Source organism: Micromonospora sp. NPDC023814 (assembly GCF_040639595.1).
Lineage (GTDB): Bacteria > Actinomycetota > Actinomycetes > Mycobacteriales > Micromonosporaceae > Micromonospora.
In genome coordinates this window covers 1-57405 of record NZ_JBFAAF010000003.1, presented here as the reverse complement: position 1 = coordinate 57405, position 57405 = coordinate 1, and the positions used below count along the sequence as shown (strand labels likewise).

Genomic DNA, 57405 nt, shown 5'->3' with positions numbered 1-57405 from the left:
CCCGTGGCTGACGGACGACGACTTCGTCGCGGAGCGTCGCGATGACTGGCTCCGGTGAGCCCCCCGGGGCCGGCGCGGCCGGCAGGCCCGAGGCGCCGGACGGCCGGCCCGTGACCACGCTCCCCGGTGGGCACCGTCCGGTCACCGTGGTGTCCGTACCGGCCACACTGCGCACCCAGTTCTTCCCCGACCGGGTCGGCGACCGGCTGACCACCGTCACCGACGCCACGCTCGTCGACGACCACTCGGCACTCACCCGCACCGACCTGGCGCCGCTGCTGGCCCGGGCCGAGGTGCTGGTGACCTCCTGGAGCGTTCCTCGGCTCGACGCGGCCCTGCTGGACCGCGCCCCCGCGCTCCGGCTGATCGCGCACACCGGCGCGTCGGTCAAGCCGTTCGTGACCCCCGAGGTGTTCGCCCGCGGCATCACGGTCACCCAGGCGGGGCAGGGCATGGCCCGGTCGGTGGCCGAGGTCGCGCTCGCGTTCACCCTGGCCCTGCTGCACCAGACGCCCCGCTTCGACCACGCGCTGCGCGGCGGCACGAGCTGGAGCCGGGCGGAACAGGCGCCACCCCGGCACGAGATCCTCGGCTGCCCGGTCGGCGTCGTCGGCGCGTCCCGCACCGGGCGGGCGTACCTGGAGCTGGTCCGGGCCCTGGGGGCGGAGGTCAGCGTGTACGACCCGACCCTGACCGCGGCGGACGCCGCCGCGCTCGGCGTCCGGCTGGTCGGCCTGGACGAGCTGCTCACCGGTAGCCGGATCGTCGCGCTGCACGCACCGACCCTGCCGGAGACCCGGCACCTGCTCGGCGCCCGCGAGCTGGCGCTACTGCCCGACGGCGCCGGTCTGGTCAACACCGCCCGGTCCTGGCTGGTCGACGAGGCGGCGCTCGTCGCGGAGCTGTCCCGCGGCCGGATCGACGCCGCGCTGGACGTCTTCGACGAGGAGCCGCTGCCCACCGGCCACCCGCTGCGGGCGCTGCCCAACGTGCTGCTCACCCCGCACCAGGCCGCCGGAACCGTGCAGGGTCGCCGCCGGCAGGGCGAGATCGTCGTCGACGAGATCATCCGGCATGTGACCGGTCGACCCCTCGCCCACGCGGTGACGCCCGAGATGCTGGCCCGCACGGGCTGACCCGCCGTCCCGCACCCCACCCGTACGCGCTCGGCCCGGGCCCGCACGCGGCCCCGCCGTCGTCAGTCAGAGAGGACATCATGAAGTTCATGCGGATCGGCCCGGTCGGCGCCGAGCGGCCGGTGCTGTTCGACGACACCAACCACTTCGACCTGAGCGGGATCACCGCCGACATCGACGCGGCGTTCCTCGCCGCGGACCCCGTCGGGCGCGTCCGGGCGGCTGGGCCGCTGCCGCTGCTCGACGTGACCGGGGAGCGGATCGGCGCCCCGATCGCCCGGCCCGGGGCGGTGCTCTGCATCGGGCAGAACTACAGCGCGCACGCCGCCGAGTCCGGAGTCGCCCCGCCCGACGAGCCGATCCTGTTCCACAAGTCGCCGAACACCGTGGTCGGCCCGTACGACCAGGTGCTGGTGCCGCGTGGCTCGACGAGGACCGACTGGGAGGTGGAACTGGCCGTGGTGATCGGGAGCCGCGCCCGCTACCTGGACTCCCCGGCTGAGGCGCTGGCCCACGTTGCGGGGTACGCGGTCACCAACGACGTGTCCGAACGGGACTACCAGTTCGCGGACCCCGGCGGCCAGTGGTCCAAGGGCAAGTCGTGCGAGACCTTCAACCCGCTCGGCCCGTGGCTGGTCACACCGGACGAGGTGGGCGACCCGCAGGCGCTGCGGCTACGTTCGTGGGTCAACGGCGAGCCTCGGCAGGACTCCCGCACCGTCGACATGATCTTCGACGTGGCGTACCTGATCTGGCACCTGTCCCAGTTCACCGTGCTGGAACCGGGCGACGTCCTCAACACCGGCACCCCGCAGGGGGTGGCGCTGTCCGGCCGGTTCCCCTACCTGGCGGCCGGCGACGTGATGGAGACGGAGATCGACGGGCTCGGCCGGCAGCGCAACGTGCTCGCGCCCGCGTGACCGCCCCCGTCGAGTACCGTTCGGCCACGCCGGCGGACGTACCGTCGCTCCACGCCACGTGGGCCGAGGCGTTCACGGACGCGCACGTGACCCGGCTCTACGCCCACGACCGCGACCGATTCCGACGCACGTTCGTCGCGGCGGAGGCCGGAGCGGTCGTCGCCGCCGTCTACTACCTGCCCCGCCGGGTACGCAACGCCGCCGGCGGCATCGACCTGGTCGGCGGGGTCGCCAACGTCGCCACCCGGGTCCAGGCACGCGGTCGGGGTCACGTCCGCCGCCTGCTCGACCTGGCCGTCGCGGCGATGGCGGCGGACGGCTGCGCCTGGTCGTTGCTGTTCACCGGCACACCGGGCGTCTACCTGAGCAGCGGCTACCGCACGTTCACCCTGCGCCACCCGAGCGGTCGACCGGCGGCGGGCGTCCCCCTGCCGCCGGACTGGACCGTGCGGGCGCAATCCCCGGTGGACTGGGCGGAACTCGCCCCGGTGCACGAGTCGTTCAACGCCCACCGGCCGCTGAGCACCGTGCGGGACGCCGACGACTGGCGGCTCCGGGTGCCGGTCTGGTACGCCCCACCCACCGAGATGCTGGTGGCCCGGCAGCACGGCCGGACGGCGGGCTACCTGGCCGCGCAGTGGTCTCCCGGGCGCGTCCGGGTGGTCGAGGCCGCTGCCCGCCCCGACCGGCCGGACGCTCTGCACGCCCTGTTCAGCGCCGTGGCCCGCACCGCCGCCGAGCGCGACGTACGACACTGTACGGCCCGGCTGCCGGACGACCCGGCGATCCGGACGGCACTACCGTGTCTCCTGGCCGACGCGGTGACCGAGGCCGACACCACCGGCATGGTCCGGCCGATCCACGCGGCACCCGACCACCTGGCCGCGATCACCGGCGCGCCCGGGGCCTTCCACTGGCCGGCCGACTATCTGTGAACACCGGACGAGCCGCACCCCGCCAGCGACGGTGACATGGGGCAGCCCACGCCACGTACGGCACACCAGGGAGGTTCGATGGTCGTCGCGGAACAGGTCACGCCGGCGGTCGCGGGACACGGCGAAGGGCCGGTGTGGTGCCCCGACGACCAGCGGCTGCGCTGGGTCGACATGCTGGTCGGGGACGTCCTGGCGCTGGACCCGGCCACCGGGGCGGTCAGCCGCCGGCACGTCGCCCCGGTGGTCGCGGCCCTGCGCCCGCGATCCGGCGGTGGCCTCGTCGCCGCCGTCGAGCGGGGCTTCGCGCTGCTCGGGGGCGACTCGGTGGAGTTGCTGCCCGAGCTCTGGTCGGACCCGTCGATCCGGATGAACGACGGCGGATGCGACCCGCTCGGGCGCTTCTACTGCGGCTCGATGGCGTACGACGCCGAGCCGGGTCGGGCCGCGCTGCACCGGCTCAGCCCGAGCGGTGCCGTCGAGACGGTGCTCACCGGGCTCACCGTCTCCAACGGCCTGGCCTGGACCCGGGACGGCGGGACCGCCTGGTATGTCGACTCGGCCACCCACCGGGTGGACGCCTTCGCCTTCGACCTGGCCACCGGCGAGCTGCACGACCGACGGCCGGTGGTCGCGGTGCCGCCCGACGCGGGCACGCCGGACGGGCTCTGCCTCGACGTCGAGGGCGGTGTCTGGGTCGCCCTGTGGGACGGGGGCGTCGTCCACCGGTACGCCCCGGACGGCCGCCTCACCGCCGTCGTGGCGCTGCCGGTTCGGCGCCCCACCGCATGCGCGTTCGGCGGCCCCGACCACGCTGACCTCTACGTCACCACCTCCCGCCAGGGCCTGCCGGCCGACGACCGTTCCCCGGCGGGGGCGCTGTTCCGGATCCGACCCGAGGTGCCGGGGTTCCCCGAGCACACCTTCGCGGGCTGACAGCGGCGCCAAGCCCGATCGGGCGCCACGTCTCGCGACGCGGGTGACCATCCGCCGCTGATCGCCGTCGCCAGGGGCGCTCGTCGGCGACCAGCGCGTCGCGGTCGCCGGCAAGGGTGTGGTTCAGCGTCGGCCCGTCTCGGCTCCGATCGCCGACAGCATGACGTCACGAGCCGGCACGGGTGAGTCCTCGGTGATGCGGGTGAGCCCGGCGAGCCCGACTCCGAGCATGAGGATCCGCCAGGCGGCCGTTCGCGCCTGCGCGGCCTCGGAGTCCCCGGCCAGGACCGCGGCGAGGACGTCGGTCAGCCGTGCGAGCGTCTCGACGTAGCTCCTCGCGACGAGGGGGCGCTGCTGCGCGTGTGCGCCCGCCTCGGCCCACCGCGCCAGCGCGTGCCCGTCCCCGTCGGTGCTCACGAGGTCGGCGAAGAAGAGCACGAGCGCGTCGTACGCATCGAGGCCGCCGACGTTGCGCTCGTACTCATCGATCTGCTGCGCGGCGTAGTGCCGCCAGGCCTCGGCGGCGAGTTCTTCGGTTGACGCGAAGTGGTGGTGGATCTGGCCCTGCGACCCGCCAAGTTCGTCCGCCACGATTCTGGCCGTCACCGCACTCAAGCCGTCGCGCTCGACCACGGCGGCCGCCGCCTCGACGATCGAGCGGCGCCGCTCCGCACGCGCCAGGTACGCCATCATCGCCTCCCTCGTACGGTTCTCGGAGTGGCCGACACCGAGCGTAGGAACGCGACGGTACGCATCCGCAGCCCCTCCCTGCGCTCCCGGATGATTTCGTCGACCGGTGGGTCGAGCGGTCCGAGGATGGGTGCGCTGTGCACCTTCGTGGCGCAGTCGAGGTCGGTGCACACGAGGATGCCGAGCGTGCTCAGCCGCTGGCGCTTGTCCGCGGAGGGGCGCGGCGCGGAGAAGAGGGCGACCTCGTTGAAGCGCCGCATGAAGTGGCACAGCGAGCACATGACCGCTCGCCCGCCGAGCTCAGCCCGGCTCGGACTCTGGCGGAGCAAGGCGCCCGACGCCGTGCCGTCGATGTCGGTGACCAGGTAGGCCCGCAATGGCGCTCGGGGATCTCGCCACCCGAGGTAGTCGAGCTTGCCCCACGCGACCTCGTCGAACCAGGCCGGCAGACGGACCTTGCTCTCGACCGCGTCCAGGTTCGCGATCGCACCGCGCACCTCGTCCCGACTCATTGCCCGCACGACGTCACCTCCTGGCCAATCCTGTACATCTGTACAACTTGTAACTCGATACAAGTTCCCTGTCCACTCAATTTCCGGTGCGGCCCACCGTGCGAACTTCCTTCGCCAATCAGCAGGAGCGCCCACCTCGTCGACCCCTGCGTCGAGTCCCCGTCCACCTGCCGCGTCGCCGATCACCACCGAGGTGCGCAGGGCGTCGCGAGCCCAGTCGCCAGACGCCGGCAGAGCCTGACCTGCGGAAGGGTCAGCGCCGCCGCAACGCGTAGAGCGCCGCGCTGGCGGCGAAGAGCGCCCCGCTGATCGCCAGCCAGCGGGCCAGCAGCGGTCGCGGGGCCAGGCCGGTCGCCGCTGTGTATGTCTCGTCGCCGAGACCGAGGATGCCGGGAAGGTAGACGAGTAGCAGCAGCCCGGCAGCAAGCGCGGGCACCCGCACGTGGTTCAGCGCCGACGGTGCGCCTCGGTGCCCCGGGGCGGCGCGCAGCCCCCGGTCGATCAACGCGTAGACCGGGAACAGGAGCAGGTCGTGGGCGATGACCGCACCGAGGAACCAGAGCAGCATCCCGCCTGCGGCCGGTTCCCCGGACAGCCGCAACGCGATCCAGCCCGTCACCGCGAAACAGCCGAGCAGGAGCAGCAGGTGCCAGGGCGCGGCGCCGTAGCCGCGCCGGAACTCAACCATCGGCACGTTCCTCGAAGGTGATCTCCCGGACCCACTTGGTGCAGTGCACTCCGGGCAGTGCCGGCACGATGATCCGCGCCGGGTAGCCGTGGTCGAGGGACAGGTCGCCGCCGTTGACCCGCAGGGCGAGCAACGATTCCGGGTCGCGGACCTGGTTGGGCTGCAACCGGGCCTGACGGAACAGGCCGCTCCGTTCCAGCGATCGAACCCGCGCCGGGGCGGACTCGGGCACGCCGACCAGGGCGGCGAGGTCGCGCAGCCGCACCCCGGTCCAGGTCTGCGCCGTCGACCAACCCTCGACGCAGGCGATCGGCAGGTCCGCGGTGTGCTGGGCCATAGCGAGCAGGCCGTCCCGGTCCAACTCCACGCTGCGGCCGCCGCCCCGCACGCTGAGCCGCCAGTTCGCCCCGGTGTCGGCGGACTGGATGCCGGCTGCGGCAGCGCTGCGGTTCACCGGGAAGCCGTTCGGCCCGTCGCCGTGCCGCCGGCCCCGAGGCAGCAGCAGCGCGGTGCGGCGCAGCACGCCGTCCAGGCTCTGCCCGACGGTCAGCGCCGCGAGCAGCAGCGCGCCGCCCCCGGTCAGGGCCAGCACACCGCGCCGGCTCATCGTCGCCGCACCGGGGCGCCGGGCAACCAGACCGTCCGGGTCCGCCGGCTCCGGTCGGGTCCCGGCCGACGGGGTACGCGCGAAGCCCGGACCGCGCAGCGCGGAGACCATCCGGGGCAGCTTGATCGCCACGTGGGTGACCAGGGCGGCGGTGAAGACCCAGGCGCCGTACCAGTGCGCGGTGTAGAAGTCGAACCCGAACAGGTAGGCGTACTGGATGTTGAGCAGGCCGGTGGCCATCTCGAAGAGGATCCCGCCGACCAGCAGCAACAGCGACAGTCGTTCCACCGCCTGAGCCGTCGATCGAGCCGGCGGCCAGTCGAACAGCTTCGGCACCACCGACCAGAGTTTGGCCAGCACCACCGGCACCAGCACGATGCCGAGTGTCACGTGCAGGCCCTGTGTGACCCGGAACAGCCAGGCCGGGCGGGTCGGCCAGTCGAAGACGGGCGGGTGCAGCCAGCCCACGTCGCGGGGGAAGGCCTGGCCGAGGCGGGGACCGTAGGCGATCCAGTCCAACAGCCCGGTGATGATCACCAGCGGTAGAGCGGCGAGCAGGACGGCACCGAACACCGAGGTCAGCCACGGGCCGCGTACCGGGCTGCGCCAGGCGTCGGCGGCCGCCTCGGCACCCGGTGGGCGGTGCCGGTCCAGCGCCCGCCACAGCCGCGCCGGGTAGGCGTACCCCTGGCTGTCGGTTGTCCCGGCGGACGGCCGGGGTGGCACGGCGGAGGGCTCGGGCCGGCCGGACGCCCGCCCGCCAGGGTCGGGCCCCGGAGGCGGGTCTGGCGGCGGATCGGCGGGCACGTTTCTCCTGGCGGCGAGTCGTCGAGCCCGGCGCGGCGGGGCCCTCGTGCAGCACGCTAACCGGCAGCACCGCCCGCCGGCTGGCTTTGCCGCATTACCGAAGGCGCACCGCCGGTCCGCATTCCCGAGGGCTCACCGCCGGTCCTTCGGAAATGCTGACGTCCGACCCGAACCGGCCTGCGGGGCCACGAGTCTGACCTAGTGTGACGGGAATGCGCGTACTCGTCACCGGCGCCGCCGGATTCATCGGATCGCAGGTCGCGGACCTGCTCGTCGCCGAGGGGCACCACGTGGTGTGCCTGGACGCGCTGCTACCGCAGGCACACGGGGGCGCCCTACCCGAATGGTCACGCCGGCACGACCCGGTGGTCGGGGACATCCGGGACCCGGGGCTCCTCGACGACCTGCTGAGCGGCGTCGACGCCGTCTGCCACCAGGCGGCGATGGTCGGACACGGGCTGGACCCGTCGGACGCCCCCGACTACGCCAGCCACAACGACTACGGCACGGCGGTGCTGCTCGCCGCGATGCACCGGGCCGGAGTGTCCCGCCTGGTGCTGGCCAGCTCGATGGTGGTGTACGGCGAGGGGCGCTACGTGTGTGCCCGGCACGGCGTCGTCCGGCCCGCCCCGCGGCACCCGGCCGACCTGGCCGCCGGCCGGTACGACCCCACCTGTCCGGAGTGCACCGGCACCCTCACCCCGGCGCTCGTGCCCGAGGATGCCCCGCTGGAGCCGCACAGCACGTACGCGGCCAGCAAGCTGGCGCAGGAGCACCTGGCCGCCGCCTGGGGTCGGCAGACCGGGGGCGGGGTGTGGGCGTTGCGTTACCACAACGTCTACGGTCCCCGGATGCCCCGCGACACCCCGTACGCCGGGGTCGCGTCGATCTTCCGGTCGGCGCTGGCGGACGGCCGGCCGCCGCGCGTCTACGAGGACGGCCGGCAGCGGCGCGACTTCGTGCACGTCACCGACGTGGCGCGGGCGAACCTGTTGGCCCTGACCGCGCCGGCGCCGGACGGCCTGGTGCCGGTGAACGTCTGCTCCGGCGAGCCGCACACCGTCGGCGACCTTGCCGCCACCCTCGCCTCGGCGATGGGTGGGCCGGCGCCGGTGGTGGTCGGCGGGGCCCGGGCCGCGGACGTGCGGCACGTGGTGGCCGACCCCGCTCGCGCACGCGAACTGCTCGGCCACGCCGCCCGGGTCGGCTTCGTCGACGGGGTGACTGCCTTCGCTACCGACCCGCTGCGCGAGCCCGCCGCCGTGGCGGTCTGACCACCCCACCGCACCCGCAGCCCGCCGGCCCGCCCGGCGGCTCCGCCGGCGGACCGTCCCGGGTCGCAGCCCCACCCCGTTCCCCGACGAGGTCGGCGTTCGGTCAGGAGACGGTGAACAGCAGGTGGTTCACGGCGAGTGCGGTCAGCGCCTGCCCCGCCAGCCACCAACGCCGAGCCGGCGCGGGCAGGTGCGCGACGGCGACCAGCAGCCAGACCGCGAACGGCAACCAGATTCGCTCCACCTCGGCCTTGCTCATCCCGGAAAGGTCGGCGGCGGCCATCGCCAGCGCGGCGGCGGCCGGCAGCAGCACGGTCGGTTCGCGCCCCCGGACCCGCCGCGCGAGTGCGACAAGCCGGTGGTGCCGGACAAGGCCGCGCACCGCCGAACCACCCGGTTCCGGGCCGCCGGCCAACGGGACCGACGGACCACGTCCGACCCGTGGCACCGCCCCTCGGCCCGCCCGAGCCGCGAGCAGTGCGCGCCGCAGCGCCGGCCCGGCCACCGGTCCGGCAGCGAGCAGCAGCGCCCCCAGGTTCGCCCAGACCCAGTAGCCGTACGGGCGGTCGGCCGCCCAGCCCTGGTAGTAGCGCTCCACCACCAGGTCGTACCCCCGCCACCACTGAAAGCCGGCGACGGTGAACACCACCACCACCGCGGCCACCCCGGCCGCACCGGCGAACATCGCGTCGCGCCGGCGCGCCGGCCGCAACGCCAGCACCGCGAGGGCCAGTGGCGCAACCAGCACGAAGCCGTACGACAGGTACAGCGCGAAGCCGAGCAGCAGCCCGCCGACCAGGGCGATCGCGGGCCCCCGTACCGCCAGCAGGGCCAAGCCGGCGGCGACCACACCGGTGAAGACACCGTCGGCGGAGGCGCCCACCCAGACCGCCCCCGGCAGCAGCACCAGGAACGGCAGCACCGCCCGAGCCGCCTCGCCCGCGCCCAGCGCCCGCAGCGTGACCGGCACGGACACCGCCACGGTCGCCCCGACCAGGACGCAGGCCAGCGCCGCCGCCGTCCCACCGCCCAGGCCGATCCGGTCCAGCCCGACGAAGAGCAGCAGGGCTCCCGGCGGATGGCCGGCCGTGTGGGTGGACCACGAGTCCGGTTGGAAGTCGAGAATCCGGTCGGTGAAACCGACCAGCATCCGCCCGACATCGGTGACCCGCGGCACCTCGTGCAGGTACTCCGCCTGCGGGGTGAGCCGCCGGGCGAGCCCGGCCGACCAGCCGTCCACCAGCGCCAGGGCGAGCGTCCAGGCCACCGCCGCCAGGTAGCCGGCGAACAGCAGCGGGCCCCACCGGGCCGCTCGGGCCCACCGCAGCCCCGGCCCGAGCACGGCCGCGGCCACCAGCAGCGCGACCGGGGTGCCCCAGCCCAGGTGCGGCCGCCAGGTGGCGTAGAGCGGCGCGGCCTCGGCGTGCAGGTCCACACCCCGATGGTTCAGCACCGCGCCGATCACCACGGCCGTGGCCAGCAGCGCCGCCTCGACGCCCAGCACGACCAGGTCGCCCCCGTCGCGCGCCGGGACGCGGTCGGAAACGGGCGAGCGGGAAAGTGTGGCACCGGGTCTCATGTCGACCGGACGGTACGGTCTGCCCCGCCCCCTGTCAGCCGAGTCGCCGGTACGTCACCGGACGGTAAGAAGTGCCTGTTCGGTAGGCGTTCCGTAAGGCCGAACGCGGAACGGGTGGCCTCGCGCGGACTTAGCGTCGGGGTATGCCGACACCGATCGACGTGGTGCTGCCGTGCCTGGACGAGGCCGCCGCGCTGCCCGCCGTGCTGACCGCGCTGCCGCCCGGATACCGGGCGATCGTGGTGGACAACGGGTCTCGGGACGCCTCGGCCGAGGTGGCCGCCCGGCACGGCGCCCGGGTGGTCCATGAGCGCCGTCGGGGGTACGGCGCGGCCGTGCACGCCGGAATCGAGGCCGCCGAGACCGAACTGGTGTGCGTCCTGGACGCCGACGGCTCATTCTCCCCTCGGGAGCTGCCCACCCTGGTCGCCCCGGTCGCCGGGGGGAGCGCCGACCTGGCCGTCGGCCGTCGCCGGCCGGTCCGTGTCGGGGTCTGGCCCTGGCACGCCCGGGCCGGAACGGCGCTGGTCGCCGCGCTGTTGCGGCACCGGGGGGTGCCACTGCGTGACCTCAGCCCGATGCGGGTGGCCCGTCGGGAGGCGTTGCTCGGTCTCGGCGTCACCGACCGGGCCTTCGGCTACCCGCTGGAGCTGCTGATCCGGGCCGCCGCCGCGGGCTGGCGCATCCACGAACTCGACGTCGCGTACGCCCCGCGTGCCACGGGCACCCGCTCCAAGGTCTCCGGCTCGTTCCGGGGCACCCTGCGCGCCACCCGGGACTTCGCGGCCGTGCTGCGCACCGTGGAGCGCCCCCGGTGACCGTGCTGCTGGTGGTCGCCAAGGCCCCCGTGCCCGGCATGGTCAAGACCCGGCTCTGCCCACCGGCGACCCCGGTCCAGGCCGCCCAGCTGGCCGCCGCCGCGCTGCGCGACACCCTGGACGCCGTCCGGGACACTCCCGGGGTGACGCCGGTGCTGGCGTTGGCCGGGCGCCTCACCGACGCCGAGCACGCCGCCGAACTGACCGCCGCCGTCGCCGGTTGGCCGGTCCTGCCGCAGCGGGGCGTGGATTTCGCAGCCCGACTCGCGAACGCCCACGTCGACGTCGCGGACGCTTTCCCCGGCGATCGGGTGCTTCAGATCGGGATGGACACCCCGCAGCTGACCCCGGCGCGGCTGGCCGCCGCCGTACGCCGGCTGGCGGACGCCGAGGCGGTGCTGGGACGGGCCGCCGACGGCGGCTGGTGGGCGCTGGGGCTGCGCGACCCGCGGCAGGCGGTGGCGCTGCGCGGGGTGCCGATGTCGACTCCGCGCACCGGCCGGTCGACGTGGTCCGCGCTGACCGGGCGAGGGCTGCGCACGATGCCGCTGCCGGTGCTGCGGGACGTGGACGACTGGTCGGACGCGCGGGCGGTGGCCGCGGCGACCCCGGGTAGCCGCTTCGCCCGCCAGGTCGCGGCGGTGCGCCGCGCCATGGTGGTGCGGGCGTGACCGGGGACAGTTTCGCCGCCGCCCTGCGCGACCGGGGCGACAACGCGCACTGGCTGGTGCCCGCCGACGGACTGCGCCGCCGCCTGCCGGTGCGCCGGTGGCACGGGCCGGCCGGAATGGCAGAGGCGGCGGTGGTCACCCGCTGCACCGGTCCCACCCTCGACCTGGGTTGCGGCCCGGGCCGGGTGACCCTGGCGCTGACCGGAGCCGGGCTGACCACCCTCGGGGTGGACGTGTCGGCCCGGGCGGTGGCGCTGACCCGGGCCCGGGGCGCGGTCGCCGTGCGGGCCGACCTGTTCGGCCCGTTGCCGGCGGAGGGACGCTGGGCACACGTGGTCCTGCTGGACGGGAACATCGGCATCGGGGGCGACCCGATCGCGCTGCTGCGCCGGTGCCGGGCGTTGCTGGGGCCGGCGGGAACAGTGCTGGTCGAGCTGGAGCCGCCCGGCTCCGGCACCTGGCAGGGACAGGTCCACGTGGCATCCGGCCGGCACCGGGGTCCGACCTTCCGCTGGGCGTGGCTCGACACGTGCGCGGTGTCGGGCACGGCGGCGGCAGCCGGGTTGGCGGTCGGCGAGGTGTTCCGCTCCGGCCGCCGCTGGTTCGCCGAGTTGACCCGCTCGGAGCGTCCGGGTGCGCCCCGACGCACGCCCACCGTGGCGCTGCCACAGCCGTAAGAACCTCGCACGTCGGCCGGCGGGCGTGGGGGCGGATCGGTCCTCACCCTCGTCGGCGGCACCAGGCCGCGCGTCAGGTCGACTGTGATCTTCGGAGTTCTATGGCACCGAATCTTCGTCGGTAGTCGGCGCAACGTCGGGTGGCCGGGATACTCGATCTTGACTGTTCTGATGTCGTTCCGCCAGCACGTCACGTCGCCGCGGCTGCTGGGACGCGTCAACGGCACCCTGCGCGTGATGTCCAGCGGCGCTTACCCGCGGCGCCGCGTCAGCGGCATTTGTCGGCGATCTCTCCGGTCCACGCCCCGCCACCAGGGTCGCCTACGCCGCGCTCGCGCTGGTGTGCGTGCCGATCCTGTTGCCCGATGAGCCGGGAGACCCTCGACGGATCATGAACCTCTCCCGATGACCCACGCGTCAACGGGCCAGCAGCGCCGGTCGTATGAGGGTGAAGGCGCGGTCCAGCAACGCTGCTCGGTCGGCGGTGCCGCCGGAGCGCAGCCATTCATGCGAGACGGTGTCCAGGGCAGCGGTGGCGGCGTTGGTCAGCAGGTCCGCGGTGAACGCGTCGAGTCCCGCGTCGGGCCGGTCGCGCAGCGCGTCGCTGACCTGCTGCCGCCAGTGCGCGCGTTTCTCGTGCAGGCGTGCGCGCAGTGACGGTGTCGACTCGATCAGGCGGAGGCTCGCCAGCGCCTGCTCGGATGCGTGGATCTGCTGCTGCCACCGGCGCAACACCTGGTGCAGCGCGTGCCACGGGTCCTCGTCGCCCGGACGGGCGCGGATGTCGTCGACGACCTGCTCGCCGGTGACGTCGACACTGCCGAAGACCGCGTCCTCCTTGGCCGGGAAGTAGCGAAAGAAGCTCCGCTTGGTCAGCCCAGCGGCTTGGGCGATCTCGTCGACGGTGGTCTGGTCGAAGCCCCGCTCGGCGAACAGCCGCAGCGCTACGTCAGCGAGCTCGGCCCGCACCGCCCGCCGCGTACGCTCCCGCAACCCAGTCACGCACCGAAGTCTACTTCACATCATCGGATGACGAACGTGTCACCTGGTGTCGTATAGTGGCCGCCATGACAGAACCATTGCGTGGCAAGACGGTCCTGGTGACCGGCAGCACCGGCGGAATCGGCAAGCAGACCGCCCGAGGGCTGGCCCGCCTCGGCGCCCGAGTCCTGGTGGTCGGACGCGACCCCGATCGGGCGCGCGGCGCCGTCAAGGAACTGCGCCGCGACACCGGCAACGACCAGGTGGACTCGCTGATAGCGGACGTGACGCGTCAACGGGACCTGCACCACTTGGCCGACCAGGTGGAAGACCGTCACGGGACCCTCGACGTACTGATCAACAACGCGGGCGTGACCATGGCGCGGCGGGAACTGACCGAGGACGGCGTCGAGACCGCCTTCGCCGCGAACGTGCTCGCGCCGTACATCTTGATCCACCGGCTGCTGCCGGCGTTGTCCCGCGCGACGTCGGCCCGGGCTATCAACATCACCGGTGGCGTCCCACGTGGCCGGATCGACCTGGACAACCTGCAAGGCGAGCGATCGTACGTCGGGCTGTCGTTCTACAACCAGACGAAGCTGGCGCTGATGGCGATGAGCTACACGTTCGCCGAGCGCCTGCGCGGCAGCGGAGTAAACCTCAACGTGGCGTATCCCGGACACGCGTACACGTCGATGAACCAGGGCCTTACGATCGACACGTACCCACCCGCAGCGCGCCCGATCGTGCCGCTGCTACGGCTGCTGATGCCAGTCCTCTACGGACAACGCGCCCTGGTCAAGGCCTCCCGTTCCAGCATCTACCTGGCATCGAGCCCTCACGCCGCCGACTTACACAGCACCTACGTCAACAGCAAATGCCAGCGCACCCCATGGCCCACCGCGGTCCTCGACCAACGGAACCGCGACGCCATCTGGACACTCTGCGAAAAGCTAGCCAGCTAACACGTGTGACGGCGTCGGCAAGACGAAACAGGCCATCGCCGCCGTCGTCAAAGTGCTCGCAGCCCGTCAATCAAGCCCTCGTCATGCGCCACGACGCCGCAGCGCCCGCCACGGCCGACCTACACGACAGCACAGGGCAGCCGCGCCACATCCGCGCCAGCGATTCCTATCCAAGATCAAGGGCGCGGATTTGCCGCTGACAGTGCGTCACACAGCGTCACCGTTGGTCAATCAAAGGCAGCGCCCGGTCTTGCCGATGGCAGGACTTCGTCTGCTCCGGTGACTTCACAACGAGAAACGGGCGGGGCTTCAAACGCGGTTGGTGTACAGGCCGTCGTGATGCATGATTCCGGACGTGATCACCAGAGGGCGCGCTGTCGCGCCCGCGCGTGAGCCACCGCCGCGTTCGACCCTGCGGGCTCGGACACCTCAGCCGAGGCGTCGTGGAGGCCGAACGGCTTGGGTCCTCGAACTGCTCCACGTTGATGTTGTCCTGTTCCTGATGGAGGACTGATGCTGGCTCCGCTGCGGTATGGCGCGTTCCGATACCTCGCTGCTGGCCGGCTGGTCAACATGCTGGGCAACGGTGTCGCTCCCATCGCGCTGGCCTTCGCCGTACTCGATCTGACCGGCTCGGTGCGCGACCTGGGCCTGGTGGTCGGCGCGAGATCGCTGATGACCGTGCTGTTCGTGCTCTTCGGTGGGGTGGTGGCCGACCGGATTCCGCGCCGGCTGGTGCTGGTCGGATCCAATGTGCTTGGTGCGCTGACCCAGGCGGCAGTGGCCGCCCTGGTGCTCACCGGCACGGCGACGATCCCGCTGTTGCTGGCGCTCGGTGCGGCCAACGGCATCGTCAGCGCGCTGTCCCAGCCAGCGTCGGCCGCCGCGACGCCGCAGACCGTGCCGCCGGAGCTGATTCAGCCGGCCAACGCGCTCATCCGGCTCGGCATCAACGCGGGCATGATCGGCGGCGCTGCGCTCGGTGGCCTCCTGGTGGCCGCCGTCGGACCGGGGTGGGGCCTCGCCATCGACGCGCTCACCTTCGCTATCGCGGCGCTCGCGTTTGCCGGAGTCCGGGTCGGTGCCTCGCCGGCGAAGAGCACCCGCACGAGTATCGTCGCTGACCTCCGGGAGGGCTGGACGGAATTCACCGCGCGGACCTGGGTCTGGGTGGTGGTGCTGGGCTTCATGGTCCTCAACGCGGCCCTCGCGGGCGGCGTGAACGTGCTCGGCCCGGCCGTCGCGGACGAGACGATCGGCCGTAGCGCCTGGGGCGTGGTGCTGGCGGCGGAAACCGCCGGAATGGTCGTGGGCGGGTTGATCGCCCTGCGGATCCGGGTGCGTCGGCTGTTGCTGCTCGGGGTGGCCTGCATGTTCGCCGAGTCGTTTCTGCTGTTGGGGCTGGCCCTGGCACCCACCGTCGTCGTGCTGGTGTCGGCCGGAGTGGCGGTCGGGATCGCCGTCGAACAGTTCGCGGTGGCCTGGGACACGTCGATAGCGCAGCACATACCGGCCGACCGACTGGCCCGCGTCTACTCCTACGACATGTTGGGATCCTGGGTCGCCATCCCACTCGGCCAGATCGCGGTCGGACCGGTCGCAGCGGCGATCGGCACCCGCGACACGCTGCTGATCCTGGCGACATTGGTGGTGCTCTCGGTCCTCGGCATGCTGGCCAGCCGGGACGTTCGCAGGCTGCGGGCGGTAGCCCCCGCCCGCGCCGCCGACGCAGCGCAGACCGAGCCAGCCGACGATGGGCCGAGCGACAGCCCTACCACGAAGCCTGCCGAACCAGCCGCCCGCGCCTGACCCGGCGGTGGACTTCCTCGATGCCAGCCGCACCTTCAGTGCCGCGGAGCCAGAACCCGGCGTCGCGTCCGAGGACCGGCCCGGGCTCGCCGTCGCGCAACTCCAGTTGCACCGCCCGCGGGTGACGACGCCGAACGCGTCGCACCACTGCGCCGCGACCACCGCGACACGCGCGCCGCCGCGCAGCGTGAGCGTCCACACCGGGACTACTCCGTGCCGTCCGCCGGCAGGCGCTCCGGCAGCCCGAGCCGCGGGAACTGGTCGTCGTGGAAGATGACGATCTCGGTGATCGCCCCGCCGGTGACGCGCAGGACGTCGATCGTCAGCGGCAGGTACGCGCCCGCCCGCTCCCGCCAGTGGTAGAAGGCGACGGCGGGCTGCCGGTTCACGGAGGTGGGGACGGCGCGCAGACCCGTCATGCCCTCGAAACCGTCGTCGACCCAGTCGTTCACCACCGCGTCGCGGCCGACGTACAGGCCCGGCGTGGGCGGCATCGAGCAGCGGACGTCGTCCCGCAGCAGTGCGGCGCGCCCGGCGACGTCCGTGGCCACGCTGGCGTCGGTAAAGCGGCGTACCAGCTCGCGCGTCCCGGCGTCCCCCTCGCCGCCGGTCCAGTCCTGCCGCTCGGCGGGCAGGTGCTCCCGCATGCCGGCGCGGGCCCGTTGCAGCGCGCTGTTCACGGAGTTGACGGAGTCCCCGAGCAGCTCCGCGACGTCCTTCGCCGGCCAGCCGAGCACGTCCCGCAGGATCAGCACGGCCCTCGGGCGCGGCGCGAGGTGCTGGACTGCGACCAGGTACGCCAGCTCGATCGTCTCCCGCGCGACGGCGACGGTCTCCGGCTCGTCCGCGTCGCCCGCGGGCAGTTCGTCGAGCAGCCGGTCCGGGTAGGGCTGCAGCCACAGCACCTCGCCGCCGGTCGCAGGCTCCGGGCGGCACTTGGCGAGCAGGTCCAGGCAGGCGTTGGTGGCGATCCGGTACAGCCAGGCCCGGAACGTCGACCGCCCCTCGAAGGTCTCCCGCCGCCGCCAGGCACGGAGGAACGTCTCCTGCACGGTGTCCTCGGCGTCCTCCAACGACCCGAGCATCCGGTAGCAGTGCACGTGCAGCTCCCGCCGGTGCCGCTCCGCCAGCCCCGAGAACGCCGGCTCGTCGACCTCGCCCAGCCCGCTCCCGCCCAGCTCCCCCAGCCGCGTGTCCGCACTCATCACGTCATCCTTCCGCCTCGTCGTGTCCCGTCGTAGGTATGACGGGTGCGGGCGCGACAACTCATCACCAGGGTCGGTCGGCATGGCTGATCCGGTGACGGATCCGGTGGCGGAGCACGACGCGCGGTACGGCGAGGAGGGCGCGGGTCCGCCGGAGTGGGCGCGGGTGCGCGACCGCCTGGCGCGTGCCGGGGTCGCCTGGTTCACGACGACGCGGCGGGCATGGACGCACGGGCACGGCACGAGGTCCACCGAAAGGGATGGGCTTGGTCTTGAAGCCGAGACCCGGCGCCGTCGCGACAGCCGCCGCCCAAGCCCCGCCAAGCCTGGAGGAGGCCGCACGGTCACTGGGGCGCGGGCCGCTGACAGTGCTGCGGAGCCACCATCTGTTCCAAGGCCACGACGCCCTCATCGACGTCCAACTGGACGACGGCACCCGGATTCACCGCACGGATCCTCGGCCAGCCAACCCACTACTCCTCGGGCACCAACGTCCGCCTCACCGTCCAGGGAAGCGTCTACGTGCTGCCGGAGCCCGCCACGTCCTGATCGCCTGCCGGACTGCGCTCGGCCTGTCGAACAGAACGGAGGCTGGACCACCCCGGTCTCCCCGAAGTGGCCTCCACACCGAAGGGGCTGGTCAGGGCGTTGACGGTCAGCCGGCCGGGGCTGCGGCGTCGCCGGGCGTGGGACACGGTGCCGCCTCGTGGGCCGGCCGCTCGCGGTCGCGCAGGAGCCGGTCGAGCAGGTCGTCCAAGGTCTTGATCTCGTCGCTGGTGTAGTCGGCGAAGACGCGCTCGAGGTTGCGCACGTGAATCCTGGCCGCCTCCTCGAGTTTCTGCCGTCCGGCCGGGGTGAGGGCGGCGAAGCTGACCCGCCGATCCGTAGGGCAGGGAACGCGTTCCACGAGACCGGCGGTGACCATCCGGTCCAGGAGCCGGGTCATCCCTCCCGTGGTGAGCGCGATCTGGCTCGCCAGGGCGCTCATCGTCAGTTTGTCCGGCGAGCGGGCGATGCGCAGCATAGCCTCGAACCAGGTGTGCGGGATGCCGCACTCGCGCTCCAGCGCCCCGCCGAGCTGCCGCTCGAGCGCGCTGTATGCCTCCACGAGCCGCCCGAACGTCGTCACCAGCCTGTGGTCGACCGCGCTCTTCACCATGGCAGAAACCTTACACTACAGATGTTGACGGATCAAATAGCCGGACGTACAGTCGTTGAGTAGGCAACATCTGAACAGTCAGAGAAGGAGTGGACATGCGTATCGCGATCCTGGGTGCCGGCAATGTCGGTGGGGCTGTGGCGACCGCCGCCGTGCGCGCCGGCCACGACGTCGTCGTCGCGGCGACCAGCGCCGAGCACGCCCAGAAGGCGGCCGGCAGCGCCGGTGCGAGCGCCGCTGCGTCGAACGCCGAGGCGGTGCAGGGAGCAGATCTCGTGCTGCTCGCCGTCCCCCACGCCGCCGTCGCCGGCGTCGCCACCGAGCTGGGCGAGGCACTGACCGGCAAGGTCCTCGTCGACGCGACGAACCCGCTCAACGACACCTACAGCGACCTGGTCACCGGCGGCGTCTCGGCTGCGGAGCAGCTTCAGGCCCAGGTGACCGGGGCATCCGTGGTCAAGGCCTTCAACACCATCCTCGCGAGCCGCCACACCAATCCGGTGGAGAGCGGCGCGCCCCTGGACGCCTTCATCGCCGGCGACGACGGTGCCGCCAAGGACAAGGTCGCCGAGCTGGCCTCCTCCCTGGGCTACCGGGTGATCGACGCGGGCGGGCTGCGGATGGCCAGGTCGCTGGAGGAGATGGCACTGCTGAACATCATGCTCAACGCCCGTAACGGGTGGAGCTGGCAGAGCGGCTGGAAGCTGGTCGGGCCGATGGGCAGCGCAGCATGAGCGCCAGCCCCAACGCGGCGCCCGTCGAGCACCTCGACCTGTCGGCGGAGGCGCGACGCTGGAGCGGCGTCGGCACGGCGGCACGGCTACTGCCGGGCCCGGTGGACGCCACGGCGCCCGCGCGGATGTTGGTGCGGCGATGAGCGCGATGCAGACGTTCGCGCCGCCGGTCGTGGCCACCGCGGGCAGCACCGATGCGGATGCCCCGCTGGTGGTGCTGCTGCATGGCCGCGGCTCGCACGAGCGGGAGATCCTTCGCCTGGCCGACCACCTGCCCGTGGGCCCCACGTACGCGGCGGTGCGGGCGCCGATCGCCGAGGGCGGCGGGTACGCGTGGTTCGCCAACCGCGGCATCGGCCGGCCGATCGCCGAGTCGTTGCGTGCGACAATCGGCTGGTTCCGCGACTGGCTCGACGGTGTCGCTCCCGCAGGCCGGCCGGTGGTGCTGATCGGGTTCAGCGGCGGGGCCGCGTTCGCCGGTGGGCTGCTGCTCGACAATCCGGACCGCTACGCCGGCGCCGCCATCCTGTACGGGACGCTGCCGTTCGACGCCGGCGTCCCGACCACGCCCGCCCGGCTGGCCGGCGTGCCCGTCGTCGTGGCTCAGGGCGAGCACGACAGCGTCATCCCACGGGAACTGCTCGACCGCACCTGGAACTACCTGATCGCCGAGGCCGGTGCCGCGACCCTCGCCCGCCGCGACCCGGTCGGACACGGCATCGCCGCGCCAGCGCTGGCGACCGTAGCCGGCTGGCTGCAGGAACGCCTGGCATTCCTCGCCGACCGGGTCCGCCCGACGCCGTCTCCGAGGACGTGGACAAGGCTGCCCGGCGGCCAGCTCCCGCCGCGCCGTGGGGCCCGCCCGACGGTGAGCAGTCAGATTCCGCAGCAGCAGCGCAGCGACAACGCGCCGGTCGAGCTGCAGGAACTGCTGCTCGCGCGCATCGCCGCGCTGCCGAGGGTGACGACCCGCCAGTCGGCGATCTCGGTACCCGGGGCGCGCGGCTTCGTACTCGCCCCGCCGCGGCTGGGCCCGGACGACGCGTTCCTCGTGCCCGCCGTCGGCGAGTTCGCCCACCTCCACCCCCGCCACGACGGTTCGCTGCACGTCGCGCTGCCACCCGCGCTCGCCGCCGACCTGGCCGCCAAGGGCTGGGGCGTCGCGCACCCGCTCGCGGGTGTGCGCCTCACCGCCGGGATGGTCATGCTGTTCGGCCCGCGCGACGCCGGAGAGCTCGACATCGTCGCCGGCGTCGTCGCCACCAGCCACGCGTGGGCCTCTGGGCAGCCGACGTAACGGCGGCGGCCCGCTCCGGCGTTGGTTCAGGCAGCCCTGAGTCGCCGGGGCCCTTCAGCGCGACGGAACCGCCACGACCAGCGCGTTGACGGCCTAGGCTATCCGTCGTAGCCTTTTGACTATGAGCGTTAGCCTAGCCCTCTTTCAGACCCGCACCGGCGACCCCGAGCGCGACCATGCCTAGGGCCGGGCTGTCCACCGCGGCCGTCGTCGACGCGGCTCTCGACCTCATCGATGATCGAGGCCTGGATGCCCTGACCTTGGCCGCGGTCGCCGAACGCACCGGAGTCGCCGCACCCTCGCTGTACAAGCACGTCGGCAGCCTCGCTCAACTGCGGACACTGATGTCCGTACGGATCATGGAAGAGCTGACCGAACGCTTCACCGCCGCGCTGGTCGGCCGCAGCGGCGACGACGCCGTCGCCACCCTGATGCGCACCTACCGTCACCATGCGGTCGAACATCCGGCCCGCCACGCCGCGATGCCGCCGGATCCCCTGCACGACCCGGCCCTGGCGAGCGCCGGTACACGGCTGCTCGAGGTCTTCCTCGCGGTGCTGCGTGGCTACGGGCTCGAAGGCGAGGCCGCCATCCACGCCACCCGCTGCCTGCGGGCGATCGTGCACGGCTTCGCCTCGATCGAGGCGGCCGGCGGCTTCGGCCTGCCCGAGGACCTGGACACCACCCACGAACAACTGATCCACATGTTCGTCGCGAGCCTGCCCCGCACCTGATCTCGACGCTGGAGAACGTGATGCCCATCTCCCCCGCCCGCACCCGGCTCGGCGCCCTCGCCCTCGCTGTCGCCGGCATCCTCTTCGTCCTCTACCCGGCGACCCGACCCTGGCACGACGAATCCACAGTCGACGGCGCGACCCGGGCGATGAGTCCCGACTGGTGGGTCGCCTCGCACCTGTTCGCCATGATCGGCTTCATCCTGGTGACGCTGGGCCTGCTCGCCGTACGCGACGCGGTCAGGCACACCCGAGCCGAGCGGCTCGCCTTCGCCGCCGTCGTGACCGGTTGGATCGGCGTGGGACTCGTCCTGCCCTACTACGGCGCCGAGGACTTCGGCCTGCACGCCATCGCCAGCACGTACGCCGCGGGCGAGCCGCTCGACCTGCTCGCCCTCGTGGACACGGTCCGATACAACCCGGTCGCGATCACGACGTTCGGGCTCGGCCTGATCACGCTCGGGGTGTCGGCCGTCCTGGCCGCCGCCGCGATCTGGCGCTCGGGGGTGCTGCCGCGCCCCAGCGGAATCATCTTCGCACTCGGCTTCGCCCTCTTCCTGCCGCAGTTCTACACGCCCGCGGCCGTCCGGGTCGCACACGGCCTGCTCGTCGCGGTCGGCTCGGCCTGGCTGGCGCTGGCACTCTGGCGGGCGAGGGCTGATTCCTGACGTGCCGTCGCCTCGTCGGCGAGGCCAGGAAGCATCAACGCGCCGACGTCGGCCACCGTCCGCCGGGTAACCGAACCCGGATGCAGTTGCCCTCGGCGGCGAGGGCCTGGAACTGCCTCCCTCGCCCAAGGGGCGGCGCCCGCCCAGGGTTCGGGCGGGCGCCGGGGCGCAGGTGGTCCGGGTCATGTTCGCGATCACCTGGCCTGCCACCCACCGGTTCGGGAGCTCGATCGCCGCCGGATTCCGGCAGGTCAGCCAACCGGTGGGCCGATCCAGGAGGACCGGATAAGCTCCCGCTCGGTGGCGGCGAGGTGGGCGGTCGCGGCGAGCCAGGCCCAGGCGTACCGGTCCGGGTCGGGATCGGTGAGCCGGCCGAACGCGTCCCGGCCGCGCCGGTCGGACTCGTCGGCGAGCGCGGCGGCCACCGCGGCGGCGGTGGTGAAGCCGGCGCGGCGCAGCGGACCAGCCAGCCCGGCGCCCTCGCCGCGGGCCGCCTCGCCGACGGCGCGGCGACCGCCGGAGACGGCCAGCTCCACCAGCCGGCGGACCCGCCACAGCGGGGACTCCGCAACCGCGTCGGCACCGACGGCGAGAACCGGTTCGGTCATCGCGGCCGGGTCGCGCGGCGGCAGGTGGCTGCCCTGGATCTGGTCGTAGCCGAGGTCCGCCCGGCCGTGCCAGTCCGCCGGCAGCCGCAGCGTCGTGGCGGCACCGGGCACCGGGCCGACCGCGAGCGGGTGCAGCGTGCTGGCCCGGTCCGGGTCCAGCCGGCCGACCACCCGGATCCGCAGACCCGGCCAGGAGGCGAGCCGCCGCAGGTTGGCCACGTGGGCCAGCACCGGGTGGGAGTTGGCCGGCACCAGCCGGATCACCGGCCCATCCGGCACCGGCGCGCGGTCCGGTCCGGCGTCGGTGGCGGGGGCCAGCTCCCGGGCCAGCACCTGGTCACCGGCGGCACCGACCACCATCAGGTCACAGCCGACCAGCGCGGTCCCGGCCCGGGCCGGGTCCTCCGGATCGTCGGCGGCGAGTTGAGCGGTCACCACCTCGGCGAGCGGGCGGGCGAACAGTTCCGCCAGGGGCCCCGTGGACCAGTCGGTCCCGGTGATCGGGGTGGCTCGGACCCCCTTGCCGGCACCGAGCCGGCCGTCCGGGGAGACGGTGGTGCCGGTGATCCGCAGGCCGCCGCGGGCCAGCGCCGCGTGGTTGACCGCGACCGCGCCCATCTCGGTGACCGCCCGGGCGCAGTCCTGTGCCCGGTCCGGGCCGCCCGGCTTCACGTCGCCGAAGGAGAGCCGGCGCCCGTCGGCGGCGACCAGGTGGGTGACCACCCCGGCGTACCCGGTCGCGCTGATCACCGGTTCCCGGCAGATGCCGTACACCTCCAGCGTGCCGTCCGGCTGGTAGGCCCGCCGGAGGATGCCGACCAGCGCCGGGTCGGGATCGCCGGCGGCCAGCCGACCGGCCACGTACAGCAGGTCGTGCAGCACCTCGACCAGCTCCGCCAGCCGGTGGCCGGTCTGTCGTCCCCGGTGGGCGCGCAGGCCACGTACCGTGCGCAACGCGGCGCTCTCGGCCCGCGGCAGGCCGGCCAGCCGGGCGCTGTGAGCGGCCCGCAGCAGTTCGGCCTGCGGGACCGCGCCGGCGGCCGGGACGCCGGCCGCGAGCACCGCGGCGGCTGCCCGCCACAGCGCGCCGGCGGCGGCCCGTTGTGCCTTCGTCGGTGCCGCGCTCCGTCCGGCACGACCGGCGGCCGCGCCATCCGTCTCTCCGGTACGCCCGGCCCTCCCGGTACGCCCGGCGGCCGCGCCGACGTCGTCCGAAGTGGACGACGCGGCGGTGGTGGACACCGGATCGGGGTGGGTGGCCGGGTCGGCGACCGGGCAGGCCACCAGGACCGCGGTCCGGTGCAGGCAGCGGGGCGCCAGCAGGCAGCTGCACCGCGCCTGGTGCGGGTCGGTGACCGCACCGGTCGGTCCGGGCGTCAGGGTGACCAGGGCCTCGGCGCCGCAGTCGACCGACACGCCGCCGTCGACCCGGCCGACCGGTCCACCGGCCAGCCGTTCGACAGTGGCGTCCAGCCGCTTGTGCAGCCGGGGCGGCAGGGCCGCCACCGCCGCGGCGGCGACCCCCGGCAGCACCGGCGGCAACCGGTCGGTGTCCACGGCGGTGGATGTGCGGTCCGTCAACGTGATCCTCCGCGTACACGGTCGCCCACCCAGCGGGCGAGTTCGAGCGGGCTGAGAGCGGCGACCGGCATCCCCGCCGCGACGAGCTGCTCGGCGACCGGTACCGAGTAGCAGGGCACTCCCCTGTCGTTCAGCGCGGCGCAGCCGAGCAGATGCACGCCGGAACTGGCCAGCGTGCGGACCTCGCCGAGCAGCCCGGCCAGCGGGTAGCCCTCCTCGAAGTCGCTGACCACCGCGACGATGGTGCGGCTCGGCACGGTCACCAGCGAGCGGGCGTGGGCCAGCCCGGCGGCGATGTGCGTACCGCCGCCGACGCGCACCTCCAGCAGCAGCGACAGCGGGTCGTCGACCCGGTCGGTCAGGTCGACCACCTCGGTGGAGAAGGCGAGGAAGTGGGTGGACAGGGTGGGCACCCCGGCCAGTACGGCGGCGGTCAACGCCGACCACACCACCGACGCCTCCATCGAGCCGGACACGTCGACCACCAGCACCAGCCGCCAGTCGGCCTCCTTGCGGGTCCGGGTGTTGAAGACCGGGCGTTCCGGCACCACCACCGTCCGGCCGTCGCCGAGCCGCTGGGTGTGCGCCAGGTTCGCCCGCAGCGTACGGGCGAGGTTGATCCGGCCGCCGGGACGGCGGGACGGACGCGGGTTGGTCAGCCCGGTCAGCGCCGGACGCACCTGGGTGGCCAACTGCCTGGTCAGCTCCTCGACCAGCCGCCGGACCAGTGGCCGCAGCTTGGCCAGCTGCCCCTCGGGCAGGCCACCGGCCAGCGACAGCACCGAGGTCAGCAGCTCCATCGAGGGGCGTACCGCGGCCGGGTCGAGCTCGGTGAGCACGTCGGTACGGCCACTCTCGGCCGCCCGGGCGATGACCTCCTCGCGGACCGCGGTGCCGAACAGCGCCTCGAGTTCGTCGGCCCACTCGCGCGCGGTCGGGAAGGAGGCCTCCTGGCCGCCGCCGGCCGCCTGGCCGAGGTCGGTGGCGCCCTCGCCCTGACCCGCCCCGTACAACTCGTCGAGGGCGCGGGCGTAGCGGCGGGCGTCGGTCGGCAACCGGTCGGGTTGGCGGCCGAGCAGCAGCCGCCACCGGTCCGTGGCGGTGAGCCAGGCGGCCGGCGTGCCCGCCCCGGCTTCGACGTCGGCGGCGCCGGTCGGCGTGCCCGGCCCGGCTTCGACGTCGGCGGCGCCGGTCGGCGTGCCCGGGATCGGGATGTCGCGGGCGACCAGGGCGGCCCGACCGGCCGCGTCGGCGGCGGCCCAGCGGGCCAGCAGCTCGGGCGCGGCGGACAGGGCCAGATCGAGCCGGTCGCCCAGCCGTTCGGCGACGGTGTGCAGCAGCCGCTCCCGGGCCGCCGGGGTGAGCACGTCGAACCCGCCACGCAGCGCCGGCAGCCGGTCCAGGAACTCGGTGTCGGTGAGCCGCTCGATCCGCTCCAGCAGCGGGTCCAGCGCGGCCGGGGCGGACTGCAACAGCGGGTGCGCCGCGGTGAGCAGACCACCGAGCAGCCGGTGCAGGTGCCGACGGGTGTCCGGCCCGGTCGCCGCGTCGATCCAGCCGGCCACCCGCGTGCCCAGGGTTTCCAGATCGGTCAGGTCGAGCAGCACCCGGGCGGCCAGGGCGGCACCCTGGATCAGCGACGAACCGGACCGGGCCAGGTAGGCGAGGGCCTCGTCCAGGCGCAGGCCGATCCGGTCCTCGCCGGCCCGGACCGCGAGGTCCACCAGCGCGGCGGCGTCGGCCGCGGCGTCGCTGCCGGCCAGGCCGGGCAGCCCGCGGACCGCCGCGTCCAGCAACACGACGGCCAGCTCGGCGGCCTGGGCGCGACCGTCGGCGGTGGTACCGGGCAGGTGTTCCCGGCGCAGCGCCTCCAGCAGGTCCAGTGCGGCCAGCAGCTCGGGCAGCGTGCCGGTGCCCGGCAGCACCGCGGCGGCCAGCTCGAGCCGATCGGTGACCAGTTCGGGCAGGTCGCACCGGGCGGCGTCGCGTAGCCCGGTGAGCAGCTGGGCGGCGGTGGGGCCGCCGTCGGCGGCCTCCCGGCGGAACCGCTCCCGCAGGGTGCCGGCCGCGGCCAGCGCCGCGGTCACCCCGCGTACGCCGACCAGGTCCAGCCGGGCCGCCACGGACGGCGTCCAGGCCAGTTGCCAGCGGGTGGTCAGGGCGGCGCCGTCGCCGGTGCCGGACACCGCGATCGGCTCGCCGTAGCCGACGCCGCAGACCTGGAGGCGTTGCAGCAGGATCTCCCGCCGCCCGTCCAGCTCGGTGCGCAGCGGGTCCAGCCGCACCTCGCGGGACTTCGGGCTGTCCGGGTTGGGCATCCGCAGCGCGGTGAGTTCCGCCTCGACCGCGGGGCCGAGCCCGGACCGCGGCGTACCGGGGGCGACCCGGCCCCGCTCGGCACCGACCAGCACGGTCTCCAGCGCCTTCGCCAGCGCCCGGCCGCGGCCGAGCAGTTCACCCTGACCGAGCACGGTGGTCACCGCCTCCAGCACCTCACCCCGGCCGGGGGCGGGCAGGTCCCGCAGCCGGGCCAGGTCGCCGGCCAGCCGTACCGTCTCGGCGGCCTCGCCGGTACCAGCGGTGTGACCGGCCGAGCGGAGTTCCCGGCACAGGTCGGTGACCGCCCGGGCGGCGGCGGCCCGGATCCGTTCCGGGTCGCCGCCAGCGGTGAAGACGGACTGCTGCCAGCGCGGGTCGCGGATCCCGGCCGGGTAGCCGGACCGGGAGTCGAGCAGGTCGAACGCGTACGGCACCAGCGAGGTGATCGCCGTGCCGCCGCCGTTGGTGGTTGCCGACCCGGGTGGGGTCGTCACGGACCGGACCGGACCGGTCGGGGCGGCGACGGGCCGGGTGGACGCGGCGGCGGCGCCGGCGGTCGACACCGGATCACCGCCGACCGGGCCGGCCGTCGGGTCCCCGTCGGTCGACGGGGCGGTGAGCAGGGCCGGGGCGTGGAAGGCGCCGATGACGGCGGCGACCCGCAGGCCGGCTGCGCCGGCCTCGGCCAGTACCCGGCGCATGTGCCGCTCGCGGGCCAGGTCCCGGGCCGGTACGCCGTCGCCGCTGGCGCTGTCGGTACGCATCGCCCAGCCGACGCCGAGAGCGGCCCGGCGGACCGCCTCGGGCGAGCAGCCCGGGGCACGCACCTCGACCACCCGGTCCCACAGGTCGTCGCCGTCCCGGCCGGTGCCGCTGGCGCTGAGCGCGACGGCGTAGCCGGACCGGCGCAGGCCGGGCACCGGCTCACCGGCGTCCGGGTCGGGATCGGCGGTCGGCGCGGAACCGGCAGCCGGGTCGGAGTCGGTGGCCGGGTCGGTGGTGTCGGCCGTCCAGCCGGGGTCGGCCAGCGGCAGGTCGCAGCAGACCACCTCGACGCCGCGCTGCCGGGCCCAGCGGATCGCGGCCAGTTCCGGGGAGAAGTCGGCGAACGGGTAGAAGCCCATCGGCCCGTCCGTGCCGTGGCTGCCGACCAGGGCCAGCGGGGCCCGGGCGGCCGGGTCGGACAGGTACGGCAGCCAGCGCTGGAAGTCGGCCGGCAGTTCGATACAGACCACCTCGGCGCCGGCGGCGTCCAGCAGTGCCGGGACCACCGCCGCGAGGGCCGGGCTGTGATGCCGCACCCCGATCAGGTACGGCCGGACCGAACCGGCGAGCGCGTCGACCACGGCTCGCGGGTCGGCCGTCGTCGGATCGACCGTCGACGGGCCGGCCGCCACCGGGGCGGCGGTCGGCGGCGCCGCACCGGTCGGCGTGCTGGAGAGGATCGTCACCGCAGGCTCTCCCGCAGGTCCCAGAGCCGGCGCCACATCGCCGAGCCGTCCTCGGCGCGGCGGCGGACCGGGCCGTCCCAGTAGCCGAGCAGCCGGGCGTGGTCGTTCTGGTCGTCCTTGCGGACCACGCCGAGCAGGTGCCCGGGCACCAGGTCGAGCGCGTCCCCGCCGGGCAGGTACGCGGCGGCCAGGCCGAGCGACGCCGCCACCTGCACCGCCTCGGCGGTGGACATCACCGTGCCGGGCCGTTCCACGTCCCAGCCCTCGCCCGACCGGCCGGTACGCAGGTCGCGGAACACGGTGACCAGGGCGTCCAGCACCGCGTCGTCCACCGTGTACGCCGCGCCGGCGCGCTGCACGGCGGCGGTGGCCTGCCGGCGGACCAGGTCGGTCTCGGTGTCCGCGTCGGAGATCGGGTGGACGGTCTCGAAGTTGAACCGGCGCTTGAGGGCCGAGGACATCTCCGACACGCCCCGGTCCCGCAGGTTGGCGGTGGCGATCACGGTGAACCCGGGCACGGCGCGGATCAGGCCGTCCTCGGTGCCGGCCAGCTCCGGCACGTTCATCCGCCGGTCGGACAGGATGGACACCAGCGCGTCCTGCACCTCGGGCAGGCAGCGGGTGACCTCCTCGATCCGGACCACCCGGCCGGTGCGCATCGCGGTCAGCACCGGCGAGTCGACCAGCGCCTGCGGGGTCGGGCCCTGGGCGAGCAGCAGGGCGTAGTTCCAGCCGTACCGGAAGGCGTCCTCGGTGGTGCCGGCGGTGCCCTGCACGGTCAGCGCGCTGGTGCCGCAGACCGCGGCGGCCAGCAGCTCGGACAGCATGGACTTGGCGGTGCCGGGCTCGCCGACCAGCAGCAGGCCCCGCTCACCGGCCAGGGTGACCACGCACCGCTCGACCAGGCTCCGCTCACCGACGAACTTCGGCGGGATGGTCATGCTGGCCGGCAGTTCGGTGCCGTCCGGACCGGTGCGCCGTTCGGCGGGCAGCTTCAACGCCTCGCCGTCGCTGCCCTGGATGAAGGTGACCACGGCGCGCGGGGTCAGCGCCCAGCCCGGCGGCCGGGCGCCGTCGTCGTACGCGGCCAGGAAGGCCAGCTCGTCGGCGTACCGCTGTTCGGCGGAGAGGACCTGGGCTGCGCTCTCCGGCGCCGTGGTGGGGCGGACGTGTTCCGTCACGGTCACGGGTGTTCCTCGATCTCTCTGGTTCGGATGGGGTGTTCGGGACAGGGTTCGGCGGCGGGGTGGTGCCGCGACGGCCTGGTCGGTCGTCGCGGACGCCACCGCCCTCCAGGTCGGGTCAGCGGCGGGTGCCGCGGGTGGGCAGGTTGTCGAACCGGGGCCGGTCGCCGTCGCGGAGGCGTTGCCAGGCCCACCGGTAGAGGTCGGCGGCCGGTTCGAACGGCACGGTCACGCCGAGGCCGGCCGTACCGTCGGGCGCGAGGTCGAACAGGGCGACCTTCCAGCCCTCGATCGGTGCCTGCCCGCTGCCGCGCTCCAGCCACGGGCCGGGCAGGAACAGCGACCGGCCGGCCCGGGACCGGCTGGCCTCGATGACCAGGTCGGTGCCGGCCAGTTCGGCGCGGGCCGCCTTCAGCCGGCTCGGCTTCCAACCGGTCCACTTCGCCGTGTTGCGGTCGGTCGGGTCCGGCATGGCCAGCAGCATCAGGTACACCGCCGCCGCGTCGGCGCCCAGGCCGTGTTCCCCGGCCGCCTCGGCGACCAGGTCGGGCACCGACCGGGTCGGATCCTGCGGCCACCAGGTCCCGTCCGCGGCCCGGGCGTCGCCGTGCGGCTCCCCCGGATCGCCGAGCAGCGCCGCGAAGCGCAGGTCGCGGGCCAGGCGCAGCGCCACCTCCATCGGGTACGGCTTGGCGGCGTCCTGCCGCAGCGCCGGCAGGTACGGGTCCGTCCCGTCGGCGTCGAGCAGGTCCGGCCGCAGCGCGGGCGACGGTTGGCTGTCGTGCGTGGCCAGCACGATCGCGCCGTACCGCTCCCAGCCGGGGCCGGTCTCCGACGGGGTGCCCGCCACCTGGCGGATCGCGGGCAGGGAGACATACTGGTCGAGGTCGAGCAGCAGGTCGGGGTTGGCCAGCCGGTCCCGGATCGCGGCCAGCGCGGCCGGCAGCGCGGCTCGGGACGGGTCGCCGGCTGGCGTGTGGTGGGCGACCCAGGCGGCCAGGGCGACCGTGGAGCGCAGCACCTCCCCGGTGAAGCCCACCGTCCGGCCGTCGGCCTGCCGGGCCCGGTCGCCCCTGATCTCGAAGGCCAGGTCGGTGCTCAGCTCGGCCGAACGGGCCGGGTCGAGCAGCGCCGGCAACGCCTTCGCGGGCCCCCAGCCGGTGCGGACCGCGCGCACCGCGTCGGCGAGCAACTGTTCGGGCACCACCACCCGGCGCCCCACGGCGGCGTTCCAGGCCGCCGCGGCGGCGGCCACGTCCGGACCGTCGGCCCACAACCGAGCCGGGTCGTCCGGCAGCAGCGCCGAGACCACGGCCCGCCGGACCTCCGGGCTGGCCTCGTCCAGCACCCCGAAGGCCAGCTTGACCTCGCCTACCTGCTTGACCCCGAGCGCCTTGCGCAGTTCGGTCGGCACGGTGTTCGACGAGTCCACGTACGGCAGGCCGGCCAGCACCAGCTTCGCGGCGGTGGGGGTGACACCCGTCAGCTCGGCGAACCGCTCGGCCGCTTCTGGCCGCCAGGGCAGTGGGCCGCGCGCGGCCCACTCGGTGAGGAAACCGGCCAGCCAGCCGGCCGGCCGTTCGTCACCGACCGGCGCCGAGAACATCACGGTGTACGGCTCGGGCACGGCGAACACGCCGGCCGGGTCGTGGTACAGCGCGTCGAGGCGGTAGCCGGTGGTCGTGCCGTTGTAGTTGAGGACGGCGATGAACGCCCCGTCGGGCAGCGGCAGGATGCCCGGCCGGGGGGAACGGCGCGTGCCGTCCGGATTGTTCAGGTCGTCGTCCAGCAGGTGCAGCCTGAACCGGCGCCACCGGGTCGGCTCGGCCACCGTGCTCAGGTCGAGCCGGTCCAGCTCCGTGAGCAGGGCGCGCAGCGTCTCCCGGTGTTCGTCCGGGGTGACCGCGGCGACGGCCCGGTAGGCGACGGCTGCGACACCGCCGAGCAGGGACCACCAGTCCAGAGCGGTTGGCAGCGACGGTCCGTCGAGGTGCAGCCGTACGGCGGGGTCGCTCCCGGTGGTGGCGGACCGCTGGGCGGCGAACGCCTGGAGCTGGGTGAAGGCGCGGGTCGAGCGGGCCCCCCCGTAGGTTGAGCCACGCAGACCGTCCAGCGCCATGTTGAGCTGCTCGTCGGTGGGTCCGGCCGCGGTGGCCACCGGCGCCACCGCCTTCGGCGCGGACAACGACCTGGTGAGCCGCTCGGTCACCGCGTCCAGGTCGGTGCGCACCCGGGCGGCCAGCCGCAGCATCCCGGCCACCCCGGCCAGCACCGCGTCGTGGCTGACCGTCGGCAACGTCGAGCGGACCAGCTCGACCAGCGCGTCCTTGTCGTCCGCGTCGGCGGTGGATGGTCCGGTGCCGGAGGTGCCGGCCGGTGTGCCGACCATGGACGCCGGGACGGCGACGGGAAGGCCGGTGATGGCCTGCGTGGCAGCGGTCAACCGCGGTCCGGTCGCCGCGCGGGCCGCGGCCCGCGCGGCCTCCTCGGCCAGGGCGGCGCGGCGTTCGTCGAGGGCGACCTTGAGCAGCACCGCGGCGGTGTCCCGGTCCACCCGGCGCAGGGCGGTGGAGCCGGCCGGGTCCCGGGGCAGCATGTTGCCGAGGAACTCCTGTCCCGGCGGCGGGACCGCGTCGGGGGCGTAGCCCCCGCTGCCGGCGGCCGACACCACCCCGTCCGGGTCGACCAGGACGAAACCCTCGAGGACGGCCCGCGGCCGGTCGTCGCCGGGCAGCACCAGCGCCGCGACCGGTTCCTGTCCCGAGGCCACGGTGACGGTACGACCGGCCAGGTCCTCGCCGCGTACCGAGCCGTCCGGCAGGGTGACCACCCGCCAGCCGAGCAGACCGTCCACCGGAACGGCGGCCGGGGTGGCCCGGTCGGACAGGGCCGGCCGCAGCCAGCAGGCCGGCTCTTTCAGGCGGCTTCCGCCGACCGGAAGGTCGGCCAGGAACCGGGGCAGGCTGCGCCGGCCGTGGGTGTCGCTGGCCGGGTCGTACTCGTGCCAGCCGTCGTTGTCGTCGTCCTCGCCGGAGCGGTAGACCCAGTGGCAGGTGCCGTCGGTGATGACCGGCCGCTCCGCCGGGACAACGGTGTCACCGACGTGCAGCACGCCGTCGCCGGTGGTCCGCCCCCCGCCGGCCAGCGGCAGGGTGATCTTGTTCGTGCGCGGCCGGCGGCCGTAGTGAGGGCCGCGGATGGGCTGCGGCTCGCCGGGCGACGAGTGCCAGTAGCCGCGCAGGTCGTAGCCGAGAGCCGGGGAACGCCAGTAGACCAGCAGGTGGCCGTCGACGTAGTGGTAGCCGGGCTGACCCCACATGTCGCCGGCCGGAATGCGCAGGTCGTGGCGGAGCACGATGCCCTCGGCGCCGAGCACACGCACCGTGGTCGGCCCGCCCAGGATCAGGTACGGCCACGCTTCCTGCCGGATCAGCTCGACCCGGTGGTCGCCGCCGGTCACCTCCTGCCAGGCCAGCTCCCAGTCCGGCCAGCCCAGCTCGTCGATGATCCCACCGCGCAGGCTGCGGGCGACGTGTTCGGCAAGGTCGACGTCGAGGGCCTGCCTGAGGCCGCCGCCCTGACCGGGGTCACCGGGCCGGTCGAGGTCGTCGGACACCAGGCGCAGCGCCTCGACCGGGAGGCTGCCCAACCAGTCCACCGACTTTGGCAGGTACGGCAGTCCGGTCGCGAGCCGGTCGCGGATCCGGGCCCGCAGCCAGTCGGTCAGCGACGGCCGGATGCCCGGCGTCCCGGCCAGCCGGCGCAGGGCGGCCTGCTGGTCGTCGAGCTGGTCGAGGCCCCGGCGCAGGGCCCGGGTGAACCGGTCGTCGCCGGCCACGGCGAGCAGGTCCCGCTCTCCCCCAAGCCTGACCCAGTGCGCCAGGTCCAAGGCTTCGCGCTCCTTCGGCGGGGCCACCGGCAGGTCGAGGGCGAGCAGCAGGTCGAGCAGGTCCAGGTCGCCGTCGGCGGCGAGGATCTCGCCGCTGTCGGCCAGTTCGGCGCGCAGCCGGTCGGCCATCCGCTCGACGAGCGGGTACAGCTCCGGCACCCGTCGGCGGTGGTGGCCGGATTCGGCCCGGCTCACGAAGCGGCGCAGCCAGCCGACGGAGCCGTCCTGCGGGCGGGCCGTGTCCGGCACGTCCGGTTCACACAGTCCGGCGAGCGCACCGGTGTCGGTCAGCAGGGCCAGCCACGTGACCAGGTTGTCCCGGTCGGCGGGCATCAGGTCGAGCAGGCTACCGCGGATCGCCGGGTCGCGGCCGGCCAGCGCCGTCACCGCCGGCAGGTGCGCCTTCCACCAGCCGGCCGGCGCCTCGGCGGCCACCGGCAGCCGAAGCAGCTCGGTCAGGTAGGCCGCCTCACGGTCGGCGACGGCGGCGCTGGCCTTGCCAGCGGCCTTGGTGGCGGCCCGGACCAGCCGGTTCACCGCGGTTGCCGACTGCGCGGACGGAACCACGCCGGCAGCCGCGGCCCGCAGCGCCAGCCGGCAGAACCGGTCCAGCGCCTCGTCGGCCGGCAACTGGGCGGACAACTCCTTCGCGTAGCCGGCCAACGCGGTCGCGGACACCACCTTGGCCGACGCGAACTCCAGGTAGACCTCGTCCAGCCGGTGCAGGTCGACCGGCAGGCCGTGCTGCGCCTCCGCCTTGCGCGCCTTGTTGAACAGCTGCGTCGCGTAGGTGTCCTGCCCGGCGGCCAGGAACACCCGCGCCGCCTGCTCGAAGAACGTCGGCAGGAAGTGCGGCAGCGTACGGGCGAATCGGTCGGCGACGGTCTGGTGCCCGTCCAGGGCGGCCTTCGGCCGCGACCGCACCTGCTTGGCCAGCTTCTGCAACTCCGGCACCACCGCCAACGCGTGCCGGCCGTCCGCCGCGTGGTGCACCAACACCCACTCCGGGAAGACCAACGGGCGGCGCGGGCCCAGCCCGACGACGGCCGGCTCGGCACCCGGTGTCAGGCCGAGGAACCCGACAGCGATGTCCTCACCCTCGCCGAGCGCGGCGTCGACCAGGCGGACCACCGGCCGGTCGTCGAGGGCGGGGTGCCGGTAGGTGCGGGCGGTGAGGGGCACCGCCCGGTCGCCGGCCCCGGCGGTGTCGATCGGCAGCACCGCGCCGGCGGTGAGCAGGCTCTCGGCCGATTCCTCGCCCGACATGGTCGTCATCCCGGTCACGCCTTCTTCCCCGTTCCGGTCACGGCGCCGGACAGGGCCGTCGCCATCCGCATTCCTTCCGACCAGGCCACCGGCCCGACGTCGGTCAACCGCAGCGTCGGTCCGTCCACGACCGACCAGGAGAGGTTGCCCAGAGTCGCCTCGGAGTCCCAGTAGTCCTCGTCGAACCACATGGCAGCCTCGACCGTGCGTCCGGCCTCCCAGACCCGGCACTTGACCTGCGAGCCGGAGACCCGGAAGCCGAGCGTGGCGGCCCGGGCGGCGAGCCGGTTGGGGACCGTGGTGCCGCGGAAGTCGGTGATCGTGGTGTCACGGTCCTTCAGGTCGGCGGGCTTGCCCCAGGTGCCCCGGTGCAGTTGCTCGACCCGCTGGGTGACGTCCAGTTCGTCGGCGAACTCTCGCAGGTCTGCCAGGTCGGGCAGGCGCACCGGGTGGGGCAGCGTGGCGCTGGCCGGCGAGAGCCGGACGGTCTCCCCGTCGAGGTTGACCACGCGCAGGTCACCGGTGTCGGTGACGTCCCGCAGGAAGCCCGGCTCGGCCGGGTCGTCCCCGAGCACCACGAGGTCGCGCAGCGCGTCCCGCCAGGCCGGGTCCGGCCAGACCCGGGCCAGCAGCCCGGTCGGCACCGGCAGCGAGGACACCACCCAGGCGTCGACCCGGGTCAGGCATTCCGCGGTGTGCCGGTCCAGCCACTGGGCGAGCTGGCGCAACCGGTCCACCTCGGGGGTGTCCCGCAGCACCTTCGGCAGAGTCTTCAGTGGACGGCCGGTGGCTCGCGGGCCCGTGGCCCGCGCCGTCACCTTTCCGTCCAGGAGAGAGATCTCGTACGAGTCTCCCACCGGTAGCCAGCCCATCAGGAATACCCTCCGCAGTGGCAAATTAGCCAGATTTCGTGAGGAATCGGCCACGATTGTCAACGCAGGGCACGCTAACAGTAGTGACCGACACGACATCGGCCCGGCGGCGGGGCGCGGGGGGCCAGGGCCGGGCCGGACGAGTAGGCCGGACCTGCGGGAGTCGCAGGTCCGGCCAGTCCGAGGGCACTGTGCAGGGTCAGGCGCGACCCGAACGGAGAGGCGAAACGGTGACCTAGGTCACAGCGAGGCGTCGGCGGCCGGGTGGTCGGGTCCCGCCGCCGAGGGTGGCGGCGATTGATCGAAGCGGACCGAATTGTCAGCCGAGGCCAGCCCGGTCGAGGGGGCCACCGGACTTCGACTAACGGGCATGCCGCTCCTCAACGCGGCGATCCAGGGAAGACCTGCTCACCGACGGCGGCCTCCCCCTATCCGTGCGACACGCCCATCACGAGCAAGTCGTACGCCACTCCCGTGCCGCAACCCCGGCCGGTCGCTCCCGTGGCGCGGTGTGGAGATCAGGCCGTCACGCCGGCCGGACCGGCTGCACGATCTCGGTACTCCACTCGGTCGGGCTGGGCCAGGCGGACGGGTCCAGCGGTTCGGTCGGGTCGATCCACGTGTAGACCTCCCATGCCGGACCGGCCGGCGTGCGCCGGTGCTCGCCGAGCCACGCTTCCAGCCGCGCGTACGCCTCGGCGAGTCGGTCGTGCGCACCGAGGTGCCACGTGCTGACGGCGGTGCCGCCGGGCAGCTCGGTGACGGCGATGCGATCCGTGCCGTCGGCATCGTCACCGACCGGAATGCCGGTCTCCAGGTCGGTCTCGTCGTCGCCGAACGTGTGGTAGCGGACGAAGGGCGCGCCGGCCGGTGCCACGCCGGAAGCGCGGAGGTGGCTGATCAGTGACGCGAGCTGCTCGCCCTGGGCCTCGGTCAACCGAGCCACCGGCACGGTGGCCCGGATGCTCAAGGAACGTTTCGGGTCACGCCGGCGCTCGACAACGTCGGCGGGCTGTTCGGTGGTCATGGGCACTTCCTCTCCTGGGACGTTCACCGGTCAGGCGGTGGTGCCCGATGGCGTGGTCGAGGTGGCTGCGAGTGCGGCGAGATGCGCCTTGACGACCGCCCGGGCGCGTCGAGGGCTTTCGCCGTGCAGCACCGTGTGCAGGATGAGCCCGTCAACGAGCGCGTACAGCCGTCGCGCTTCCAAGGGACGGTCGACGTCGGGTCCGGCAATCCGGGCGACGAGATTGGTAAAGGCCTGGCGGAGCAGGCGGTGCATCTCGACGCTGAGGAGCCGCAGCGCCGGATCCACCAGCGACTGTGCGGAGAACGCGAGCCACACCTGACACTCAGCCAGTCGGTCGGCATCCAGCGGCAACATCTCGGCGATCGAGCGTTCCACGACCCGGAGCTGGTCACCGGTCACGTCGATCGCCTCGATCCGGGTCTGGATCCGTTCCGCGACGAGCCGCATGGCGAAGACCGTCAACTCCGTCTGCGACGGAAACGAGTGACGCAATGATCCGGCTGACAGACCGGCCTCCTGCGCGACGTTGCGGACCGATGCGTGCGCCAGGCCCGCGCGTCGGACGACCCGCCAGACTGCCTCGGCCAGCTCGGCACGGCGGGCCGCACCATCCACGATCTTCGGCATGGCTCTTTCTAACACAGTCGTGTTAGCTTGCCAAAATGACACAGTCGTACCAGAACACGCTCGGCCAGATCGGTGTCAGTGCGGCCGTGGAGGTCGTGGTGCTCGCGGCAATCGTCTGGCTGCTCACCCGGCGTGCCGCTGTCGACGTGGCCGCCCGCGCACCCACGACACCGACCGCACGTCGCGAGCTCCTCGGGCTGATGGCGTACGGGCTGATGGCCCAACTGCTCGGCGCGGCACTCGGCCACGCGCTGGGGTGGCACGCCATCAGCTTTCACCTCGCCGGCACGCTCATCGGCGGCGAGGACCATCTCGGCCCGGCCGAAGTGCTCGGCTGGGCCGCGTACAACGCCACCGCCTACGCCGCACTGCCGTACCTGTGGTTCCGTCGCCGATACGACACGACCGCGCTGTGTCTGCGAAGCACGAACCGCCGCCGCGACCTGACCGTCATCGGTGTCGTCCTGGCAATCGAGTCGGTCACCCAGCTGCTCGGCCTCAGCTCGGCCATCCTCGCGCTGACCGCGGGACAGGCAGCGTCGGGCGTGCCGTTGACCTTCGTCCTCTACCTGCTGGGCACCGGCCTTCCGACACTCGTCTTCGTACAGGCGCTGGTCGTGCCCAGACTCGCCCGGCTCACCGGAAGGGTCGGCGCGGTGGCTCTCGGCGGCCTCACCTACGCCGCCCTGCACCTCGGTGACGCATGGACCAGCTACACGTCCGCCAAGGACACCGCCGCCTCGATCGGCCTGGTGCTGCTCGTGTACACGCTGCCCGGGATGTTCAAGGCGTTCCTCACCGTGCGGACCGGCAACGCCTGGGTGCACCTGTGGGCCTATCACGCCATCGCGCCGCACACCCTGATCGACACCCCACTCGTCGTACGCGTCTTCCGACTGTGACTGCGGAGGAGAGCCGGCACCTGGCCCGCCGCCGCTATTCCTCGTCGGTCTCCTCCCACGCGGCCGCGACCAGGGCCGGGAGGACGTGTGCCGCAGTGCCGCGCAGGTTGATGGCGCAGACCCGGTCGAGTGGGGTCGGCTGCGGGTTGACCTGGATCACGGCAGCGCCCGAGCGTGCCGCGACCCGGGGAATCTCGGCGGCCGGGTGCACGACACCGGAGGTGCCGACCGTCAGCAGCACGTCGCAGGCGACGGCCGCTTCGACCGCCGCGGTCAACGCCGCCTCGGGCAGTGGCTCACCGAACCACACCACTCCCGGACGAACGAGTGCTGTGCAGGACGCGCACCGCGGCGGCGGAATCCGGCAGCCTTCGTGCGGCTGCGCGGGCTCGCCGTCCGATGTGCCCTCGAAGGTCGCCGGGTGGGCGGCCGCCGCGATGCAGCGGGGTGCGAACAGGCTGCCGTGCAGATGGATCGGCGCCCGGGTGCCGGCCCGTTCGTGCAGGTCATCGACATTCTGGGTGATGACGGTGCTGCCGAGGACCCGGGTCTGGATGGTGGCGATCGCCAGATGACCGGGATTGGGCTCGGCTCGGGACACCCGCGCGCGCCGCCACTCGTACCAGCCCCAGACCAGGTCTGGATCGGCATGGAACGCCGCTGCGGTAGCGAGCCGCTGAGCGTCGAAGCGCGCCCACAGGCCGGTGAGGCCGTCGCGAAAGGTGGGCACACCGCTCTCGGCGGAGATACCGGCGCCGGTGAGGACGACGACACGGCGGGCGCCGCCGAGGAGTTGGGCCGCTCGACGGAGCAGAACGCCTTCCATGTGTGGAGATCCTGCCACCACGCCACGGCGGCCGACGGGCAACCGCCTCGCGGCAGACGACTGCACGGGGCGGACCGCAGGTCCGATACGCTCCGACCGCTCACCGGTCAGCGCCTGGCGCCACCGAACGTTAGTCTGCCCGGCGTGTCCGACGACGTGGTCGCGTACTACCGTCAGTTCCTCGACGAGCCGGTCACGGAGGACGTCGTCCTGCGACGGCTGCGCGGCCGGCGGGTCGACCTGACCGAGATCCACTTCCCGCACGTCAACGACTTCCGGCCCGGGATGCCCGACGAGTCGAAGGTGGCGTACCTGACCCAGGTCGGCCCGGCCGTGGTGATGCTCCAGCCCAACGGCTTCGAGGGCGCCCGGCGGGAGGTCCTGCCTGGCTCAGCGACGGTGCCCGCGTGCACAACATCGACTGGACGATCAACGGCAACGGGGGCATCAGCTACGCCGTCTACGGCGAGGTCCTGGCGTGGGTGGACAAGAACGACCCCGGTCGGCGCCACGGTGAGCAGCCGGACGTTCTCGACAACGACCTGGACGGACCCGCTCGGCCGTCCACGGGCTCTACGCCGCAACCGCCCTGCCGGGCCGGCACGCGGACGAACCGCTCGACCTGCTCGACGCGGCCACGTACGCGATTCCCGACGAATGGCCCCGCCTGCGCCAGGCGGTCGACGGGCTGCTGCACGGCTGACCCTTCGGAGGCCGGCCGAGTCGACGGCGTCGATCAGCAGTTGTCCCGGTCCGACGCTGTTGAGACGCTCGCTCGGCGGCATGCGATGGGAAGATCAGGAGCTCGTGAGGATGACGAGCTGCTGGGTGGCTCGGGTCATCGCGACATAGCGGTCGACCGCTCCTTCGATGCCCTCGCCGAACGCCTCCGGGTCGATGAGGACCACCAGGTCGAACTCGAGCCCCTTCGACAGCTCCGGGCTCAGCGACCGGACGCGGGACGTCACCTGGAACGTGGGATCGCCGATGACGCAGGCGGTCCCCTCGGCGTGCGCGGCGAGCCAGGTGTCGAGGACCGAGTCCAGATCCGCAGCGGATCCGTGTACGACGGGGACGCCGCTGCTGCGGATGGAGGTCGGCACGTTGGCGTCCGGGAGCGCAGCCCGGATGACCGGCTCGGCTTCCGCCATGACCTCTTCCGGCGTCCGGTAGTTGATGGTCAGGGAGGCCAGGTTGGTCCGGTCGAGCCCGATCCGCTCGAGCCGTTCCTGCCAGGACTCGGTGAATCCGTGCCGGGCCTGGGCGCGGTCCCCGACGATGGTGAAGCTGCGCGACGGGCAGCGCAGCAGCAGCATCTGCCACTCGGCGTCGGTCAGTTCCTGAGCCTCGTCGACGACGATGTGCGCGAACGGGCCGGCGAGCGGGTCCCGATCAGCGCCGGGCAGCCCGGTCTCGTCGACCAGGGCGTCCCGCAGGTCCTGCTGGTGCAGCATCGTCATCAGGCCTTCGCCGTCGTCGTACGCGGCGGATGCGATCAGGTCGTCGACGACCCTGGCCATGTGCTCGCGCTGGGCGGCGACGGCGGTTTCGCGCCGATGCCGGCGTCGTGACGCCTCCGGGTCGCCGAGCCGCTGCCGCGCCGCGTCCAGGAGCGGCAGGTCGGACACCGTCCAGGCCCGCGCGTCGCCGCGCTGCAGCTTCCGTACGTCGTCGGGGCCGAGCCAGGGAGCGCACCTGCGCAGGTAGGCGGGGACCGACCACAGGTCTGCGACGAGGTCGGCCGGGTCGAGCAGCGGCCAGGCGCGGTGGAAGGTCGTGAGCAGCTCCCTGTTCCGCAGCAGCGACCTGCGGACCACGTCATCCGGCTCGTCGCCGTCGTACTTGTCCATCAGGATAGCGAGCAACTCCTCCCAGATCTCGTCACGTGCCTCGTTGTGCGGGGTAGCGGGCCCCGGCGCCTCGAACGCCTCGGCCCAGTCGTCGGCGCTCAGCCAGATGTCGGACTCGTCGGTCGTGACCGTCATCCCCTTGGCCGGCGGCTCCTCGTAGAACCTGACGGCCGCCTCGATCGCCTTCACCAGGTCCGCGGACGACTTCAGCAGGGCCACGCCCGGGTCGGTCTCGACGGTTGCCGTGGCGCCCTCGGGGACGAGGTCCCGCAGGGTGCAGGTCTGCACGTCCTCCTCACCGAGGCTGGGGAGGACGTCGGCGACGTAGGCCAGGTAGGGCTCGTGCGGGCCGACGAACAGCACGCCGCCCCGGCGGTGACCGAGCCGAGGGTCGGCGTAGAGGAGGTAGGCGGTGCGGTGCAGAGCGACGACGGTCTTCCCGGTGCCCGGACCGCCGTCGACGACGAGCGCGCCGCTCGAACCCGCGCGGATGATGGCGTCCTGGTCGGCCTGGATGGTGCCGAGCACGTCACGCATCCGGGGCGACCGGGTGCCGCCCAGGCTGGCGATGAAGGCGGACTGGTCGTCGAGCGCCGCGTGCCCGTCAAGCCCGTCCGAGGTGAACACCTCGTCCCAGTAGTCGCTGATCCGGCCACGGGTCCAGCGATACCTGCGGCGGCTTGCCAGACCCATCGGGTTGGCGTGGGTCGCCCCGAAGAACGGCTCGGCCGCCGGGGAACGCCAGTCGAGCAGCAGCCGGCGACCCGCGCCGTCCGTGAGGCCGAATCGTCCGACGTACACGGGCTCGGAGTTGTCCGCGCCGACCATGCGTCCGAGGCACAGGTCCAGACCGAAGCGGCGCAGGGCGCGTAGGCGAGCGCTCAGCCGGTAGATCTCCTCGTCCCGGTCCATCGCCCGCCGGCCCATCCCGCCGGGCGCCCTGCGCGCGGCATCGAGGCGGCCGGAAAGGTCCGCGATCGACTGCTCGAGGCTCTCCGCGATGGCCGCGAAATGCTGCTCGTCGGCGGCGATCAGCTTGGGGTCGGCCTTGGCAGAGAGGCTGTCGGGAAGATCAAACGCGCTGGTAGTCAGCGGGTTCACGTCATCAGCTCCGATCTGAGGCCGCTTGCAACGATTGCGCGGCAGGGCGTCTGAAGCGGCGTGACGAACCTGGGGGCCATGTCGAGCAACGCTCCGCCGGACGCGGATCCCGTGGCCGTCGTCGGTTCAGGCCGCCAGAGTTCGCAGGTTTCATGTTCCGGGTTCCGCTCGGCGATCCGCGTGGTTCACGCGGACACCGGCGGCGTTCTCAGCTGGCCGCGTCAAGCAGCAGCTTCGCGGCCACCGCCGCTCCGTCGGTACGGATCGTCCGGGCCACGGCGGTCGCTCGTGCGCGGGTCTCGGAGGCCAGGGCCGTCCGGAGCGCGGCCGACAGGGACGCGAAGGTGGGAGTCGCACCGTCGTGTGCCGTGCCGATGCCCAGGTCGGCCACCCGGCCGGCCCAGTACGGCTGGTCCGTCGCCTGGGGTACCACCACCTGGGGCGCGCCGGCCCGGGTGGCCGTCGTGGTGGTGCCCGCGCCGCCGTGGTGCACGACGGCGGCCACCCGGCCGAACAGTGCCTGCTGGTTGACCTCGTCGACGACGAAGCAGTCGTCCCGGTCGTCGATCAGGGCCAGGTCGGCCCAGCCGCGGGCCACGACCGCGCGGTGGCCCTGCGCGCGGACCGCCTCGATGGCCACCTGCGCGACGTCCGTCGAGGCGTGCATGGGCATGCTGCCGAAGCCCACGTACACGGGTGGTGCGCCGGCGTCCAGGAAGGCCACCAGGTCGGGTCGGAGTGGGCGAACGTCGGGCAGGATCCACGCGCCGGTCTGGACGACGTCGAGGTCCGGCGTTTCCTGCCACGGGTCCAGGGTCGGGTCCGTCGCCAGCCACGGCTGGTCGCCGATGACGTAGTCGCGGACGTTGTCCACGGGTGGCAGGCCGATCGACGCCCGGTTCGTGTTGAGCGCCTCACCGAACAGCGCGTTGATGCTCTGGGCATCCAGGTCCCACAGCACCCCGTTGTCGGTCACCTCCGGCGGGAACGGCCGTCCCGGATATGCCAGCGGCGGGCGGTGCGGCGACGGCAGGGTGAGCTGCTGGAAGGTCACGGACACGGAGCGGATGCCCAGTTTCTCGGCCACCGACCGCGCGCCGGCTGCAGCCGGCATCAGGCCGGTCGCCACCAACGCATCGCATCCCTCGGCCGCCTCGGTGACCGCGTCGAACTGGCTGGCGATCAACTCAGCCGCGCGCCGGGGCAGGGATGACGGCGGCGGCGCCCCGCTCGTCAGCGCGCGCGCCGACTGACCGACCGGCACCAGCGGCACGCCGACACCGGCCAACCGCTGCGCGAAGTCCTCGTCCGGAGGCGCGCACACCCGTACCTCCGCGCCGAGTTCCCGCAACCGCACCGCGAGTCCCACCAACGGTTCGACGTCCCCGCGCGACCCATACGTCGACAACAACACACGCATTCCGCGAATCTCCCATTTCCGTAAGTTCTGGCCTCGGCCGGCAATTCTGCGGCACGACCCGGGTCTTGCCACAAGCCCCCGGGTGCGCTATACGTTGAGAGTGGCAGGGAGTGGAGACTCTTTCCTGGATCGCCCCTGTGGACTGACAAGCCCCTCGTGAAGCGACGGCGTGCCGCGCACGGCGACGTGTTCGACCCGCACCAGCACGCCGAAACCCGGGCCGCGGTAACCCCCGACGCTCAACAGTCACGTTCTCGACGGCGCAGAATCCACGTGCCGCTGGGCGTGGCGGCGGATAGCTTACGCAAATGAGCGCAATCCCGATCACCGGACCGCACCTACAGTTCCACACCGATCCAGGTGAGTTTCTTGCCGCAGCCGGCGACTACCTGGCCGCCGACCCGGTAGTCAGCACGGTCGTGACCACCGTTGCGCACCGACTGTTGTCGCAGCGCGCCGCTGGGATCGTGCAGCCCGACCGCAATTGGTGGCTGGTGATCCGGGACGAGTCCGGCGCGGTGGTCGGTGCCGGGATGCGGACGGCGCCGTTCGCACCCTATCCGCCATTCCTGTTGCCGATGCCTGACGAGGCGGCCGTGGCCTTGGCTCACACGTTGCACGAGCGCGGGGAGCAGGTGCTCGCGGTCAACGGTGCCCTTCCTGCCGCCGAGCTGTGCGCCGCCGAGCTGGCCCGACTCGGCGGGGGCCGAGTCCGGGTCAATCTGCACACGCGGCTGCACGAGCTCGGTGAGCTGGTGTGGCCGGCGCGTGTGCCCGGCGGCTTGGCGGTGGCGACCGAGGACGACCTGGACGTGGTTACGGAGTGGTTTGGCGCGTTCATGGGCGACGCCGACGAACAGGCCGGCCGCCAGCGCGGTGCCAGTGCCAACGAAGTACCCGACCGTGCGGAGATGCTGCGCCGGCTACAAGGCGGACAGTTCTGGTTCTGGGTCGACGAGACTGGGCAGCGGGTGCACCTCACCGGCGCCAACCCACCGTCGTTCGGGGTCGCTCGAGTGGGCCCGGTGTACACGCCGCCGGCCCAGCGCGGGCGCGGTTGGGCCAGCAACGCGGTCGCTGAGGTTTCCCGGCGGATCCAGGCCGAAGGTGCGCGGGTGTGCCTGTTCACCGACCAGGCACACCCGACCTCCAACAAGATCTACGCCGCCCTCGGCTACCGGCCGGTGGTCGACATGGCCAACCTGGTCATCATTCACTGACGTCGAACGCATCGCGGTGTGGACCAGCCTCCGGCACGCCCCTCCACGCCGCGCGCCACGAACGTCGCCGGTCCGCCGTCGATCGTCTTGCCGGTCGGTCGTCGCCCGGACGGCCTGCCGGTCAGGCACGGTTCGTCGGGCCGCCCGGCTCGGAGTTGTTGCTGCTCGACGTCGCCGCACAGTTCGAGAGGCAGGCCCCCTTGTCCCGGCACGCGCCCGGCTGTCCCCGGGGCGACGCGGGGTCACCGTCCACCGCATGATCGTCTAGTCTGCGCGCGTCACCTCCCGCCGCCTTCCTGGACGGTCACCATGCAATGCCAGACCTGCGGGGACGCCACGTCCCCGGCTTTCAACGAGTGCCAGCGCTGCAACACGCCGCTCGGTCAGCCGGCAATCACTCCAGGAGTGCCCACGTACCCCGTCCGGAGCCTGGGCACGGCCGCCGCGATAGCGGTCGGCGCGGCCAGCCTGCTCTACCTGCCGAGCGGGCTGTTCCCCGTGCTCGGCGTACGGATGGCCCGCACGGCCGCCGAGCGGAGTGACCGCGACCTGCTGCTGGGCGCGGCGGTCGCCGAGGGGCTACTCACCCTGGTCTACGGGCTGGCGATCCTGACCGCCGCGGTGCTGGTGATCATCTGGACGTGGCGGGTGCGGACGAACCTGGAGGCATTCCCGGGAGCCCTGCCGACGCTGAGCCCGGCCTGGGCCATCGCCGGTTGGCTGGTCCCGTTCGCCAACGTCGTCGTGCCGGCCCGTGTAGTGGCCAACGTGGCCCGGGACAGCCTCTGGCGGCGGAACACGCCGGTGCTGGTCGGGGTCTGGTGGACGACCTGGTTGGTGTTCACCGTCGGGGACCGGATCCTCGGTCTCCGCGACGAGCAGCGGTACGGTCGGCTGACCGAGTGGCCCCGCAGCGAGACGGAGTTCGCCACCTACGTCCGCTACTACCAGGAGGCGCTGGGCCCTCGGGTGATCCCCACAGTCGCCTGTCTGGTCGCTGGCGCATCCTTCATCGTGCTGATCCGCCGGATCTCCGCCGCCCAGCAGGACCGGATCGCGAAAGCAGCTCCGCTCTGGCCCGGGTACCCCGGCGGGGTCGTTCCGGGCGCGCCCTACCCGCTGCCCCCGAGTGCGTCGGCGAACCCGGCGGGGTCGATGTCCGGCATGCCGGCCGTGCCGGGTCCGGCCTCAGCGACGCCGCCGGCCCCGCCGGTGGCGGGTGGCACGATCGGGCGTGACGGGACCGGTTAGCCGTCGCCGCCCCTGCCGTCGATCATCTGTTACGCGCCGAGGAACTCGTCGATCATCGGGGCCAACCATTCCGCGCGCTGCGGCAGTGTGGTGTGGGTGGTGCCGGGTAGGACCGCCAGCCGGCAGGCCGGCAGGCCCGTCAGGTCGCCGACCACCCCGCCGCCGAGCAGCCGGAACATCTCCACCGCGTGCTCGGGCCGGACGATGTCCGAGTCGGCCAGGACCAGCAGCGTCGGCGCGGCCAGCTCCCTGATCGCCGAGGGCGACCACCGGGGCGGGTCCGCGTCCAGTTGCCTGATCTTGCGTACGAGGGTGGGCCAGGCCGCCGGGTCGGGGGCGGTGCGCACGTACTCGTCGTGGAACTCCGAGCCGTGCAGGTGCTCCGGTTCGAGGTGCTGGATGCCATCCAGCAGCCCCGGATACAGGCCGGTGGCGTCGAAGCTCACCGAGGCCAGCACCAGACGGCCGACGCGGTGTGCGTGGTCGGTGCCGAGCCGCAGCGCCACCGCCGCGCCCAGGCTCCATCCGAACACGTCCGCCACGGCGACGTCGAGATGGTCGAGCAGGGCGACGACGTCGACCGCGAAACCGTCGATCGACAGCGGGCCGTCGCTGTCCGCCGTGCGTGCGTGGGCCCGCAGCTCGACCGCGACCACGCGCCGGGTCCTCGCCAGCAGCGGCAGGATCGCGCCGAACGAGGTGCCGATGCCGGACAGGGCGCCGTGCAGCAGCACGAGCGGCCGGCCGGGCCCGTCGCCGTGCGACTCGTAGTACATGGACAGACCGTTCACGGGTGCGTACGCCATGGCGTCACCCTGCGCCGCGCCGCTTACGACCCGCTTACCGCAGGTAGGGTGACCGGCATGCGTTTCGGCGTCCTCGGGCCACTCGCCATCGCCACGGACGCTGGCGCGCCGGTCACGGTGCCGGGCGCCAAGGTGCGGGCGCTGCTGGCCGACCTGCTCGCGCACCGCAACCAGGTGGTCTCCGCCGGCCGGCTCATCGACGACCTCTGGGGTGACGCCCCGCCCGCCAACGCAGCCGGCGCTCTCCAGGTACGCGTGTCGCAGCTGCGCAAGGCCCTCGACGACGCCGAACCCGGTGCCCGGGACCTGGTCGAGTCCCGCGCGCCCGGGTACGTGCTGCGGACCGACGCGGTGGACGCCGACCGGTTCGTCGCGCTGGCCGCCGAGGGCGACGTGGACAGCCTCACCGAGGCGCTGGGATTGTGGCGGGGCGAGCCGTACGCGGACGTGGCGGACGAGGAGTGGGTGCGCGCCGAGGTCACCCGGCTCGCCGAAGCCCGGCTGGTGGTGCACGAGAAGCTGGCGTCGGCGCGGTTGACCCGGGGCGAGCACGCGCTGGTCGCCGCCGACCTGGCCGAGCTGGTCACCCGCCACCCGTTGCGGGAGGGGCTGCGGGCGCTGCACATGCGGGCCCTGTACGCGTCAGGCCGGCAGTCCGAGGCCCTGGACAGCTACGCCGACCTGCGCCGCCGGCTCGCCGACGAGCTGGGCCTGGACCCGGGCCCGGACCTGGCCGCGCTGCACCGGCGGATCCTGGAGCAGGACACCGCGTTGCGTCCGCCGCCGGCCGCCGCGCGGATCCGCAACAGCATGCCGGCCCGGCTGGACGAGATGGTCGGTCGCGCCGAGGCGCTCGCCGAGCTGCGTGCCCTCGTGCCGGGGCAGCGGCTGGTGACCCTGGTCGGTCCCGGTGGGGTCGGCAAAACCCGGCTGGCCACGGAGGTCGCCCGTGAACAGGAGTTCCCCGACGGGGTGCACCTGGTCGACCTGACCGCGTTGCGCCCCGGTGAGACCGGCGTCGCCGACCTGGTGCTGGCCGCGCTCGACGTCCACGAGATCGCGGGAAGCCGCGTCACCGCCGACGACCATCTGGTGGCGGCGCTGCGGCATCGGCGGACCCTGCTGGTGCTGGACAACTGCGAACACGTGGTCGAGCCGGCCGCCGCGCTGGTCGCCCGGCTGCTGCGGCGGGCACCGGAGGTGACGGTGCTGGCGACCAGCCGGGAACCGCTCGGCCTCGCCGGTGAGCTGCTGTGGGACGTGCGGCCACTGCCCGTACCCGGCGAGGAGTCGGACCTCGACGCGGTCCGGCGGTCCGCGGCGGCCCGGCTGTTCGCGGCCCGGGCCGCCGCGCAGCAGCGCGGCTTCCACCTGGACGAACGGACCGCGCCGGCCGTCGCGCAGCTCTGCCGCCGCCTGGACGGCCTGCCGCTCGCGCTGGAACTGGCGGCGAAGCGGGTACGCGCGTTCGGTCTGGCCGGTGTCGTCGAGCGGCTGGACGACCGGTTCCGGCTGCTCGGTACGACGCAGCGGGACGTCCCCGCCCGGCAGCGCACCCTGACCGCGGTGATCGGCTGGAGCTGGGACCTGCTCACCGACCACGAGCGGGCGGTCCTGTCCCGGCTCGCCGTGCACGCGGACGGCTGCCCGGCGGAAGCCGCCGAGGCGGTCTGCGACGCCGACGTCGACGTCCTGTCCGGGCTGGTCGACCGGTCGCTGCTGGTGCTGGACGAGTCCGGCGTGGTGCCGCGCTACCGCCTGCTGGAGTCGGTCGCCGCGTACGCCCTCCAGCGCCTGGACCCCGCCGACCCGGTCCGGGCGCGACATGCCGCGTACTGGACGCGGTGGGCCGAGCGCGCCGACCCGCTGCTGCGCGGCCCCGGCCAGCGCGAGTGGCTGGCCCGCCTGGACGCCGAGACCGGCAACCTGCGTGCGGCCCTCGCCCACGGCGGTGGCCTGCGCCTGGCCAACGCCCTGACCTGGTACTGGTTCCTTCGTGGACGGCTCACCGAGGCCCACCGAGCCCTGGCGCTCGACGGCGACGCCGCGGCGCGCGCCGAAGCGGCCGTGTGGCGGGTCGGGTTCGCGCTGTTGAAGGGTGAGCCGGTCCCACCCGCCGAGGTCGACGCCGCTCTCGCCGGCCACGCCGACGGCCGCGCCACCTGGTTCGTGGCTGCCGCGCTGCTGGAGAACAGCAACCGGACGCGGAGCGCCGACCTGCTGGACCGGGCCGTCGCGGCCGGAGACGACCCCTGGGTCGAGGCGGCCGTGTGTCTGACCCGGGCCATGCTCGCCCACGCCGCCAGCGACGTCGCCGGGCTGGAGAGCGCCGGTACCCGTGCCGCCACGCTCTTCGCCGAGCTGGGTGACGACTGGGGCCGGCTGCAGGCGACCGACTGGCTGGGCGGGCTGGCCGAGTTGACCGGCGACCACGAGCGGGCCGCCGCCCTGCACCGCCAGGGCCTGCGCTGGGCCGAGGAGCTGGGGCTGTGGCCGGAGGTAGGGTCAAAGCTGTCCTGGCTGGCCTGGCTCGCCGTGCAGACCCGCGACCACAGCGCGGCGCGGGAGCTGGCGGAGCGCGCGTACCGGCTGGCGGTCGAGCAGGACTCGCCGTCCGCGCAGGTCTTCGCCGAGCTCAGCCTCGGCATCGCCGCCCGCCGCGACGGCAAGCTCGACGTCGCCACCACCCACCTGGAACGCCTGGTCGCGGAGGGCGGAGAGGACGCCCTGTTCCTGCCGATGGTGCTCTCCGAGCTGGCGTACGCCGTCGCGGAGGAGGACGACGGCGACCGCGCGCTGGCGCTGCACGCCCGGGCGTTCGACGTGTCCGTCGCCATCGACGCGCCGCGCGACGCCTGCGGCGCGTTGGAAGGCCTCGCGTCGGCGACCCCGACCCCGCAGGTCGGGGCGCACATCCTCGGGGCCGCGCACGCCGCCCGGGTCGCGGCGCAGGCGCCGGTCGCCCCGGCGGAGCAGGACGAGATCGACCGTACGACGGCGCGGCTGGTCGCGGCGCTCGGCGCGGACGGATTCGCCGCGGCGTACCGGGCCGGGCACGACCTGAGCCCGGGCGAGGCCCGGGCCCTGGTCCAGCCGCTTCCTGCCTAGGCGGCGGCCGGCGTGTAGGTCGCGATGATCACGCCGCTCTTCATGACCTTCGTGTCGGTGAGGGTCAGTGTGGTCCGCGCGTCGGACAGCGGCGCCGACACCGAGGGGCCGCCCACGAGGACCGGGTGGATCCAGAACCGCACCTCGTCCACCAGGCCGGCCTTGACCAGGGCGTCGGTGACCACGCCGTAGCCGTACATCAGGATGTCCTTGCCGTCCTGGGCCTTCAGGGCGGTGACCGCCTCGATCAGGTCCCCCCGCAGCACCTCGCTGTTCTTCCACTCCGGGTCGGTGAGGGTGGTCGAGGCGACGTACTTCTTCACGTTGTTGAAGTAGGCGGCGCCGGTGCTCGGGTCGCTCTCGTCCATGTTCGGCCAGGCCGCCGCGAAGCCGTCGTAGGTGCGCCGGCCCATGAGCAGGGCGTCGGCCGCGTCGGTCTGCGCACCGGCGAAGGCGGCGGCCTCGTCGTCGAAGTACGGCATGGTCCACGCCGGGTCCTCGATGACGCCGTCGAGCGTGAGGTAGGTCGAGTTGATGATCCTGCGCATGTCGGGTTCCTCCTGGTGGTTGCGTGCCCCGTTCGACGACCAGGACTCTGCCCGAGGCCCCTTACGGTTCGCTTCACGTGCCCTTACGGACCACCTTCCGCCGGCCGCCGCGCATCGGCGACGACCGAGCGGTCGCGCGCTCGCAACTGGTGGTCAGCTACGGTCGGGAACGGCCATCTCGCCGAGCAGGGACCAGTCGTCCTGCGGGATCGTCACGTTGACGATGCGGGGCGTCTCGGCGAGGTGTGGCGGCAGGGCCTGCTGCGCCGCCCTGAAGTGCTCGGACTGGACGTGCGCCGCACCGGCGTTCTCGTCGCGGAACGCCTCGACCAGGACATACTCGGTCGGGTCGTCGACGCTGCGGGACCAGTCGAACCACAGGCATCCCGGCTCACGGCGAGTGGCCTGGGTGAACTCGTCGGCGATCTCGGGCCACCGGTCGGCGTGTTCGGGCAGTACCCGGAACTTGGCGGTAATGAAGATCATCGACATCTCCGTTCGTGGGCGTCGTGGTGGAGAGACCGGCTTCGGCCAGGTGCCCTGCCGGAAACCTTACTGTCGGGTTCCCGGGCTGGTGCCGTACCGGCACGATGGCAGTGTGACCGAGCCCCAGAACGCCGCCGCCGATCTGGTCGTGGACGCGGCCCGCGCGGCGGTCCGCCGGATCGCCGCCGAGGAACTTCCGATCTTCGACGAGGTCGCCGCCGGCTGGCGACGGCAGATGTCGAAGGGACGGGTGAGCTGGTCCGTCCCACAAGGTGGGGTTGGCTTCGGCATCGACACCACCCTGCTCACCGAACTCGTGCTCCAGGTGGTGGCCGCCGCCGTGGGCGAGGTGCTCGTCCTCGGTGCCACCACCGCCCGAGTCGGCCTGCTGCGTCGCCGCCGCCGTGAGCTGCCCGCCCCGCCCGGTGCCCGACCCGGGCTGGATTCCGCACAGGCACGCCGACTGCGGGAGGCCTGCCACCGGCATGCGCTGGCGCTGGGCCTCGATCCCAACCGGGCGGAGCTGCTCGCCGACGCGGCCGTCGGCGCGATGGTCGATCCACCGGACGATTGACCTGGCCCGGTGCCGGCGCGACCCGCGACGACCGTGACACGGCTGCGGACGGCATGACCGGCGGCGGTCGTGGTGTCGGCGACGGAGACCCCGGTGCCGGCTCACGCGTCCCCCCGGACCGGCTCGGATGGCTCTACGCACTCGTTCTCGCGTCCCTGGTCAGCGTCGGGACCAGCGCCGGTGGCCTCTACTTCGTCGCCGACCGCTCGCTGTCCCGACCCTGGGCGGCGGCCGTCGACGTCTGCACCCGGGCCCATCCGGGGAGGGCGGCGGAACAGACGACTGTCCGCGACCGCTGCATGGCCGGGCAGTTCCGCCGGCGTGGAGTGGTCATGTTCGCCGGGGCGGGGATCGCGCTGGGCGGGGCGGCGGTGCTCGTCCTGGTGCTGCCGCTGGCCGACCGGCGTCGGCTTCGCCGCCGACTCACCGTGCCCGGCGCGCAGGAACGCTTCGCCGATCTCTGCGATCGGAACCGGCTGGCCGCGCGACACCGGCCGAGATTGGTCGTCGCCGCCCCGCCGGTACGGCAGGCGTACACCACCGGTGGCGTGCTCGGCAGGCCGACGGTGGTGCTCCCGGCGGCCGTCGCGGTGGCCCACGCCGAGCCGGCGCGGTTCGACCCCGTGGTCGAGCACGAACTCGCGCACGTCCTCGCCCGGGACGTCGCCTGGGCGTCGGCTGTCCGCGGCCTGGTATGGCTGCCGGTGCCGGCGGTGCTCGCCGCCGGCCTGCTCGAGGTGGCCTTCTTCGGGCTGAACGCGACCTACCTGACGGCGCTCGGCCGGGCGGCGGTCATCGCGGTGTCGACCGCGCTGCTGGCGGCCGGTCTGCTGCGGCGGCGTGAGCGGGAGGCTGACCGGTACGCCGCCGAGGCCGGCCACGCCGCGCACCTGGCCGCGCTGCTCCGCGCCGGGGCCGGCCGTCCGACGCGACGGCGTCGACTGCTCGCCCGGCATCCAGATCCGGTGGCTCGGGCGGCGACGCTGGGCCGGCCGGCGGAACCGCCGGGGAGCTGGACGCACGGCCTGGCGGTCGGCGCGGTCGCGATGCTGGCGATGAGCTCCGCCGACGCCCTCGTACGTGACCTCTTCCTGACCGTGCAGGCGACCGTCGGCCCGCCCGTCGCGGTCTGTGTCGGCTCCGTCCTGCTGACCGTGGGACTGCTGCCCGCGCTGGTCCGCCGGGCTGCCGCCGGCGCGGGCGGATGGTGGCGGCCGGTTCTCGGCGCGGGCACCGGCTTCGCGGTGGCGGCGTTCATCGCCATCGCGCTGCCAGTTCCGGGAAGTTCGGGCGTGTCGGCCTGGACGGACCTGCCGGCCGCGATGCTCACCGCCGCGCTGGCGGGATCACTCGCCGCCGCGGTGGCCGGGCTCTGCGTGCTGCTGGCGCGGCTGGTGGTCGCCCTCCGGCCCGGGTCGGTCGGCTGGCGTTCGGCCACGTACCTGGTCGCGGCGGCCGCCGGTGTCGCGGTGCTCTGGCCGTTGCCGGCGGTGGCGTCCGTGCTGGCCGACGGCGAGGTGGTCCGCGGCTGGCTAGTCTTCGCGCTGCCCCGCACCGGCTGGCCGCTGCTCGCGTTGCTGGTCCCGGTGCTGGTCGGCCTGCTACTCCGCGGTGCCGGAGAGGGGCATCGGCGTCCGGAGCGCCGGTGGGACCGGCCGGTCGTGGCCGCGGTCCTGATTGCCGTGCTGATCGGCGCCGGGTCCGCCGTCTGGTGGACCCAGCTGTCCCCGCCGGGCACTCTGGCCGAGGCGAACCGGCTGGCCCAACAGCGCTGGCTGCTCTGCGCGCTCACCGGCTGGGCGGTCCTGCTGGTACTCGCGGTCCGCCGTCGTACCGGTGTCGGTCGGGCGCTGACCGCAGGCTGGGTGGCCGGCGTGGCGGCGGCGCTGCTGCAGTACCTGCACGCCCTGGTCACCGGACGGGCAGATGGGCTGGGTACCGCCGAGGCGCACCTACTGGCGCCGCTGGTCTGGCTGGGCTACCTCGTCGCGTTCACCCTCCCGTTCCTGGTGTCCCGGCCGCCGGTCCCCGCTCCGGTCCCGTCGTCCTCGGGCAACACCCGGTCACCCGTACCGGCGGTCGCGCTGCTGGCGGCCCTGCTTGCTGCGATGGTGCTCGGACCGGGGATCCCCGGTGCGTATGCCCCGCTTCCACTGGCGGATCCGACCAGAGCCGCAGCGCCGTCGGCGGCTCCGGTCGTCCCGCCGGCGCCCGACGTCACCGCCGGGTCCGCGCGGCCCATTCCGGGGCGGCCCGAACCGGGTCGGCTGCTCACCCGTGCGGAGGCCCGCCGGGCGGCCGGTGCGGTTCGGGCGGTGCTACCGCGGGGCTGGCGGGTCCGACCCGACCGGGGTGACAGCGGCGGCGGCTCCCGGATAGAGCCGTCGGCCTGCCGGCCACTGGCCGAGGACTCCTACCTGGACCGGCTCGGCGAAGTCGAACGGGTTCGGGAGCGGGCCCGCTACGCGACGGTGCCCGGCCCCGCCGCAACCGCATCGACCGAACTGGTGATCGAGATCAGGTCCCATGCCGCTCCGGTGCCTGCGTCGGTGCTTGCCGAGGCGGAGCTGGCGCGCCGGGCCTGCCCCGGCTTCACCGCCCGGGGCAGGGACGGCTCGGCCGTGCGGTTCGCGGTCGGTACGCGGCCGCCGCCCGTGCTCGGTGAGCATTCCTGGCGGGTGGACTACCGGCTGACCGCTGGCAGCGGGCAGACACGGATCACCGGACGGTCAGCCTTCGTGATCGTCCAGGCAGGGCACAACCTGGTGACCGTCTACGCCAGCGCCATCTCGGAACCCCTGAACGAGCGGCTACTCGGTGCGGCGGTCGAGGCCGCTGTGGCGGGACTGACCGGCTGACGGAAGCTGTCCCGGGCGGTGACCGTCAGGCGCCTGGTCGATCCGATGACGCGGCGACCCGCAGGGGCGGGCGGCGAGCCCAGGTGGCCCACCGCCAGAGCCACTCGAGCGGGCCGTTGCGGTATCGGGTCAGCCAGAGAGTGGACCACAGCCATTGGACGACGAGGACAGGGCCGGCGATCAGGAGGACTGTCGTCACGGGCCAGTCCTCCGGCCGGCCGCCGACGAGCCTGGCGGCCACCAGCACCAGGATCGTGGCGGTCAGGTAGTTGGTCAGTGCCATCCGACCCAGCGGCGCGAAGACGGTCCGCAGGGCCGGGCGGAGCGGCGTCCTGAGCAGAACCAGCAGGGCGCACACGTAGGCCCCGGCGAGCAACAACCCGCCCAGGGACATCGAGAGGCTGGCGTCGCTGTCCTGGTCACTGTTCAGCGACTTGACCTGCGACCACAGGAACGGCGCGGCCGCTACCGCGAAGACCAGGCCGAGCACGGCCGGCACCGTGGCAGACTGCCCCATTCGGCCGACCACGCCGTACCGGGTGAGGGCTGAGCCCGCCAGAAACAGCCCGGCGATCAGAACGAAGTGGCTGTCTCCGATGATCAGTGCGGTGACGACGAGGAGGGTGCCGAGGATCGCCACCGTCCACGGTGGCAGCCAGGTCGAGGGGAGCAGGATCAACAGGCCGACGATGGCGTACGCGTGCAGGATGTCGCCCTGCCACAGCAGCAGATGCGCCACACCGATCGCGAGCAACAGCAGAAGCCGGCGTAGCAGGAGCAGCCGCGGACGGGCAGCGCGCCCCTCGGCGGAGGCCAGCAGCAGCGAGAACCCGATGCCGAACAGGAAAGCGAAGATCGGAAAGAAGCGCTGCTCGACAAGGAGCCCCATCCACGCGTGCCCGTCGTCCAGGCCTGCCGGCGGTCTCGCCTCGACGACGACCCGACCGGCGTTGGCTATCGGCTGGACGTTGGCCAGCAGGATGCCACACAGCGCGAAGCCGCGAATCACGTCGAGCGCGGCGATACGTTGTCGGCCCTCGGGGCGCGTCGGTGGGCGCTCGGCTGCGAGCGCCAGGCGAGAGTCGTGATGTGACATGGGGTTCATCCTGCGGACACCGCCGACCGCCGGCATCGGGCCAAAGCACACTCCGCACTGTCGACGACCGTACTTTTGACCGGTTCGGTGCGGATGGAGATCTCGTAGTCTGAGCAGGATGGGTCTTCACGATCGGCTGAGCCGGCCGGCCGATGTCGGCCTCGGCGTCCTCTCCGCCGCCGTACTCGCCCTCCAGGCAGTCGCGATCGCGCAGACCTGGGGTGACGGCTACTGGCAGTTCGACTGCGCCGCTGGCGCGGTGATGTACGGAACTGCCCTGCTGCGCCGGCGTCACCCGGCCGGGGCAGCCGTTGCGGGCCTCGCCGTCGCGGCGGCCGCCATCCTGGTCTCCCGACTTGCCCACCTGCCCGCCGAGCCCAGCCCTGCCATGGTTCTCATCCTGGCCGTGCTCGTCGGCTCGGCGGTCAGGGCGCTCCCCGTACCGTTGGCCGGCGCCGTCGCGGCCGCCGGGCTCGCAGTGGTCGCCGGCACCCGGCTCGCCTTTCCCGGCGACCCGGGAAGCCGGGCCGTGACGTCGTGGAACGCGGCCGGGTGGCTCGCGGCTGTCGCGCTCGGGCTGGGTCTACGGTTGCTCGACGCCCGCGGCCGGGCCGTCGCCGAGCAGGTGCGCCGGGACGAGCGCATGAATCTGGCCCGGGAGCTGCACGACGTCGTCGCCCACCACGTCACCGGCATCGTGCTCCAGGCCCAGGCCGCCCAACTCGTCGCCGGCAAGCGCCCGGAGACGCTGGCCGGCGTACTGTCCGGCATCGAGCAGGCCGGCTCCGACGCGTTGGCCGCGATGCGGCGCGTCGTCACCCTGCTGCGCGACAGCGACGACGTGCCGCCAGCCGCCGTCGTTCCCGAGCGGCTCAGCGAGTTGGTCAACCGCTTCGGCGGCCACGGACCCACGGTGCGACTGCGAATGCCCGACGGCGAACCCGAATGGCCACCCGAGGTGACCAGCACCGTCTACCGGATCGTCCAGGAATCGCTGACCAACATCGCCCGCCACGCCGCCCACGCCCACTCGGTCATGGTCACCGTCACCCAGGATCGGTCGGCCGTCACTGTCGAGGTCGCCGACGACGGCAAACGGGGCCGCCCCCGACCCCACCACCTCGGCGGGTACGGCCTCGTCGGAATGCGCGAACGCGTCGAAGCCCTCGGCGGCACGCTGCGGGCCGGCCCGCGGGCGGACTCCGGCTGGCGCGTACACGCCACCCTGCCCGTCCCCACCCCGGAGCCGCGATGACCATCACCGTCCTGCTCGCCGACGACCAGGCGATGGTACGCAGCGGCCTGCGGCTCATCCTCGAGAATCAGCCCGACATCAGCGTGGTCGCGGAGGCCGCGGACGGTGTCGAGGCGCTCGCCGCGGCCCGACGACTCCGCCCGGACGTGTGCCTCGTCGACATTCGGATGCCCCGCCTCGACGGCATCGAGGTGACCCGCGCGCTGGCGGGTCCCGGCGTCGTCGACCCGCTGCGGGTGGTCGTGGTCACCACCTTCGACCTCGACGAGTACGTCTACGGTGCGCTGCGTGGCGGGGCGGTCGGTTTCGTCCTCAAGGACGCCGGCCCCGCGCTGCTCGTCGAGGCCGTTCGGGCCGCCAGCGTCGGCGACGCGCTGATCTCCCCGTCGGTCACCCTGCGGCTGCTGCGCCACCTGGCGGTCACCGCATCACCCGCCGGGAGGTCGGGACGTCAACCGCTCCGGCCACTGTCCGAACGGGAGACCGAGGTGGTCAGGGCCATCGCCGCAGGCCGTACGAACCAGGAGATCGCCGCCCAGCTGTTCATCTCCCTCAGCACCGTCAAGAGCCACGTCTCCGGCATCCAGACCAAGCTCGGCGTCCGCAACCGGGTGGAGATCGCCGCCTGGGCCTGGGAGAACCGCGTCGTGGGAGGCGGGCGGCAATCGGATCCCGGGTCAGGGTGACCGGACGGGAAGCGAGACGGGCCATCGCGCGCTCACTACCCTGTTACATGATCCTGGGCACGAGTCGACAGTGATAAGGGCTTCAGATGACCGACAGTCACCCTCCGTACGGAGGGCAGCCGGATCCGGACGGCACCCCCCTGTCTGCCAGGCTGAGATGAGGCAGCCTCCCCGGTGAAGCTAGGCTTGCTGGGAGACAGGAAGAGGATCATCGTGACACTGCCCAACACGCCTGGTGAGCAGGGCGGACGGCCGAAGCGGCGGACGTTCACCGCGGAGTACAAACTACGCATCGTGGCGGAGTACGAGGCGGCGAAAGCGTCGGGTGAGGGAGCGGCGATCCTGCGCCGGGAGGGCCTGTACCACTCGCACATCCTGGAGTGGCGGGCCGCCCGTGACACCGGGGCGTTGACCGCTCTGGGTAGCCGCAAGAGCTCGGTGGGTGAGAGCCGGCGCCGCAGCGCCGAGGCGACTGAGATCGAGCGGTTGCGGCGGCGTAACGAGCGCCTGGAAGCGGACTTGGCGCGGACGAAGACCGCGTTGGAGATCATGGGAAAAGCGCACGCGCTCTTGGAGACGTTGTCCGAGAGCGCGGACGACACGCCGCGGCCGCGCAGGCGCTGACCGAGGCGTTCGAGGCTCTCGCGCCGGTGGTGGGTGTGGCCGGGGCGTGCCGGTTGACTGGCCGGTCCCGAGCGACTCATTACCGGCGTCAGCAGCCACCCGTGGTGTCTCGGCCGCTGCGGCCGAAGACACCTCCACCGTCGACCCTGTCCGCCGCTGAGCGTCGAG

Annotated in this window: 46 protein-coding genes and 2 pseudogenes (1 of these 48 only partly in view); 26 read left to right on the top strand and 22 right to left on the bottom strand. The window is 73.5% G+C overall.

Going from position 1 to position 57405, the window contains the following annotated elements; all coding sequences use genetic code 11:
* From AB0G14_RS02350 to AB0G14_RS02330, 5 genes are all read left to right on the top strand, one after another.
* Positions 1-58 carry the final stretch of a dihydrodipicolinate synthase family protein gene (locus AB0G14_RS02350; RefSeq protein WP_357692890.1) on the top strand. Its footprint begins 950 nt before the window's first position, so the window shows 58 of its 1008 coding nt (coding positions 951-1008); its start codon lies beyond the left edge, outside the window; it ends in the stop codon at positions 56-58.
* The gene (locus AB0G14_RS02345) at positions 42-1136 is read left to right on the top strand and encodes a hydroxyacid dehydrogenase (RefSeq protein ID WP_357692888.1); all 1095 of its coding nucleotides are present in this window, start codon (positions 42-44) and stop codon (positions 1134-1136) included. Before AB0G14_RS02350 ends, AB0G14_RS02345 begins: the two co-directional genes overlap by 17 nt.
* A gap of 80 nt (positions 1137-1216) precedes the next feature.
* Positions 1217-2056 (top strand): fumarylacetoacetate hydrolase family protein, encoded by an 840-nt coding sequence (locus AB0G14_RS02340; RefSeq protein ID WP_357692886.1) that lies wholly within the window; start codon positions 1217-1219, stop codon positions 2054-2056.
* On the top strand, positions 2053-2991 hold the full coding sequence (locus AB0G14_RS02335; RefSeq protein WP_357692884.1) for a GNAT family N-acetyltransferase: 939 nt from the start codon (positions 2053-2055) through the stop codon (positions 2989-2991). Before AB0G14_RS02340 ends, AB0G14_RS02335 begins: the two co-directional genes overlap by 4 nt.
* A gap of 78 nt (positions 2992-3069) precedes the next feature.
* Positions 3070-3924, top strand: a complete 855-nt coding sequence (locus AB0G14_RS02330; protein WP_357692882.1) for an SMP-30/gluconolactonase/LRE family protein — start codon at positions 3070-3072, stop codon at positions 3922-3924.
* Between the two features lie 123 nt (positions 3925-4047).
* On the opposite strand, the gene AB0G14_RS02325 is transcribed toward AB0G14_RS02330, so the two are convergent.
* From AB0G14_RS02325 to AB0G14_RS02310, 4 genes are all read right to left on the bottom strand, one after another.
* Positions 4048-4614 (bottom strand): TetR family transcriptional regulator, encoded by a 567-nt coding sequence (locus AB0G14_RS02325; RefSeq protein WP_357692880.1) that lies wholly within the window; start codon positions 4612-4614, stop codon positions 4048-4050.
* Positions 4614-5126 carry an FBP domain-containing protein gene (locus AB0G14_RS02320; RefSeq protein WP_357693050.1) on the bottom strand — a complete coding sequence of 171 codons (513 nt, stop codon included), beginning with the start codon at positions 5124-5126 and terminating at the stop codon, positions 4614-4616. Before AB0G14_RS02320 ends, AB0G14_RS02325 begins: the two co-directional genes overlap by 1 nt.
* A 253-nt stretch (positions 5127-5379) precedes the next feature.
* The gene (locus AB0G14_RS02315) at positions 5380-5814 is read right to left on the bottom strand and encodes a hypothetical protein (protein WP_357692878.1); all 435 of its coding nucleotides are present in this window, start codon (positions 5812-5814) and stop codon (positions 5380-5382) included.
* Positions 5807-7147, bottom strand: a complete 1341-nt coding sequence (locus AB0G14_RS02310; protein WP_357692876.1) for a molybdopterin-dependent oxidoreductase — start codon at positions 7145-7147, stop codon at positions 5807-5809. The genes AB0G14_RS02315 and AB0G14_RS02310 overlap by 8 nt, the downstream gene beginning before the upstream one ends.
* A gap of 293 nt (positions 7148-7440) precedes the next feature.
* Between AB0G14_RS02310 and AB0G14_RS02305 the strand changes: the two genes are divergently transcribed.
* Positions 7441-8502, top strand: coding sequence for an NAD-dependent epimerase/dehydratase family protein (locus tag AB0G14_RS02305; protein WP_357692874.1), 1062 nt, complete (start codon positions 7441-7443; stop codon positions 8500-8502).
* Between the two features lie 103 nt (positions 8503-8605).
* Here AB0G14_RS02305 and AB0G14_RS02300 read toward each other — a convergent pair whose 3' ends face one another.
* On the bottom strand, positions 8606-10006 hold the full coding sequence (locus AB0G14_RS02300; protein WP_357693048.1) for a hypothetical protein: 1401 nt from the start codon (positions 10004-10006) through the stop codon (positions 8606-8608).
* A gap of 218 nt (positions 10007-10224) precedes the next feature.
* Between AB0G14_RS02300 and AB0G14_RS02295 the strand changes: the two genes are divergently transcribed.
* Genes AB0G14_RS02295 through AB0G14_RS02285 form a run of 3 tightly spaced genes read left to right on the top strand, consistent with a single transcriptional unit; the run spans position 10225 to position 12247 of the window.
* Positions 10225-10899: a glycosyltransferase family 2 protein gene (locus AB0G14_RS02295; protein WP_357692872.1), complete on the top strand. Its 675-nt coding sequence runs from the start codon at positions 10225-10227 to the stop codon at positions 10897-10899.
* Positions 10896-11570: a DUF2064 domain-containing protein gene (locus AB0G14_RS02290; RefSeq protein WP_357692870.1), complete on the top strand. Its 675-nt coding sequence runs from the start codon at positions 10896-10898 to the stop codon at positions 11568-11570. The genes AB0G14_RS02295 and AB0G14_RS02290 overlap by 4 nt, the downstream gene beginning before the upstream one ends.
* A complete protein-coding gene (locus tag AB0G14_RS02285; protein ID WP_357692868.1) occupies positions 11567-12247 on the top strand; it encodes a class I SAM-dependent methyltransferase in 681 nt (226 codons plus the stop codon). The genes AB0G14_RS02290 and AB0G14_RS02285 overlap by 4 nt, the downstream gene beginning before the upstream one ends.
* A 417-nt stretch (positions 12248-12664) precedes the next feature.
* Here AB0G14_RS02285 and AB0G14_RS02280 read toward each other — a convergent pair whose 3' ends face one another.
* On the bottom strand, positions 12665-13249 hold the full coding sequence (locus tag AB0G14_RS02280; RefSeq protein WP_357692866.1) for a TetR family transcriptional regulator: 585 nt from the start codon (positions 13247-13249) through the stop codon (positions 12665-12667).
* A 65-nt stretch (positions 13250-13314) separates the two neighbouring features.
* Here AB0G14_RS02280 and AB0G14_RS02275 point away from each other — a divergent pair, with 65 nt between their 5' ends.
* Positions 13315-14193, top strand: a complete 879-nt coding sequence (locus AB0G14_RS02275; protein WP_357692864.1) for an SDR family NAD(P)-dependent oxidoreductase — start codon at positions 13315-13317, stop codon at positions 14191-14193.
* A 513-nt stretch (positions 14194-14706) separates the two neighbouring features.
* Positions 14707-16002, top strand: a complete 1296-nt coding sequence (locus tag AB0G14_RS02270; RefSeq protein WP_357692862.1) for an MFS transporter — start codon at positions 14707-14709, stop codon at positions 16000-16002.
* Between the two features lie 206 nt (positions 16003-16208).
* Here AB0G14_RS02270 and AB0G14_RS02265 read toward each other — a convergent pair whose 3' ends face one another.
* Both AB0G14_RS02265 and AB0G14_RS02260 read right to left on the bottom strand, forming a co-directional pair.
* Positions 16209-17207 carry an RNA polymerase subunit sigma-70 gene (locus tag AB0G14_RS02265; RefSeq protein ID WP_357692860.1) on the bottom strand — a complete coding sequence of 333 codons (999 nt, stop codon included), beginning with the start codon at positions 17205-17207 and terminating at the stop codon, positions 16209-16211.
* A gap of 655 nt (positions 17208-17862) precedes the next feature.
* Positions 17863-18366, bottom strand: coding sequence for a MarR family transcriptional regulator (locus AB0G14_RS02260; protein WP_357692858.1), 504 nt, complete (start codon positions 18364-18366; stop codon positions 17863-17865).
* Between the two features lie 95 nt (positions 18367-18461).
* Here AB0G14_RS02260 and AB0G14_RS02255 point away from each other — a divergent pair, with 95 nt between their 5' ends.
* The 5 genes from AB0G14_RS02255 (at position 18462) to AB0G14_RS02235 (ending at position 21799) form a co-directional block, all read left to right on the top strand.
* A complete protein-coding gene (locus tag AB0G14_RS02255; RefSeq protein WP_357692856.1) occupies positions 18462-19100 on the top strand; it encodes an NAD(P)-binding domain-containing protein in 639 nt (212 codons plus the stop codon).
* A complete protein-coding gene (locus AB0G14_RS02250) occupies positions 19097-19243 on the top strand; it encodes a hypothetical protein (RefSeq protein ID WP_357692854.1) in 147 nt (48 codons plus the stop codon). The genes AB0G14_RS02255 and AB0G14_RS02250 overlap by 4 nt, the downstream gene beginning before the upstream one ends.
* A complete protein-coding gene (locus tag AB0G14_RS02245) occupies positions 19240-20397 on the top strand; it encodes a hypothetical protein (RefSeq protein WP_357692852.1) in 1158 nt (385 codons plus the stop codon). The genes AB0G14_RS02250 and AB0G14_RS02245 overlap by 4 nt, the downstream gene beginning before the upstream one ends.
* Before the next feature lie 176 nt (positions 20398-20573).
* Positions 20574-21131: a TetR/AcrR family transcriptional regulator gene (locus AB0G14_RS02240; RefSeq protein WP_357692850.1), complete on the top strand. Its 558-nt coding sequence runs from the start codon at positions 20574-20576 to the stop codon at positions 21129-21131.
* Positions 21132-21151: 20 nt separating this feature from the next.
* Entirely contained in the window at positions 21152-21799 is a 648-nt protein-coding gene (locus tag AB0G14_RS02235; RefSeq protein WP_357692848.1) for a hypothetical protein, read from the top strand.
* Positions 21800-22050: 251 nt separating this feature from the next.
* Here the strand turns inward: AB0G14_RS02235 and AB0G14_RS02230 are convergent, their stop codons facing one another.
* The 7 genes from AB0G14_RS02230 to AB0G14_RS02200 all read right to left on the bottom strand — a co-directional run bounded on the left by AB0G14_RS02230 (position 22051) and on the right by AB0G14_RS02200 (position 36626).
* Complete coding sequence (locus AB0G14_RS02230) at positions 22051-23988, bottom strand: hypothetical protein (protein WP_357692846.1); 1938 nt, start codon at positions 23986-23988, stop codon at positions 22051-22053.
* Complete coding sequence (locus AB0G14_RS02225; protein WP_357692844.1) at positions 23985-27758, bottom strand: DUF5682 family protein; 3774 nt, start codon at positions 27756-27758, stop codon at positions 23985-23987. The genes AB0G14_RS02230 and AB0G14_RS02225 overlap by 4 nt, the downstream gene beginning before the upstream one ends.
* Positions 27755-28945, bottom strand: a complete 1191-nt coding sequence (locus AB0G14_RS02220; protein WP_357692842.1) for an AAA family ATPase — start codon at positions 28943-28945, stop codon at positions 27755-27757. Before AB0G14_RS02220 ends, AB0G14_RS02225 begins: the two co-directional genes overlap by 4 nt.
* A gap of 115 nt (positions 28946-29060) precedes the next feature.
* Positions 29061-34115: a hypothetical protein gene (locus AB0G14_RS02215; RefSeq protein WP_357692840.1), complete on the bottom strand. Its 5055-nt coding sequence runs from the start codon at positions 34113-34115 to the stop codon at positions 29061-29063.
* Positions 34112-34969: a DUF4132 domain-containing protein gene (locus AB0G14_RS02210; protein ID WP_357692838.1), complete on the bottom strand. Its 858-nt coding sequence runs from the start codon at positions 34967-34969 to the stop codon at positions 34112-34114. Before AB0G14_RS02210 ends, AB0G14_RS02215 begins: the two co-directional genes overlap by 4 nt.
* Positions 34970-35495: 526 nt before the next feature.
* Positions 35496-35996, bottom strand: coding sequence for a GyrI-like domain-containing protein (locus AB0G14_RS02205; protein ID WP_357692836.1), 501 nt, complete (start codon positions 35994-35996; stop codon positions 35496-35498).
* Positions 35997-36026: 30 nt separating this feature from the next.
* Positions 36027-36626, bottom strand: a complete 600-nt coding sequence (locus AB0G14_RS02200; protein ID WP_357692834.1) for a TetR family transcriptional regulator C-terminal domain-containing protein — start codon at positions 36624-36626, stop codon at positions 36027-36029.
* 35 nt (positions 36627-36661) lie between these two features.
* Between AB0G14_RS02200 and AB0G14_RS02195 the strand changes: the two genes are divergently transcribed.
* Entirely contained in the window at positions 36662-37528 is an 867-nt protein-coding gene (locus AB0G14_RS02195; RefSeq protein WP_357692832.1) for a hypothetical protein, read from the top strand.
* Between the two features lie 34 nt (positions 37529-37562).
* Here AB0G14_RS02195 and AB0G14_RS02190 read toward each other — a convergent pair whose 3' ends face one another.
* The 3 genes from AB0G14_RS02190 to AB0G14_RS02180 all read right to left on the bottom strand — a co-directional run bounded on the left by AB0G14_RS02190 (position 37563) and on the right by AB0G14_RS02180 (position 42725).
* Entirely contained in the window at positions 37563-38354 is a 792-nt protein-coding gene (locus tag AB0G14_RS02190) for an NAD-dependent deacylase (protein ID WP_357692830.1), read from the bottom strand.
* Between the two features lie 797 nt (positions 38355-39151).
* Positions 39152-41296: an RNA polymerase recycling motor ATPase HelR gene (helR, locus tag AB0G14_RS02185; RefSeq protein WP_357693046.1), complete on the bottom strand. Its 2145-nt coding sequence runs from the start codon at positions 41294-41296 to the stop codon at positions 39152-39154.
* A 217-nt stretch (positions 41297-41513) separates the two neighbouring features.
* The gene (locus tag AB0G14_RS02180) at positions 41514-42725 is read right to left on the bottom strand and encodes a glycosyltransferase (RefSeq protein WP_357692828.1); all 1212 of its coding nucleotides are present in this window, start codon (positions 42723-42725) and stop codon (positions 41514-41516) included.
* 308 nt (positions 42726-43033) lie between these two features.
* Here AB0G14_RS02180 and AB0G14_RS02175 point away from each other — a divergent pair, with 308 nt between their 5' ends.
* From AB0G14_RS02175 to AB0G14_RS02165, 3 genes and pseudogenes are all read left to right on the top strand, one after another.
* A complete protein-coding gene (locus AB0G14_RS02175) occupies positions 43034-43945 on the top strand; it encodes a GNAT family N-acetyltransferase (protein ID WP_357692826.1) in 912 nt (303 codons plus the stop codon).
* Positions 43946-43970: 25 nt separating this feature from the next.
* Positions 43971-44205 (top strand): annotated as a pseudogene (locus tag AB0G14_RS02170) (amidase); the annotation flags it as partial.
* 145 nt (positions 44206-44350) lie between these two features.
* Complete coding sequence (locus AB0G14_RS02165) at positions 44351-45196, top strand: DUF4328 domain-containing protein (protein ID WP_357692824.1); 846 nt, start codon at positions 44351-44353, stop codon at positions 45194-45196.
* A gap of 29 nt (positions 45197-45225) precedes the next feature.
* Here the strand turns inward: AB0G14_RS02165 and AB0G14_RS02160 are convergent, their stop codons facing one another.
* The gene (locus AB0G14_RS02160; protein WP_357692822.1) at positions 45226-46002 is read right to left on the bottom strand and encodes an alpha/beta fold hydrolase; all 777 of its coding nucleotides are present in this window, start codon (positions 46000-46002) and stop codon (positions 45226-45228) included.
* 57 nt (positions 46003-46059) lie between these two features.
* On the opposite strand from AB0G14_RS02160, the gene AB0G14_RS02155 reads away from it, so the two are divergent.
* A complete protein-coding gene (locus AB0G14_RS02155; RefSeq protein ID WP_357692820.1) occupies positions 46060-49110 on the top strand; it encodes a BTAD domain-containing putative transcriptional regulator in 3051 nt (1016 codons plus the stop codon).
* Here the strand turns inward: AB0G14_RS02155 and AB0G14_RS02150 are convergent.
* Positions 49107-49658, bottom strand: coding sequence for a dihydrofolate reductase family protein (locus tag AB0G14_RS02150; protein WP_357692818.1), 552 nt, complete (start codon positions 49656-49658; stop codon positions 49107-49109). The genes AB0G14_RS02155 and AB0G14_RS02150 overlap by 4 nt on opposite strands.
* A gap of 153 nt (positions 49659-49811) precedes the next feature.
* Positions 49812-50144 (bottom strand): putative quinol monooxygenase, encoded by a 333-nt coding sequence (locus AB0G14_RS02145; RefSeq protein ID WP_350705830.1) that lies wholly within the window; start codon positions 50142-50144, stop codon positions 49812-49814.
* Between the two features lie 112 nt (positions 50145-50256).
* Between AB0G14_RS02145 and AB0G14_RS02140 the strand changes: the two genes are divergently transcribed.
* On the top strand, positions 50257-50718 hold the full coding sequence (locus tag AB0G14_RS02140; protein WP_357692816.1) for a hypothetical protein: 462 nt from the start codon (positions 50257-50259) through the stop codon (positions 50716-50718).
* The gene (locus AB0G14_RS02135; RefSeq protein WP_357692814.1) at positions 50715-53576 is read left to right on the top strand and encodes a M48 family metalloprotease; all 2862 of its coding nucleotides are present in this window, start codon (positions 50715-50717) and stop codon (positions 53574-53576) included. Before AB0G14_RS02140 ends, AB0G14_RS02135 begins: the two co-directional genes overlap by 4 nt.
* A gap of 25 nt (positions 53577-53601) precedes the next feature.
* On the opposite strand, the gene AB0G14_RS02130 is transcribed toward AB0G14_RS02135, so the two are convergent.
* Positions 53602-54672 carry a DUF418 domain-containing protein gene (locus tag AB0G14_RS02130; RefSeq protein ID WP_357692812.1) on the bottom strand — a complete coding sequence of 357 codons (1071 nt, stop codon included), beginning with the start codon at positions 54670-54672 and terminating at the stop codon, positions 53602-53604.
* 118 nt (positions 54673-54790) lie between these two features.
* Between AB0G14_RS02130 and AB0G14_RS02125 the strand changes: the two genes are divergently transcribed.
* The 3 genes and pseudogenes from AB0G14_RS02125 to AB0G14_RS02115 form a co-directional block, all read left to right on the top strand.
* Positions 54791-55927, top strand: a complete 1137-nt coding sequence (locus tag AB0G14_RS02125; protein WP_357692810.1) for a sensor histidine kinase — start codon at positions 54791-54793, stop codon at positions 55925-55927.
* A complete protein-coding gene (locus AB0G14_RS02120) occupies positions 55924-56613 on the top strand; it encodes a response regulator transcription factor (RefSeq protein WP_357692808.1) in 690 nt (229 codons plus the stop codon). The genes AB0G14_RS02125 and AB0G14_RS02120 overlap by 4 nt, the downstream gene beginning before the upstream one ends.
* A 249-nt stretch (positions 56614-56862) precedes the next feature.
* Positions 56863-57237 (top strand): annotated as a pseudogene (locus AB0G14_RS02115) (transposase); the annotation flags it as partial.
* Positions 57238-57405: the final 168 nt, after the last annotated feature.

Coding starts and splice junctions, on each gene's coding strand:
- AB0G14_RS02345 (WP_357692888.1), top strand. CDS start 42: ATGACTGGCTCCGGTGAGCCCCCCGGGGCCGGCGCGGCCGGCAGGCCC.
- AB0G14_RS02340 (WP_357692886.1), top strand. CDS start 1,217: ATGAAGTTCATGCGGATCGGCCCGGTCGGCGCCGAGCGGCCGGTGCTG.
- AB0G14_RS02330 (WP_357692882.1), top strand. CDS start 3,070: ATGGTCGTCGCGGAACAGGTCACGCCGGCGGTCGCGGGACACGGCGAA.
- AB0G14_RS02325 (WP_357692880.1), bottom strand. CDS start 4,614: ATGGCGTACCTGGCGCGTGCGGAGCGGCGCCGCTCGATCGTCGAGGCG.
- AB0G14_RS02320 (WP_357693050.1), bottom strand. CDS start 5,126: ATGAGTCGGGACGAGGTGCGCGGTGCGATCGCGAACCTGGACGCGGTC.
- AB0G14_RS02315 (WP_357692878.1), bottom strand. CDS start 5,814: ATGGTTGAGTTCCGGCGCGGCTACGGCGCCGCGCCCTGGCACCTGCTG.
- AB0G14_RS02305 (WP_357692874.1), top strand. CDS start 7,441: ATGCGCGTACTCGTCACCGGCGCCGCCGGATTCATCGGATCGCAGGTC.
- AB0G14_RS02295 (WP_357692872.1), top strand. CDS start 10,225: ATGCCGACACCGATCGACGTGGTGCTGCCGTGCCTGGACGAGGCCGCC.
- AB0G14_RS02275 (WP_357692864.1), top strand. CDS start 13,315: ATGACAGAACCATTGCGTGGCAAGACGGTCCTGGTGACCGGCAGCACC.
- AB0G14_RS02270 (WP_357692862.1), top strand. CDS start 14,707: ATGCTGGCTCCGCTGCGGTATGGCGCGTTCCGATACCTCGCTGCTGGC.
- AB0G14_RS02265 (WP_357692860.1), bottom strand. CDS start 17,207: ATGAGTGCGGACACGCGGCTGGGGGAGCTGGGCGGGAGCGGGCTGGGC.
- AB0G14_RS02260 (WP_357692858.1), bottom strand. CDS start 18,366: ATGGTGAAGAGCGCGGTCGACCACAGGCTGGTGACGACGTTCGGGCGG.
- AB0G14_RS02255 (WP_357692856.1), top strand. CDS start 18,462: ATGCGTATCGCGATCCTGGGTGCCGGCAATGTCGGTGGGGCTGTGGCG.
- AB0G14_RS02250 (WP_357692854.1), top strand. CDS start 19,097: ATGAGCGCCAGCCCCAACGCGGCGCCCGTCGAGCACCTCGACCTGTCG.
- AB0G14_RS02245 (WP_357692852.1), top strand. CDS start 19,240: ATGAGCGCGATGCAGACGTTCGCGCCGCCGGTCGTGGCCACCGCGGGC.
- AB0G14_RS02240 (WP_357692850.1), top strand. CDS start 20,574: ATGCCTAGGGCCGGGCTGTCCACCGCGGCCGTCGTCGACGCGGCTCTC.
- AB0G14_RS02235 (WP_357692848.1), top strand. CDS start 21,152: ATGCCCATCTCCCCCGCCCGCACCCGGCTCGGCGCCCTCGCCCTCGCT.
- AB0G14_RS02210 (WP_357692838.1), bottom strand. CDS start 34,969: ATGGGCTGGCTACCGGTGGGAGACTCGTACGAGATCTCTCTCCTGGAC.
- AB0G14_RS02205 (WP_357692836.1), bottom strand. CDS start 35,996: ATGACCACCGAACAGCCCGCCGACGTTGTCGAGCGCCGGCGTGACCCG.
- AB0G14_RS02200 (WP_357692834.1), bottom strand. CDS start 36,626: ATGCCGAAGATCGTGGATGGTGCGGCCCGCCGTGCCGAGCTGGCCGAG.
- AB0G14_RS02195 (WP_357692832.1), top strand. CDS start 36,662: ATGACACAGTCGTACCAGAACACGCTCGGCCAGATCGGTGTCAGTGCG.
- AB0G14_RS02190 (WP_357692830.1), bottom strand. CDS start 38,354: ATGGAAGGCGTTCTGCTCCGTCGAGCGGCCCAACTCCTCGGCGGCGCC.
- AB0G14_RS02180 (WP_357692828.1), bottom strand. CDS start 42,725: ATGCGTGTGTTGTTGTCGACGTATGGGTCGCGCGGGGACGTCGAACCG.
- AB0G14_RS02175 (WP_357692826.1), top strand. CDS start 43,034: ATGAGCGCAATCCCGATCACCGGACCGCACCTACAGTTCCACACCGAT.
- AB0G14_RS02160 (WP_357692822.1), bottom strand. CDS start 46,002: ATGGCGTACGCACCCGTGAACGGTCTGTCCATGTACTACGAGTCGCAC.
- AB0G14_RS02155 (WP_357692820.1), top strand. CDS start 46,060: ATGCGTTTCGGCGTCCTCGGGCCACTCGCCATCGCCACGGACGCTGGC.
- AB0G14_RS02150 (WP_357692818.1), bottom strand. CDS start 49,658: ATGCGCAGGATCATCAACTCGACCTACCTCACGCTCGACGGCGTCATC.
- AB0G14_RS02145 (WP_350705830.1), bottom strand. CDS start 50,144: ATGATCTTCATTACCGCCAAGTTCCGGGTACTGCCCGAACACGCCGAC.
- AB0G14_RS02130 (WP_357692812.1), bottom strand. CDS start 54,672: ATGTCACATCACGACTCTCGCCTGGCGCTCGCAGCCGAGCGCCCACCG.
- AB0G14_RS02125 (WP_357692810.1), top strand. CDS start 54,791: ATGGGTCTTCACGATCGGCTGAGCCGGCCGGCCGATGTCGGCCTCGGC.
- AB0G14_RS02120 (WP_357692808.1), top strand. CDS start 55,924: ATGACCATCACCGTCCTGCTCGCCGACGACCAGGCGATGGTACGCAGC.